This is a genomic window from Saccharopolyspora hattusasensis, from assembly GCF_050972075.1.
GTDB lineage: Bacteria > Actinomycetota > Actinomycetes > Mycobacteriales > Pseudonocardiaceae > Saccharopolyspora > Saccharopolyspora hattusasensis.
On the sequence record NZ_JBPCDC010000001.1, the window covers coordinates 6,156,276 to 6,211,288 of the forward strand.

The following is a 55,013-nucleotide window of genomic DNA, read 5'->3' on the forward strand; positions in this document are numbered from 1 at the left end:
CGCGAATCGTGATGTTGGGACGCGTGGCCACGTTGGCGAGGTGCCGAAGCTGTTCGCTCATGACGTCCGCACCGCCGAGCGCGTCACGAAGCGCCCTCTCGGCGATGATGACCTCGATCTGTCGGGGTTCGGCTATGGCTTCCTTGCGTGCCATGCGCAACTCGACGCGCACATCCCGTTCGTGGGGCGGCAGGCTGGTCATCACTTCGCGCGCGTACTCGCGGATTTGTAGAGGTCCGGGAACGAGCAGCGGAGCGACATGCAGGATGCGCGTAGCTGCACGATCGAACTCGCTGAGCTCGATCAGGTGCCGGTGAATCCCCTTTGAACTGTCGGCAATCATGTTGGGTTCGCTCGCGGTTGCTGCAAACTCGACAAGCTCGTCGTACTTGTCGCCCGTGACTCCGAGCGTGCCGAGAACCCGTGCCACGTACTCAGGGGCCGGTGTTCGTTCGCCACGCTCATAGCGAGAGACGGTCGCCTGACCGACTCCAAGCGCGTCGGCAAGGTCACGCACGGTCATTCCAGCGTGATTGCGCAGCTCGCGAAGCTCAGCGCCGAGTAGGCGCGCTTTCGGGGTGTGCCCTTCGTTGACTCCGGCCATGAGTCAACCCTAAACAACGCGACCCCGGCCAAAAGATCGCTCGTACGGGGTATGGCCTGTGTGACTCCGGATAGAGAGAGTTGACTCCGGGAACAGGAGTCAACTCTTGTGAGCGGAGGGTACCGGGCATGCTGCAATGCGTACTGCTTCTGGTCCTCTTGGCAGTTGCTGCCGGAACCGCGATCGCCATCGATCGTGCGCGCGACCGCCAGCAGCGAGCAGCGGTCGAGCGTATCTCCGCTCTGCTCAACGAATCTCCGGCCGCTCCGCAGCGCCTGCGTTGCTCGAGTGCGGAACTGCGGCAGCGCCGGGGGCACACAGCGCGGCGAGACGGCGCGATCTCCGTCGTCTCACCCGCTGCGTCGCTCAAGTCGATCCACCACGAAACGGCCACTCGCCGACGGACCCCGAGGTCGGCGCCGAGTGGCCAGACGGGGCCGGTGTCCGCCGGTAAAGACACCGGCCCCGTCGCGACCTCACAGGCGGTGGCGTGATGTACCAACCCCATCCGTTTCATTGGGCACCCGCCGACGGGAAGCGGCATGCCAGCACCGACCCCAAACCTCGCAAGGGCTATCCCACCGGTTTCGTGGTGGCCACCCTGTGCGGCTACCAGTTGGCGGTGGAAAACACGACGCTGGCTTGGCTGTGGGAGACGTGTCCGGACTGCAACGCGGCGGCGCATGTGCTCGCTGAGGTCCCGATGCCGCCGACGGTGGGTGCGCGATGAACGCTGAGCACGCCCACATCGGGCGCATGATCCGCGCAACGGTGCTGATGCTCGGGTATGCCGCCGACGACGTTGAGCGCGGTCGATGGAGCGACGACGAAATCCGGCAACTCGGCGACCAGCTCGCAACGGTTGCCGCTGCACTGCGCGGTGAAGGAAAGACGCCGGAACCATTTGTGATCGACCTATCGGAGGCAACGCGATGATTGCCGCGTTGGTCGCAAGCGGTCTGCTCGGCGTCGGCGGGCTCGCGCTGTGGGCGACGTTCTACTACGCCCCGGCGCGCCACGCGGGTAGCGGCGAGGGTGCTTTGACGGTTGCCTATCTGGTTGCGCGGGTGGAGGCCGAGACGCGCGGTAATGGTCGGCACCGGCTGCGCGAGCCGCGGACCGTGCAGATGCGCGGAGATCTGGCCGAGGCGCTTGCCGTCGAGGAAACCCGGCAGCTGCCGCTGGTCGAGTCTGGTTTGCCGGTCGATGACCGGGAAGCGATGGCGCGGCACCCCGGAATGCTGCGGCGGCTTCTGTTCGCGTTGCTGCAGCTGTAGGCCCGGTGGGGATGCCGCAGTCGATCCCGGCCGGTGTTCCCACCGCAACCACGTGCCTGCGCCGTCGCCTACAGGTCGGCCAGGTACACGGATGGTCAGGCGACGGAAGCCCCCCGGCGTCGTCTGACCATCCACTCCAGTTCCCCGGCGCGGAACGGCCGACCGACCCGACATGGCGGCCGTGACGGGGTCGACGAGCGGCAATGCGCCGCAACCGGCCCCACCGCGCCGGGGGACCTGCCACGCTATCCGGCGCGGCGAACTTCAAGAGGGGGACGGCGTGTCGGCACTGCGAAGCGGCAGTGCGCGCGATCCTGCCCCGTGGTTCGGTGCTCGTGGTGTGGACACCGGGCCGCGATCGACCGATTGAGATCCAGGGAGAGACCAGACCATGAAAACCGAGGTGCTGCCTGTGGTGACGGGCATCCTTGGCCACGAATTCCGTTACGCGCAGGCTCCCGACGAAGTACGCAACCTCGTCAATGCGATCGTCACCGAAGCACCCGTGCAGTACTCGCAGGTATATGTGTGGGATCGTCCCTGCCGCCAGTCCGACGACGGCAGAATTCACGAGTTCCCGCGAGGACGCCTGCGCATCACGACCAACCGAACCACCAGGTGGGGCGCGCTCAACTACATGCATCCCGGAGCCCCGGACGGTGCCCTGATCGACTCGCTCAACCCCGACGTCACCGAGGAAACTCCGGCCCTGTTGTTCGATCCGGTGGGTGACCTGCGGTTCCCGGCCTCGGCGTCCTTGCCTCTGGAGAGGGTGCGCGAGGCCATCGCCGAGTACTGCCGTACCGGGGCGCGGCCGACGTGCGTGCAGTGGCAACCCGGCGAGTGGTACTGACCCGAAAACGCCGAATGCGCCCCGCACCCGGTGAAGGGTGCAGGGCGCGTTGCTACTCGGTCGGGTAAGTGGGTGGCGTGTTGGATCCGAGCAGGAACCGGGCGGCCCACGCCGGTAGGTGTGGTTCGGCCCAGCGCAGCAGGGCGTACACCCCGCCGAGCACGACCGGCACGACGAGCGTGTTTCCGGCGTCGCCGAGCGGGTCGGGGAGCCAGTCGGGGGCGCCGGACGCGATCAGCAAGGCGATCAGCGCGGACCAGGCGGCGGGAACGATCGTGCGTAGCCACGCGGTGAGCTGGTCGGACACAGGTTTCCTACTGCAATAGAAAACGGGCACCGCGGTTGCGGTGCCCGTTGAGGTGGTTCGGCTCCGCATGGGATCGGCGGCGGGGGCAGCTGGGTTTGTTTGAGATGAACGGGGGCGTTCGCGCCTTCTGGTGAGGTTGTGGTCCGGTTCGACATCACGAGGGGGTCACCGCCGCCCTTCGCGGCGCACGGGCCGGGCTCCGCCCTGGTTAGACTGCCCGGGATGAACAGCGGACACGATCAGGATTCGTTGCGGCACCACGGCGATGTCGACGCCGAGCACGGCCTGCTCGATTTCGCGGTCAACGTCCGCCTGGACCGTCCGCCGGCGTGGCTCCGCCACCGCCTCGCGGCGGCGCTCGACCGCCTCGGCCGCTACCCGTCCGCCGCCGACGACCTCGCCGCTCGGGCGGCTGCCGCCGCCCGCCACGGCCGGGATGCCTCCGAGGTGCTGCTGCTGGCCGGCGCTGCGGAGGGCTTCGCGCTCCTGCCGTCGCTGCGCCCCCGCCTCGCGGCGCTGGTGCACCCGTCGTTCACCGAGCCAGAGCTGGCGCTTCGCACCGCCGATGTTGAGGTGGCGCGGGTGCAGCTGGATCCGGCGGACGGCTATCGCCTGGATGCGGGCGCGGTGCCGGAGCAGGCGGACCTGGTGGTGCTCGGCAATCCGACCAACCCGACGTCGGTGCTGCATCAGGCGGCGGAGATCCGGCGGCTGCTTCGGCCCGGTCGGGTGGTGGTCGTCGATGAGGCGTTCAGCGACACCGTGCCCGGCGAGCCGGAGTCGCTGGCCGGGTGCCGGGAACCCGGGCTGCTGGTGTTCCGCAGCCTGACGAAGATGTGGGGTCTTCCCGGATTGCGCGCCGGGTATGCGCTGGGCGATCCGGACCTGTTACGGCGGCTGGGCCGGTATCGTCCACATTGGCCGATCAACGCGCTGGTCCTGGAGGCCGTGGTCGCTTGCTGCGAGCCGGATGCGTTGGCCGAGTCGGAGCAGGCTGCGGTCGAGTTCGAGGAGCACCGCGCCGGGTTGGTCGCGGAGTTGGACGGGATTCCGGGGCTGCAGGTCGCGATGCCCGCACGCGCCCCGTTCCTGCTGCTTCGGGCGGATGGCGAGGCCGAGGTGCGGGATGCGTTGCGGCAGCACGGCATCGCGGTCCGCCGGGGCGACACGTTTCCCGGTCTGGGGCCCGATCACCTGCGGGTCGCGGTGCGCGATCCGGCGCAGAACGCTTTGCTGGTAAAGGCTTTACGTGACATCTTGGGACGGGGGTGAGCCGGTGGTGGTTCGGCTACAAGAGGTGATCGGCGCGTTGGAAGCGGCATATCCGGCCGATCTGGCGGAGAGCTGGGACGCGGTCGGCCTGGTGTGCGGCGATCCCGAGTCGGTCGTGCAGCGGGTGCTGTTCTGCGTGGACCCAGTCGAGGCCACTGTGGACGAAGCGGTGGATTTCGGCGCGCAGCTGGTGGTTTCGCACCACCCGTTGCTGCTGCGCGGGGTGCACGGCGTGCCCGCAGACGACCCCAAGGGGCGGATCGTGCACCGGCTGATCCGTTCCGGGATCGGCTTGTACTGCGCGCACACCAACGCCGACAGCGCCGTGCAGGGCGTGTCGGATGCGCTGGCCGAGGCCATCGGCCTCACCGTGACCGGGCCGCTGGTCCCGCACGCGGAAGGCGCCCGAACCGGGCTGGGGCGCATCGGCGAGCTGCCCGAGGCCGAGCCGTTCCACGAGTTCGTACGCCGCGTCGCGCACAACCTGCCCACCACGGCCTGGGGGGTGCGCGGTGCTGGGGATCCGGACCGTCCGATCCGCACCGTCGCGGTGTGCGGCGGCGCGGGCGACTCCTACCTGGCGACCGCGGCGGCCGCTGGTGTTGACGCGTACGTGACCGCAGACCTGCGGCATCATCCGGCCGGCGAGCACCTGGCCCGGGCCGCCGTCCCCGGCGCCGAGGTGCCGGCCCTGGTGGACGTGGCGCACTGGGCCAGCGAATGGCCGTGGTGCCAACAGGCCGCGGACACCGTCGCCGCCGCGTTGCCGGATACAGTCGAAGTCCTCGTTTCCACCCGCCGCACTGACCCGTGGACCGTTCACGCCGGCGCGGCACCAGACCCAGGGAGGGCGCTCGCGTGAAAGCCGACCCCGCCGTTCAGCGACGACTGCTCGATCTCGCGGAGGCGGACGCGGAACTCAACCGCGTCGAGCACCGCCGGCGCACGCTGCCCGAGCTGGAGCAGATCGGGCAGGCCGAGGGCGAGGTGCGGGCCAAACGCGACGAGCTGGTGGTCGCCCAGACCGCGTTCAGCGACCTGGACCGTGAGGTCAAGCGCCTGGAGAACGAGGTCGACCAGGTGCGCGCCCGGGAGCAGCGGGATCGCGACCTGATGGCCGCCGGGGCGTCCGCGAAGCAGCTCGAAGACCTGGAGCATGAGCTGCAGACGCTCGCCCGCCGGCAGGGCATCCTCGAAGACGAGCAGCTCGAGGTCATGGAGCAGCGCGAGGCGCTCGAAACGAACGTGACGAAGTCGCGCGAGACGCTCGCCGCGGCCGAGGAGCGCCTTGCGGAAATCCAGTCGCGCCGCGACGAGGCGCTCGCCGGCCTCGAAGTGGCGGAGGCGCGCCGCCGGGGCGAGCGGAACCTGATCGCCAAGGCTTTGCCGGCGGACCTCGCCGCGCTCTACGAGCGGATCCGAGCACAGCGCGGCGTCGCCGCCGGGCTGCTGCAGGGTGCCAGGTGCAGCGCGTGCCGGATCGAGCTGGACCGCACCGCGTTGACCGAGGTGCATGAGGCGGCGGCCGATGACGTGGTCCGCTGCGAGGAATGCGGCGCGATCCTGGTGCGGACAGGGGATAACCGGTGAGCTTGCGGGTTGTCGTCGAGGCCGATGGTGGTTCGCGGGGCAACCCCGGCCCGGCCGGATGCGGTGCCGTGGTCCGCGACGCCGGGTCCGGGGAGGTGCTCGCGGAGCGCTCGATCGGTCTGGGTGTCACGACCAACAACGTGGCCGAGTACCAGGGCGTGATCGCGGGCCTGCGGGCGGCGACGGAGCTCGGTGCTGCCGCAGTCGGGGTGCGGATGGACTCCAAGCTGGTCATCGAGCAGCTGGCCGGCCGCTGGAAGGTCAAGCACGCGAACCTGCAGCCGCTGGCCGCCGAGGCGAGGCAGCTGATCGCCGGATTCGAGCAGGTGAGCCTGGAGTGGGTGCCCCGCGCCCAGAACGCCCACGCCGACCGCCTGGCCAACGAGGCGATGGACCAGCAGGCGAGCGGCGACCAGTCCGGCGGCGATGCCCGGCCGGTCGGGGATCCCGCTGCCGGGGAGAGCTCCGGCGGCGAAGCGGATGCGGCGCGATCCGGTGGCGCCGGTAGCGGTGCCGGGGCGAGCAGGGCGCGGATCCGCGCGTCCGGGTGGCTCGGCGCCAACGGCACGCCGACGAAGATGCTGTTGCTGCGCCACGGTCAGACCCCGATGTCGGTGGACCGGCGGTACTCCGGTCGGGGCGATGTCGCGCTGACCCCGCTGGGGGAGCGGCAGGTGCGCGCGGCGGGCAAGCGGCTGGCCGCGATGGATGGCGTGATCACCCAGGATGGCGTCGCGCCGGTGATCGCCTCGCCGCTGACCCGGGCCCGGCAGACCGCGCAGGCGGTGGTCGACGCCACCGGCGGCGAACTGCACTTCCACGACGGCCTGCTGGAAACCGACTTCGGCGATTGGGAGGGCCTCACCTTCGCCGAGGCCTCCGAGCAGTACCCGCAGCTGCACCGCAAGTGGCTCGGCGACCCGAGCGTACTGCCGCCGGGCGGCGAAAGCCTCGACGAGGTCTTCCAGAGGGTCACGCGGGCCCGCGACGATCTCCTGGAACAGTACGCGGGTCAGACGATCATCTTGGTCAGCCATGTGACGCCGATCAAGGCCTTGCTGCGGCTGGGCCTGGACGTCGGCCCGTCGATGTTCTACCGCCTCCACCTGGACCTGGCATCGCTGTCCATCGTGGAGTTCTACCCCGACGGCAACGCCTCGGTCCGCCTGGTCAACGACATCTCCCACTGGTCCTGACGCCCGTTCGGGCGACGAGTGAAGGGCACTTCTGGCCGGCACGGTCGGCAACCGGCACAGCCCGTCAGGGGTGCCCTTCGTCTGAACAGATCCGTCTGGGGTGGACGTTTTCGGAGCTCCGATCGGGCAGCGGCTTGGGGTGGCCTGGGTGGCGCCGCGAAGTGCTCGCGGTTCTGGGTTGGCCGGGCGCTCGGCTCGGGTCGGTGCGGACGCGAAATTTGCTGGTTCAGACCATTGACGTGTGTGAGGTGGGTTAGTCGCCGACGTCGAACGCGACCTGCTCAAGCGGTACGCCGACCCGGCCGGTGGTCACCCGGGGTGGGCGCAATTTCTCGCGAAATTGCGCCCATCCCGGGTGACGGATGAGTGACCGCCCAGCCGGAAGAGCTGGCGCAGCGCGGCGGGGCCTACCGTCCACGCTTTGACGCAGGCGGCCCGGAGGAGCACTGCACGAGCTGTGCCCGGTGCTGTTCGAGGTGGCCGACGGCGGCGACTCGATCGCCGCGGAGCTGGTCGATCGCCTCTCCGAGAAGATCGGGCTGCTCGCCACCCGTGACCCTGCGCCGGTTGGGGCTGGTCGATGAGCCACGACAGTGGTCCTCGGTGGTGGGGGTGCTCACCGGGCCGGGCGGCGACTGGTGCCGGGCATCCCGGCGGCGCTGCGCGAAGGTCTCGCCCGAGGTGGACGTCCGCATCGTCGTGGCCCCGCCGATGATCGGCGCGGGGCTACGCGGCCTAGACCGGATCGGCGCCGACCCGGCCGCCCTCCGGAAGCACCGGAGCCGACTCCCGCCCCGCGGAGCAGCTCGGTTGAGCGGGGTGGCGATTTCGCGCGAAATCGCCGTTCGCCACGCCTGGCAGGTGGCGATTTCGCGCGAAATCGCCACCCCACCCCTCCCTGGGCGACCACCCGGGTTGCGGGAGGCGTGCACGGACTAGAATCAGATCCGCGGATGAGTCGGCTGGGTGACTGCGGCGGGAGCGATCCCGTCGAGGAAAGTCCGGACTCCACAGAGCAGGGTGGTTGCCAACAGCAACCCGGGGCGACCCGCGGGACAGTGCCACAGAGAACAGACCGCCCGGCGAACTTTCGCCGGGTAAGGGTGAAACGGTGGTGTAAGAGACCACCAGCACCCCGGGTGACCGGGGTGGCTAGGTAAACCCCACCCGGAGCAAGGCCAAGAGGACGCCGGCCAGGCGTCTGCGCGGACGTTCGAGGGCTGCTCGCCCGAGGTCCGCGGGTAGGCCGCACGAGCCTGTCGGCGACGGCAGGCCCAGATGGATGGTCACCGACCGGGCAGGCCGCAAGGCCCCCGAAAACAGAATCCGGCTTACAGGCCGACTCATCCGCCCCTCTTGCTTCCAGGTTCGTTTCGCGTGGCGGTGTGGGTAGCGGAACTCAGACGCCGCCTAGTCGAGTAAGTCTGGATACGATCAGTGATCGTAGGCGGTGAGCGAGTGACTGGCTGGCCGGTGCGGAAGTTGTGCCAGATCGCGGCGGCCAGGGCCAGCACACGCTGGGCGACGCGCCCTGTTCGGGGCACGTCTGCCGATGGCCACCTTCGCGTGGCGGAAGAACACCCGTGAGCGTTTGTGGGTGCCATAGCACCCAAAAACACGCACGGCGACCTTCGCTGCGGATCATGGACGCCCTCGCCTCATGCCCGCAGGAATTTGGACTTACTCGTCTAGCCAGCGGGATCCCCGCCAATTACGCGGCTTCGTGGATCGACCTCGCCAAGAGCCCTGACAGGATGGGCACGGTCTGAGAACCCGCCGCGGTGCGAGTTGCGTGCGTGGGCCAAGCGGCTTCGCCGCTTGCGTCGACTCGAGCAGGGCGTCGCTTTGCGCGTCGCGGTGACAGTTGCATGGGCTTGCATGGGCTTGCATGGGCTTGCATGGGCTTGCATGGGCGAGATGAGCGGCTCCGCTGCGGGGGCGCTTTGGGCGGGCGGTGCTTTGCCTGTCGTGGTGGTCGTTGCCTGGGTGGCTCCGCGGCTCGTTGGCCTGATCGTGGCGACCGTTGTGGGGGTGCGTGGTTGGTTGCGCCGATCGGTGGAGCCGGTTGCGTCCGGGCGGGGGTTCGCGGGCCGGGCTTCGGCGGGGTGCTCGTGCGGCGTTGATCGTGGTGGTCTGGGGATTGACCCGGAGATCGTTTGTTCAGCCGGACGGGTTAACCTCTTCGTGCGCACGATGGGCGTTTTGTGAGGTTTCTCAGCGTGTGCGTTCGGTTGCGGAAGGTGACGTCGTGGGTTCTTGAGGTCGGGGCGATCGGTGCCGGAACGGCATCGGTTTCTCAGGAGTCCGCAACGCCGCGCCGGTTTTCACCGCCACCAGCCGGAAACCTTCTTCCTCCTCGCGCGTTGAAACGCGCTGATTCACCTTCGGAGCCAGAATGACGAGATTCGTGGCGCCCAGCGCCGACGAACACGACGAGTTACCCGCCGACACCCCGGGCGAGCGGACCACCGCGGCGGCGGTCGCGGGCGGTTCGCGATCTGCCGGACGTCCCTTCCGGGACGCCGCCGCGTGGTCGATCGGCGGGCTGTCGTTCCTCGTCAGCGCGTTGTTCCTGGCCGTGAACCTGGCCTACAACCAGTGGAACTTCATCCCCCCGGTCGACGACGCCTACATCCACCTGCAGTACGCGCGCCAGATCGGTACCGGGCACTTCCTGCAGTACAAAACCGGTGACCCGATCAGCACCGGCGCGAGCAGCCTCCTCTACGTGCTGATCCTCGGCGGCGCCTACGCGCTGGGCGTCCAGGGCGCGGCCTTCCTGCCGTTCGCGATGACGTTCGGCGCGCTGTGCCTGGCGTTGACCGCCGCGGGCACCTACCGGCTCGGCACCCGGCTCGTCGGCCGCCAGGCCGGCCTCTTCGCCGGGCTGCTCGTCGCGCTCAGCGGCCCGCTGGCCTGGGGCGCCACCAGCGGCATGGAGATCGCGTTCGTCGCCTTCCTGCTCGTCTCGCTGCTGCTGGTGTTCACCGGCGAGCGCGCGCAGAGCCGGTTCGTCTGGACTCCGCTGGTCGCGGTGGCGGCCGCGCTGACCCGGACCGAAGCGCTGCTGTTCGCCGGGATGCTCGGCCTGGCGATGATCTGGCACGTGATCGCGCACGCCCGCGGCACCCGCGCGGCCTGGCCGCGCGTGATCGGCCGGATCCTCTGGATCGGCCTGCCGGTCTACGCCGCCGGGGCCCAGTACCTGTACTACTGGTCCGTGACGGGTTCGGCGGAGCAGAACGGCGTGCTGGCCAAGTCGCTGCTGCACATGCCGGCGGTGTACCCGCTGGAAGTCGCGGACAAGGTGCTCAGCAATTTCCGTATCTTCCTGGACGCTTTCACCGGACTGTCCACTCAGGACTACGTCTTCCCCGGTGCGTTGCTGCTTGCGGTGGCGGGCGTGATCGGGCTGTTCCGGCGGTTCCCGCAGTGGCGCGGCCTGGCGCTGGCCGCCGGGCTCGGGGTCGTGCTGGTGCTGGCCTCGGTGTCGACGCTGGAGTACTCCGACATCCACCACATGCGCTACGTGCAGCCGCTAATGCCGATCCTGCTGCTGTTCGGCGTTATCGGGATCCACTCGGCGGCGCAGCTGTTCACCGGTGGCGCGCGGCGGTCCGTGCTGGTCGGCGGGGTCGTGGTGGCCTTGCTTTTCACCGTCTCCCAACTGCCGGCGTGGAGCCTGCGGCAGGCGCAGCAGGCCGCCGGGATCCGGGACCAGCAGGTGACCATCAGCCACTGGATCAAGGGGCACCTGCCGCGCGGGGCGAGCGTCGCGGTCAACGACGTCGGCGCGATCGCCTACTTCTCGGACCGCTACGTGGTCGACCTGATCGGGCTGGCCACCACCGGGTTCGCCACCCCGAACCTGCACGGTGCCGGCAGCCTCTACGAGGAACTTCGGCACCTGCCGCAGCAGCGGCGACCGGACTACTTCGCCATCTTCGACTCGTGGAGCGTGCACGGCCTCGGTGAGGGCGGCTTGTTCGGCCGCGAGCTGATCACCTTCGAGCTGAAGTCGCCGGCCTTCTCGCACACCACGATCGGCGGGCTGTCGGCCTGCCAGGCGGCGCGGACCTGCAACAAGGTGACCATCTACCAGGCCGACTGGAACGCGCTGGGTTCCGGCGCCGAGCCGCTGCAGGCGCCGAACGGGCAGATCCGCGACCGCCTCAACGTCGCCGACCTGCGCGACGAGGAACGGCACGACTACCAGGTGATCCCGGCGCACCAGGGCTTCCAGCCGGAAACCCACGTCAAGACGGTCACCGGGCCCGACGGCGGCGACGTGGTCGACAGCGGTCGGCACGTCATCGGCGGCGAGAGCTTCACCTTCCATGACCTGATCCCGCACCAGCCGCTGACGGTCATGGCGCGCATCGACGCGACCGAGCCGGAGGCCGACGAGCCGACCGGTTCCCGGGCCGTCCAGGTCGAGGTGAACGGGAAGGTCGCGGGCATCTGGCAGTTCGACGCCGATCCGCGCGGCTGGGTGGAGACCACCTTCGAGATCGCGGCCGAGCTGGTCACCGATTCGGCCGTGACCATCGAACTGGGCCCGTTGCAGGAATTCCTCGGCCCCTATCCGGATTACCAGTCCTACTCGTACTGGGCTAGCCAGTGACCGCTCCAGTTCCGGACGCCCCGGCCGATGCCGGGGCGTCCGGCTTCCGGGCAGCCCGCCGGAATCGTGAATCGTCCACTGTGCACCCGGCCGGTCTCCTTCGGGGGACGGCCCTGCCCGCCGGTCGCTGTACCCGAACCGCTACCCTGAGTTGGCGCGCCAAGATCACCTTGTTCCGATCCGGCCCCGCGATTTCACATTCGCGTGATCCGGTCGGGTGCATCATGACGCGATGTGCGGAAATCCACTGGCTCACCGGAAACGTGCACGGTGTGTTACGAAGGGGCTCGCAAGCGGGTGAACAGCCATACTGATCCAGACCAGAACCGGCCTGGTGAGCGTCTTCTTCCCGGTGGTGCGCCGAAAGTGGCTTGCCCGAAAGGCCTATTCACGGCGTGACGGCGACCGCTACGCGCGACCGATTCCGCCACACCGGAACTCGCAACCACTACTTCTGGTGACCATGTCATGTTCTACTCGTACCTGCGTGCCGGGGCCGGCCCGGAACGCTGAGGTACCGACCCGACGACACTCAGCGCAATCAGGGATAAAGAGATGACCGCCATGCCGCTGGAAACACTGGCGCAACTGGACGTACTGGCGCAGCAGACACAGGTGGGCACGGGAGGCATTCAGGGCTGGATCCTCGAAAACCTGCTGCCGCTGCTGCTGCTCACCGTCGCGATCCTGCTGCTGTGGCTGGGCGGCGGCAAGGGCGACAACGCGGGCGTCATGCGCCGCGTCGGCGGGGTGATCGTCGCGCTCGCGATCATCGGTCTCGCCGTCAACGGGGCGGGTGTCAACATCGGCACGTTCATCGCTGGCCTGTTCAGCACCAGCGGCGGGTGATCCGGCGTGCGAATACGGACCGACGACGAGATCTACCGGGTCGACGCGGTCTGGCTCGGCCCACCCAATGCGACCTTCCCGTGGCGGGCCCGCTACGTCGCCTGGGGCGTGGGGCTCGTGGTGTTCCTGATCGTGCTCGGGGTCGAGCGCCGGATGAACATCGGCTTCGGCTTCTTCTCCACCGCGTGGGCTGTGGTCATCACGGTCGTCGTCACCCGGATCATCTGCTCCCGGATCGGGCACGAACGCCCGCTGGGTGCGGTGCTGGTGATGTGGCTCCGCGAGCTCACCGCGCCCCGTGAGAAGACGTCCGGCGCTGGCGGCGCCGCCAGCGCGGCGCGGATCAGGGTGAAGGCGCAGCGGCCTCGGCCCAGGAAGAAGTCCAAGCGGGTTCGCCCGCAGCAGCCGCAGCAACCGCAGCGGCCCGCCCGGTCCAGGCAGCCGGCGGCCCGCGGCACGGTTCCCAGCAGGCGCACGCGTAGCAAGGAGGTTCGCGGTGTTCGGTCGCCGGCGAGGCCGTGAGCGCAACACGCACCAGGTTCCGGGTCCCCGCGGTTCGAACGGCAAGGTCCGCAGCGCCAGCGGAAAGCAGAGCAAACGCGGCCGCGGACCCAGCGACGAGCAGTCCATCCCGAACTACACGCCGTCGATCGCCGCGCGGTCGATCGACGGCCACGTGCTGCGCACCGGCCAGGACGTGTTCGCCTGGTACCGGCTTTCGCCGCAGCGCTGGTCCTTCCGCTCCGATTCACAGCGCCAGGACCTGATCGCCGCGATCGCCGGCCAGTACGCCGAACTGCAGGGCCGCTGGATGCACCTGCGCGTGACGAACCGGCCCTACCCGATCAGGATGTGGGCCGAGGCGCACGTGCACAACGCGCGCAACCCCATGCCTGACGCGCCCGGTGCGCTGTCCTTCGACGACTACATGGTCGGCGAGCAGCAGCAGCTGATGGGCCGTTCCATGGCGGAGAAAGAGGTCTACCTGGGCGTCCAGGTGCAGACCCGCAACGTGGTGGACCGCGCCGTCGAACGCGCCGCGCCGCTGCTGCGCCGGGTGTTCCCGGAAGCGGTGGACGCCGAACTCGTCGCACTGGACAGCGAGATCGAGCACCTGGACCAGGTGATCGGCTCGGCCGGGCTGGACGGGCGTCCGGTGAGCGCCGAGGAGATCTCCTGGCTGATGCACCGCTCGTGCTCGCTGGGCCTGCCCGCGCCGCGCAACCTGCCCGCGGTGCCCGGCGCTCCGTGGGAACCGGAGGACCTCGCGTCCTTCACCGACGCCTCCGACATGCACCAGGACCCGTACGCGCCGACCGTGACGGTGCGCGGCCGCACCGGCTCGAACGCGGGCGTCACCCGGCACCTCGCGGTGCTCACCGTCGGGCAGACCCACGGCCTGCAGATCCCGGAGATCGACGACCCCTGGGTGCAGCACTCCGACCGGCTGCCCGCGCCCGTCGAGTGGTCCGCGCGGATCTACGTGCGGCGCCCCGAAGACGTCGGCGGCGAGCTGCAGCGGCAGATGAACAAGGTGCGCTCCCAGGTGCGGCACTACACCGAGGAGCACGGCCTGGAGCCGCCGACCTCGCTGGCCCGGCAGGCGGGCCGGGTGCTAGAGGTCGACGACGAGATGACTTCCGGCTTCACCGCGCTGGCCACCCGGGTAAAATCCTGGTGGCGGCTGGCGGTTTCCGGCCCCACCGAGCGGGACGCGCTGCGGTTGGCGCAGCAGATCCTCGACCTGTACAAGCCGAAGGTCGCCATCGAGCACCCCGAAGCGCAGTACGCGATGGCCCGTGAATTCATCCCCGGCGAGCCGTTGGCCAACAGCGCCTACCTGCGCCGAGGATCGGTGGTATGGGCGGCTTCCGCGGTGCCGCAGGCGACCGCGGAGGTCGGCGACCGGCGTGGCGTCCTGCTCGGCGAGACCTGCACCGCGACCCGGCGCCCGGTGGCCTGGGACCCGTGGATGGCGCAGGAGATCCGCGACGCTTCCGGCCTGACCGCAATAGTCGCCGGGTTGGGTGGGGGCAAGGCGCTTGCCCTGGACACCCCGCTGCCCACACCGACTGGCTGGACCACGATGGGTGAGGTCAAGGTCGGCGATCAACTGCTGGGAATGAATGGCAAGCCGACTCGCGTGATCGCGGCAACCGACGTTTTGCTCGATCGTCCGTGTTATGACGTGGTGTTCGCGGATGGGTCAGTGATCCGCGCCGACGCGCAGCATCAATGGCTGACCCGGACGCGGAAGGACTGGAAGGCCCAGAACCGGCTAGCGGAACGACTTCGCCTGGCGGCCGCCACGATGCCGAGCCCGGAACCGCCTCCGGGTAGCTGCGCCTGCGGCTGTGGGCAGCCGACGAAGGTGTGGACTTACCGGCGCACCCCTGACGCCCGCAGCGATGGCACGGTCTACTATTCGCGTTTCGTTCGCGGGCACCAGCGCCGTGGTGAGATCTCGCTGGAGGTCAATCAGCGCCCCACGATCCATACGACCGCCGAGATCGCTGCGACGCTCAGTTCCGGCGGGCAGCGAAACCATGCGGTTCCGGTCGCAGCGGCGTTCGACCTGCCGGAAGCCGATTTGCCCGTCGAGCCGTACCTGCTTGGGGCGTGGCTCGGCGACGGCACCTCGTGTCGAGCGGCCATCACGGTCTTCGATCGTGAGATCATCGACGAGATCGAGTTTGCCGGCCAGGAGTGCCGGTATCGTCCGTCGCAACGGGATTACGGCTTGCCGGGTGCGGTGCAGCAGAATTTGCGGCGGATGGGCCTGCTGGACAACAAGCACATCCCGGCCGCCTACCTACGGGCATCCGAAAGGCAGCGCCGCGCGTTGCTCGCCGGTCTGCTCGATATGGATGGGTACTGCAAGCCGTCGGGTGGCATCGAGTTCTCCGTGACGAACCAGCGACTGGCTCGGGATGTTCACGAGTTGGTGCTGGGACTGGGATACCAGGCTCGGTTGCGCACGAAGCAGGTAACGGGGCGGCATCCGCACACCTCGACCGCCTACATCATCTCGTTCACCACCTCGGACAAGGTGTTCCGGCTCTCGCGGAAGCTGGCGCGGCTCAATCCGAGCATTCGGGACACGAACCGCTATCGCTACATCGCCGATGTAGTGCCGGTGGAATCTGTTCCGGTGCGTTGTGTCCAGGTGGATAACGCGGACCACATGTATCTGGCCGGGGAGACGTGCATCCCCACGCATAACTCCTTCCTCGGCGGCGGCACCGTCTACAAGACGCTGCGCTCCGGGGCGCACTGGACGCTGCTGGACCCGTCCGGACCGCTGGCCGCGCTGTGCGAGCTACCCGAGCTGCGGCCCTACGCCCGGCCGATCAACCTGCTCAACGCTCAGCCCGGCATCCTCAACCCGTACCGGGTGGTCGCCGAGCCGGAACTGGAGCACTTCGTCGACGAGGAAGACCCGGAGCGCAGCTGGCGCCGCGAGCGCGCGCTGGCCGCGGCCACCCGCCGCCGCCTGGTGCTCGACGTGCTGACCGGGCTGCTGCCGTACGAGGTGGCGCGGCTGCCGCAGACCCGGATCGTGCTGCTGCGCGCGGTCCGCGCCGTCGGCGGCCGGCCCGACGCCCACCCGGGCATGGTCTTCGAGGCGCTGCGCCGCGACGCGAGCGAACACCACGAGCACGCCGTGGTGGTGGCCGACTTCCTCGACGAGATCCGGGAGCGGATGTCGCTGCTGATCCCCGAGGTCAACGCCGACCCGTACTCCGAGCGCCGCGAGGACCGGCTCACGGTGCTGACCATGGCGGGCCTGACGCTGCCTAAGGACGGCGTCGGCCGGGAGCACTGGACCGACGCGGAGGCGCTTGGCGTCGAGATGCTCAACCTGGCCGCCTGGCTGACGCAGCGGTCGATCTACGAGCGGCCCAAGAACGAGCGCAAGGGCGTGTGGATCGACGAGGCGTTCTTCCTCTCCGAGGTGCCGACGGGCCGGGTGCTGATGAACCGGTTCGCCCGCGACTCCCGGAAGTGGAACGTCCGAGTCCTGCTGTCCAGCCAGATCCCGGCGGACTTCCTGCGCATCCAGGGCTTCGTTTCCCTACTGGACTCGGTGTTCATCGGGCGGCTGGACGACGAGCAGGCGCAGGCCGACGCGCTGCGGCTGCTCAAGGTGCCAGTCGGCGCCGGGTACGAACAGGTGGTGGCGGCGCTGGGCCGCCGCCCCGGCCCGGCCCGCAACGCCACCGAGCGGGACCACTCGCCGCGCCAGTTCATCTTCGGTGACGGGGCCGGTGGGGTGGAGAAGATCCGCATCGACTTCTCCGGCCCGCACCTGGAACACCTGCGTGACGCGCTGGACACCACGCCGTCCGCCGACGACCGCGTCGAACGCCGGGCCCTGCAGCCGGTCGACAACGGCGCGAACTCCGACTCCAGCGTCCCGGCGCTGCGCTCGGCCGAGGCGTACGCGGACGACTTCGAAACGTTCGACGAATTCGAGCTCGAAACCGTTGGCATCGGCTACACCGATGACGGCAGCGAGCGCTCGACCGGTCGGCCGGGCGAGCGGGGTGGAGAAGACGCGCGGTGAGCGGCGCAGTTCTGGTGACCGTGCTGGCCGCGGTGATCGTCATGGCCCTGCGACTTCGGCGGCGGCATGAGACCCGAACGCAATTTCAATGGAAATCGGACCTTCGATTTCCATTGAAATTGCGCACCGCACCCAAGCGCACCGCACCCAAGCGCACCGCACCCAAGCGCACCGCACCCAAGCGCACCGCACCCAAGCGCACCGCACCCAAGCGCACCGCACCCAAGCGCATCGCGCCCAAGCGCCGCGCGTTCGCGCTCGTCGCCGGGCTGATCGCGATCCACGCGCTGATCGGCACCCCGGCCTGGGGTCAGGGCTTCGACTGCAAGGAAGCACCCAACCCTGAGCGACCGGGCTCGGGCATGGTCGGAGCGCTGGATCCCGCGCCGATGGGTGTCGGGAATCCGGGCAGCGCCTACGACGAGGTCGGCTACGCAGGGCTGGTCTGGCACACCTACGACCTCGGCTGCGGCCCGCAGGGCGTGACCAATCCGAACGCGCTGGTCGACACTTGGCTCGGCAACGAGATGTTCAACGTCGCCAAGAATCTCGTCGGCGCCACCAACGGCCTCCACTACGCGCTGCTCAACGGCGACCTGATGGACCCGCTGGACGACGTCATCGCCACCGGCACCGTCGCGCTCTACGACAGCGTGTTCACCCCGTGGTTCGGGCTGGTCGCGCTGGTGCTGGCGATAGTGCTGTTCCGCTACATCTGGCAGGGCGACCTGGCCACGATCGGCAAGCGGGGCATGTGGGCGCTGGCGGGGCTTTGGTTCGCTTCCGCGACCTACCTGACGCCGCTGGTCTACACGCACGCGCTGGACGACGTGGTGATCACCGGGACCTCGGCGGTGCAGGCGGGGTTCCTGCGGGAGGTCGGCGTCGACGAGGCCAACGCGCTGCCGACGCTGCTGCACGACCAGGTCATCTACCGCAACTGGCTGCGTGGCGAGTTCGGCTCGCCCGACTCCCCGCAGGCCCAGCAGTTCGGCCGGGAGCTGCTGCGCGCGCAGGCGTGGACGAAGCAGGAGGTCAACGACGGGGCCGACGCCGGTTCACCGGAGCCGAAGAAGCAGGCTTTCGAGGACGTCGCCGGCAAGATGGGCAGTTCCTACGGCTACTTCCAGGGTGTCGACGGCAGCCGCGTCGGCTCCGGGGTGCTGGCCCTGGTGCAGGGCCTGTCCTACGCGGCGTTCCAGCTACTCGCGAAGGCGACGATCCTGCTCGCCCAGGTGCTGCTTCGGGTGCTGATCCTGGCCGGGCCGCTGATCGGGCTCGTTGCGCTGATCTACCACCAGGTGCTGCGCACCATCGGCCGGGTGGCCGGGGCCGCAGTGCTCAACGTGGTCATGATCTCGGCGCTGGCCGGGTTGCACACCCTGATCCTGACCTGGATCTTCGACCCGCTGCGCGGATTCTCGGCGCTGACCCAGATCCTGCTCGCCGCGCTGGTCACGGTGGTGTTCCTGCTGGTCGCCAAGCCGGTCCGGCGGATCGGCCAGATGGTCCAGCTGTCGGTGGGCACGGTCGGCCGCGCCATGCCGCGTGCCCCGCAGGGCTTGTTCGCCAAGTTCCGCGGGCGCGGGCGGTCGGAGGAAGAGGGCGGCAACTTCTGGGACCAGGTGCGCGACATGGATCCCGACGAGGAGCACGGGACGCCGCAGCGCGGCCGCCGGCGGAGCCGGCCGGAGGCACAACACATGTCGGTCGCGGCGACCGCGCAGCGGTTGGACCGCGACGCGCCGGCCGCGGTGGCGGCGGGCGCGGTGGCGGCGGGCGCGGGAACCGCGTTGCCCGCCGGAGGCGCGGCGCGCCGACCAGGCGGAGCGGCGGCGCTGCCGGAGGCACGGAGCACGAGCCGGGTGGTCGATACCAATCCGGTGGCGGATGCCAAATGGGATGGAATGGACGAAGATCCGGTGCTGATCCCGTCGCGCACGGCCGGTTCCCCGGTTCCCGGACCGCCGGAACAACCGGCACCGCGCCGAGCGGAGATGGAGGTCGTGGCCGGCCGTCCGGTCTACGTGGTCTACCGGCCTTCCCGAGGGCTGGAGGTAGCCGATGGCTGAGCGGAAGAGGGGTAGCTGATGCCGATCCGGACGCATCGCGGCCGGGCCGCGGTGTACCGCAGGCTGTGGGGCTGGCCGTTGCGCTCGCCGAAGCACCTGGCGACTGCGGTGATCGCGCTCGCCGTGGTGGCTACTGCCATCGGTTTCCTGCTGCCCGAGCCGCCGCCGAGCGGGAACATGGCCGCCCCCCGCGCCTCCGCGTCCCAGCGCTCGGCGGTGGTGCCGCCGCCGACCCGGACGAAGTCGCCGCCGACGATCACGGTGCCGCAGGCCGCCCCGGCGCCGGTCGCCCCCGACCCGGCCGGGCTGGCCGTCGTCGAGCAGTGGGGCAAGGCGTGGGTGGACCACCCGGTCGGCGCCGACCGCCAGCAATGGCTGGACAAGCTGCGCCCGTACACGACGGACGAGTTCCTCACCGAGATGGCGTCGGTGGATCCGAGCAACGCGGGCAACGTGATCACCGGCGCGATCACCGCGGTCAGTTCCACCGGGGGCTCGATGGTGGTGCGGTTGCCAACCGACATCGGCGCGCTCTCGGTGACCGTGAACAAGACCCCTGCCGGTTGGCGAGTCGCCCAGTACGACAAGGAAGGTTGACATGCGGAAGCTCGTGGTTGCGTTCGTCGTGCTCGCGGGTTTCGCAGGTCTGATCGGCGTCGGCGCGGTGACCGCCCTGCTGGTCGGCAGCGGTGGGCGGGGCGCGGGTTGGTCCAACTGCAGCGCAGACCTGGGGCCGTGGGGCGATGGCGCGGGCCGCGGCGAGCGGGACGCCGCGGCGCTGTCCGGCGAATCGATCGCCATCGCCAAGCGCATCATCGAGATCGGCAAGCAGCGCGGCCTGCCGCCGCGGGCCTGGCAGATCGCGATCCAGGCGGGCAAGACCGAGTCGAACCTGGTCAACGTGTTCCACGGCGACCGGGACTCGCTGGGCATCTTCCAGATGCGGCCGTCCATGGGCTGGGGCTCGGCCCAGCAGGTCACCGACGTGGACTATGCGATCAACAAGTTCTACGACGTGCTGCTCGCGGTGCCTCGCTGGGAGGAGATGCGGCCGGGCGACGCCTCCCAGCGGGTGGAGCGGTCGGCGTTCCCGCTGCGTTATCACAAATGGGAGCCGATGGCCGCGCACCTGGTGAGCGTGGAGGGCAACGTCGAGGGCATCAGCGCCTGCCAGGACCTGCCCAGCGCTGGCGTGCTGGCCAGCCAGGCGATCCAGTACGCCCAGACCCAGCTCGGCAAGCCGTACGTGTGGGGCGCGGCGGGGCCGCACGCCTTCGACTGCTCGGGCTTGACGCAGCAGGCCTGGAAGGCGGCCGGGGTGGAGATCCCGAAGTACTCGCAGAGCCAGTACTTCCAGGGCGGCGCGCACGTCCCGCTGGCCCAGGCGCAGCCCGGTGACCTGGTGTTCTGGGGGTACGGCCGGGATCCGAACGGAATCCACCACGTGGCGCTGTACCTGGGCGACAACGAGGTCCTGCACGCGCCGCAGCCCGGCGAGTCCGTCGAGGTGACGAAGTTGTGGGACGGCGGCCAGTTGCTGCCCACGGTGGTCCGCCCGGCCGCCGATCCGGCGCCGTCGAGCGGGGCTGGATCCTCGACGAGCGAGCCCGCGCCGCCTGCCGGGACCGCGTCGCGCGAGCCCGGTGCGCCCGCCGACACGCCGTCGCCGGGCGCGCCCGCTCCTGCCGCCGGGGGTGCGCGGTAGGTAAGAATGGCGGCGGCCTGCTGTCCTTCGGAAAGGGTTGATCATGTTCACGCCGGACCCGATTCCGTGGCCGTCTCGTCCGCCCGCATCGAGCACGCCGCTCGGGGACTACCTGACCAGGCAGCCCCGGCCCGGGGTGGACGCCGGGTACGCGGTGCTGCCGCGATCGCTGGCCGAGGCCATGCCGCTGCCGTGGCAGCAGCAGATGAGCAACCTGCTGGCGGAGTTCCACCAGGCCTTCGGGCACCTGCAGTGGCCCGTGTACCGGGTGGTGCCGTCCCGCTACGAGCGCCTGGTGGACCTCGACGACGACCAGCTCGCCGAGGTCGGGTGCACCGTGGAGGTCGGCGACAACGGCGACCTGGAGTACCGGATGCGGGATGGTCGCCGCATCGACAACCCGGAGAACCACCAGGTGCTGGTGTCCTGCTTGGACCCGATCCTGCGGCAGGACCCCGGCGGCCAGCAGCCGATGCCGGCCGCGCCTCCCCCGCCGGCCTGGTGAGGTTGGGACATACCGGTCGTGTCGCGGCCCGGAGCGTGACAGGTGCGCGCTGTCGTGCGAGGCTCGACGCATGGGCGGCGGAAGTTGGTACTTCTGTTTGAAGCATCGGCGGGTGGAGCCGAAGGCCGGTTGCCGGGCTGCTGAGCGCCTGGGGCCGTACCCGGACCGGGAGACCGCTGCTCGCGCGCTGGAGATAGCCGAGGAGCGGACCAAAGCGGCCGACGACGCCGACCGGCGCTGGAACAGCGAGGACTGAGCTCGTGGCGGCGGCGGGGATCCCACCGGGTGGCACCGTAGCTGCCGCCGCCTTACCGACCGGTCGGAGTCGGCCGGAACTGGGCTTGGACTTCTCGGCGATCCGCGCCGAGCTGGGGCTGCCCGTCGACTATCCGACCGCCGCGCTCGCCGAGGTGGAGCAGACCGTCGCGCAGCCGGTGCCCACCGGGGCACGGGTGGACGCCACCGACCTGCCGCTGGTGACGGTCGACCCGCCCGGCTCCAAGGACCTCGACCAGGCGGTGCTGGTCCGCCGCCGGCGCAGCGGCTTCCGCATCCACTACGCGATCGCCGACGTCGCCGCTTTCGTGCTGCCCGGTGGCGCGCTGGACGTCGAGGCGCGGCGGCGCGGGCAGACCCTCTACCTGCCGGACGGCAACGTTCCGCTGCACCCGACGCGGTTGTCCGAAGACGCCGCGAGCCTGTTGCCGGGCCAGGTGCGCGCGGCCGTGTTGTGGACGATCGACCTGGATTCCGACGGGCTGCCGGTGCGCGTCGACGTCCGGCGGGCGCTGGTGCGGTCGGTCGCGCAGCTGGACTACGACGGCGTGCAGCGTTCGCTGCGGCACGGCGACCCGCATCCTTCGATCGCGCTGCTTCCCGAGGTCGGGCGGCTGCGCCGGGAGCAGGCGGTGCTGCGCGGCGCGATAGAGCTCGGCCTGCCGGAGCAGCAGGTGGAATCCGACGGTGCGGGCGGCTGGCGGCTGGTGCTGCGGCCACGTCTCGTGGTCGAGGAATGGAACGCGGAGATCTCCTTGCTCACCGGCATGTGCGCGGCGGAGATGATGCTGTCGGCCGGGATCGGCGTGCTACGCACGGTGCCCGACCCCGAGCCGGAAACGGTCGCCGGTCTGCGCCGTTCGGCGAGCAGGCTCGGCGTGCACTGGCCGGTGGATACCCCACCCGCAGCCGCGCTCGCGAGGCTCAACCCGATCAAGCCGGAGGCACTGGCAGTACACGTGGCGGCGACCCGCCTGCTGCGCGGCGCGGGCTACACGGCCTTCGGCGACGGGGCGCCTGCGAAGGCCAACCACGCGGGCATCGGAGCCTCGTATGCGCACGTGACGGCCCCGCTGCGCCGGTTGGTCGACCGCTACAGCGCCGAGGTGTGCCTGGCGGTGGCATCGGACCGGGAAGTACCGGAATGGGTGCGGGCGGCGTTGGCGGAGCTGCCGTCGGCGATGGGCAGCTCCGACCGGATGGCCGGGCAGGTGGAGCGCGCCTGCATCGCCCAGACACAGGCCTGGTCGCTGGCGTCGCGGGTCGGTGAGGAGTTCGCCGCGACGGTGCTGCGCGTGCCGAATGGTTCGGCGGGCGAGGTGTTCGTGGCCGATCCGCCGGTCATCGCGCGGTGCACCGGCAGCGGGCTCGGCGAGGGCCAGCAGGTCAGGGTGCGGCTCGTCGAGGCCGACCCGGCGCGCCGCGACGTCGCGTTCGAAGTGGCTTGACGCACACCCCGTGGCGCATTCGTGTCTCCGGGTCGATTGTGGAATTCGCATGGTCGACGGCGACGAAAGGGGCCCGGCGTGGCTGAGGTGCGGGAGATGACGGTCGGGGTGCTGGGCGGCACCGGGGCGCAGGGGCGCGGGCTGGCGATCCGGTGGGCGAAGGCGGGCCTGAAGGTCGTGATCGGCTCGCGCAATGCCGAGCGTGCCCAGCAGGCGGCGGCCGAGATCGTCGAGATCGCTGGTGGCGACGTTTCGGGCCAGGGCAACGCCGGGTGCGCGGCGGCCTCGGACATCGTGCTGGCCGCGGTGCCCTGGGAGGGCCACGCGGACCTGCTCAAGTCCCTGCAGGCGGAGCTCGCCGACAAGATCGTGATCGACTGCGTCAACCCGCTCGGCTTCGACAAGACGGGCCCGTACGCGCTGCCGGTGCCGGAGGGCAGCGCGGCGCAGCAGGCGGCGCGGCTGCTGCCGGAGTCGCGGGTGACGGCGGCGTTCCACCACGTCTCCGCGGTGACCCTGGCCGATCTCGCGGTCGGCCACGTGGACCTGGACGTCCTGGTGCTCGGCGACGACCGCGAGGCCACCGACGTGGTCCGCGAGTTGGCCGGCGTGATTCCGGGCGTGCGCGGCATCTACGGCGGACGCCTGCGCAACGCCCACCAGGTGGAGGCGTTCACGGCGAACCTGATCGCGATCAACCGCCGCTACAAGGCCCACGCGGGCCTCCGCATCACCGACGTCTGAACTCGCGCGGCGAGTGCAATTTCGCGAGAAATTGACCTCGCCCGGGGTGACCACCACTCGGCTGCATCGGCTGCGCACAGTCACCGCCGCCTGGGATTGGCACAATTTCGCGAGAAATTGCGCAGGCCCCGGGTGACGCCGGTCGTCGGTTCTCGCGAAATTGTCCGTCGCGCCCCGGGGCGGCACCCTGAGCGGCGGAGGTGGTCGTAGTGCTGCCGGACGAGGCGAGCAGTTGGAGCGATGACGAGCGGGAGCGGGCGGACGCCCTGCTCGACGGGCATACCGTCGTGGTCAACGTGCGCAAGGGCGGCCCGCACAAGCACCTGGTGCCGTGGCTGGAGGAGCAGGGCCTGCTGACCTACGTCGGGCACGCCGGCCCGCGGCACCACTGGCCGGATTCGGAGTTCGCCAGCCCGTTCCTGAAGGAGGCCAAGGTCGATCGCGAGGGGATGGTCCGGCACTACGAGAAGTGGCTGGACGAGCAGCCGAACCTGCTCACGAAGCTGCGCGAGGGCGAGTTGAGCGGGCGCGCGCTGGGCTGCTGGTGCGCGCCCAAGCCCTGCCACGCCGACGTCCTCGCCCACCGAGCGGGCTGAAACAGAGTGAGGTGAGGGACACCCTTGAGCGGCATAGTCGACGGCATAGTCGCGCAAGGGTGCCCCTCACCTCGGCGAGGAGCGAGCGGCGAGCGGGGCCTGACGCTGCCGGACGAGCTGCGGGCCCGCGTCGAGCAGGCCCGCAGCGCCGCCGACGGTCAGGGCGTCGCCTGATCACATCTCGGCGCGCCGCCCGCCGTCCACCGTCCAGGCGGCCCCGGTGACGTAGGAAGCCTTGGGGGACAGCAGGAATGCCGCGACCGCGGCCAGTTCCGCCGGGTCGCCGGACCGTCGCAGGGCCGCAGCTTGCTCGGCTTGCTCCAGCGCCTTCGGGTTCCCGGCGGCGAGTTGGCGGGAGCGCTCGGTGTCGAAGCGCCCCGGCAGCAGCGCGTTGACCCGCACGCCGCGCGGCCCGATCTCGTTGGCGAGGTCCTTCACGAAGCCCTGCGTCGCGGGCCGGGCGACGTTCGAGCTGGCCAGCCCGGTCAGCGGCTCCGCGCCGGAGGTGGAGGTTAGCACCACGATCGAGCCGCCCTCGCCGAGCTCCGCGGCGACCTCGCGGGCGATCCGGATCGGGGCGATCGCGGCGATCTCCAGGCCGCGGCGCAGCGTGTCGTCGTCGAGCGAGCTGGGCAGCCCGGCGGGCGGTCCGCCGTGGCTGACGAACAGCCCGTCCAGCCGCCCGAACTGCTCGCGCGCGTAGTCGATCAGGCGGCGCGGGGTGGCGGGGTCGGTGAGGTCGACGGCGAGCCCGCGGGCGTGGTCGCCGAGCGCTGCGACAGCGGCGGCGGTGTTGTCCTCGGAGGAAGACGACACGACGACGTCGGCGCCTTCATCGACCAGCGCCCGCGCGGTGGCGAAACCGAGCCCCTTGCTGGCGCCGGTGACGAGGAAGCAGCGTCCGGAAAGATCGAGATCCATGCCCGGAACCCTAATCCGCGCCCGACTCCACCCGGAACCCTCCACGATCCGGAACCAGGTTCCCGCGCGGTTTCCATTGAAACTGCGAGGGAATCCGCTGACCGTGCTCGTCCATTTGCTGGGAAACCGTTCACGAAACGTGTCAAAACGTTCCGTGAGCAGATGACTTGCGCCACCCGCGTTGACCATCGGGAGAAGACTGGTGGCCTTCACGCTTCCTCGACCACTGCCAGCACGAACGCTGGTCTGACACGGTCTCCATGTGCGTTTGGCCTTACGGCCGGTTCCCACGCAACTCGCGGTACCTGACGTGTTTCACCTGCCGCCGCAGGAAAACCGCTGACCGGGCTTGGCTTTCGCTCGGTCAGCAAGCAACACACTACACCACGCTCTGTCACACATTGACACAAGCTCCGGAACTGTCAGTAACCCCGGTTTCAACTGAAACCGGGGTTCTCGCGGGGCCTAGGGTGGGGGTATGGCCAAAGCAGAGTTCGGGGCGGAGACCTCGACGCGGGGCGAGTGGGTGCGGCAGGCGAACCGGTTCACCGAGCGGATCACCGCGGACGGCTCGTCTGGGTGGAAGGTGCAGCCGGATCGGTACCGGCTGGTGGTGAGCCTGGCCTGCCCGTGGGCGCACCGGTCGGTGATCGTCCGCCGCCTGCTGGGGTTGGAGGACGTGCTGTCGCTGGGGGTCGTCGACCCGATCCGCGACGAGCGCGGCTGGCGCTTCACCCTCGATCCGCAGGGCGTGGACCCGGTGACCGGGATTGCCTTCCTGTCCGAGGCGTACCTGGCCGCCGATCCCGAGTTCACCGGCCGCTACACGGTTCCCGCCGTCCTGGACGTCGCCGAGCGCAAGGTCGTCACCAACGACTACCCGCAGCTCACCCTCGACCTGTCCACGGAATGGGTCGCGTACCACCGCGACGGCGCACCGCAGCTGTACCCGGAGCACCTGCGCGCGGAGATCGACGAGATCAACGCGGTGGTGTACGCCGATGTCAACAACGGCGTCTACCGCTGCGGTTTCGCTACCTCGCAGCAGGCGTACGAGGAGGCCTACGAGCGGCTCTTCGCCCGCCTGGACTGGCTTTCCGAGCGCTTGGCGGACCGCCGCTATCTGGTCGGCGACGCGATCACCGAGGCCGACGTCCGGCTGTTCACCACGCTGGTCCGATTCGACGCCGCCTACCACGGCCACTTCAAGTGCAACCGCCAGAAGCTCACCGAGATGCCGGTCCTGTGGGCGTACGCGCGGGACCTGTTCCAGACGCCGGGGTTCGGCGAGACGGTCGACTTCGACCACATCAAGCGCCACTACTACGCGACGCACCACCAGATCAACCCAACCGGAATCGTCCCGGTGGGCCCGGATCTCGCGGGCTGGGGCACACCGCACGGCCGAGAAGCCCTGGGCGGCAAGCCCTTCGGCACCGGGACACCACCTGGGATCTTCACCTAAACGGCGTCAGCCACTTGCGGTGCGGGACTCAGCTTGCACCGCTGCGGGTTCTCAAGTCCTTAAGCGGCCGATCGGGTGGTGCTGGGCTGAAGGCGGGATTCCGGTTCTCGGCCGTTCTACGGTCGAGAACATGCTCGGCCAAGGTCGTTCGACGCCTGCGGAGCCCGCGCAGTGGCATGTGCGGGTGCTCGACGCACGGTCGGATGTCTTGCTGGGCACGGGGTTCCTGCTGCACGGCGAGTACGTCCTGACCTGCGCGCACGTGATCGGCGATCGGTCCGAGGTGCGGTTGGACTTCCCGCTCGGAGCCGGGGATCAGGTCCGCGCCGGGCGAACCGGCTTCGATGGGGACGAGGCCGAGGCGGGACGCGACATCGCGTTGCTGCGGCTGGCCGAGCCTCGGCACAGCTCCTGGTCGGCGCCGCTGGTCGAACGCGCCGAGCTGCAGCGCCGCACGAGCGTCTGGTGCTACGGGCACTCCGCGCGGCACCCCAACGGGAGGTGGGTGGAGCTGGCGGTCGCCGGCCGGGTGGGCGGCGGGCTCGTGCAGCTGTTCACCGAGCCGACCGCCCGCAACGTCGAGGTGGGCTTCAGCGGAGCCGCGGTGCTCGACGGCCGCGACGAGGCGGTCCTCGGCATGGTGGTGCTGAAGTCCGACGACGGCCACCCGCAGGGTTTGGCGTGGATGATCCCGATGCGCACGATCCTCGATCAGCTCCCGGACTTCCGGGCCGCGGTCGTCGAGGATCCGCCTCGGCGCGGTACTGCCCGGCGGTTGGACCAGTTCGATTCGCGGATCCATGACCTGGCGCACGTCGAGTGCAGCGTGGTCGGGCTGCGCCGCGGCATCTACCGGGGAACGTCGAGCTCCACCGGCTCGCAGGGGCTTTCCAACTCGCTGCGCGTCAAGCTGGCGGGTTTCCGCCGGAAGGCGGCGGAAACCCCGGACGACGTGTCGCACCGGGAACTGGACGGGTTTGATCGCGACCTGACCGCGGCGCGCGATCTCGCCGACGCCGAACGCACCAGGTTGGAGGAGGTCGGCGCGCGCTTGGAGCAGCCCGAAGAGGTCGGCGCGCGGTGCCGCCGCCCGGACTGCCCCGGCGATCCCGGGCGAATCGACGAGACCGGCTTCTGCGAGGCCTGCTTCCGCCGCCCGCAGGCCGAGCCGCCCACGCGCGATGGTGCAGCGGTGTGGAAGTGCGCGGGGTTCGTGGAGTTGCCGAAGCTGGCGTTCCCCGCGTCGGACCGCCCGGTCGACGCGGATTCGCCCACGCCCCGGCTGGAGAAGGACACCTGGGTCGGCCGCGGGCGATACCAGGTGCTGCGTTACCTGGCGAAGGGCGGCTACGGCGAGATCTACGTGGCGCACGACAACAACCTCAAGCGCGACGTGGCGCTCAAGGCGTTGAGTGACCGGGACGACGACCACGGCGCGGGACTGCGTTCGGAGGCCTGGTACCTGACCCGCCTCGAACACCGGAACCTGGTGCGGGCGCACGACTTCTTCCAGTATCCGGAGGTTTCGACCGGCACCGGGCCGGTCGACTACATCGCGATGGATTACGTCCCGGGCGTGCCGCTGAGCGAACTGGCGAACCTGCCGCGGAACAGGCATGATCCGCCGCTCGTCGCGGAAATCCTCGCCTACGGCTGCGAAATTCTCGACGTCGTCGAGTTCCTGCACCAGAGCGGGCTCCGCTACACCGACATGAAGCCGGAGAATGTGATCCGCAGCGGCGACCGCATCGTGCTGGTGGACCTGGGCGGCGTGTGGGACGGCCGACGGCGCGCTCGCCGACCGGCGCTCACCCGGGGTTTCTACCCGGGACCGGGTTCCGGCGGGTTCCGGCCGTCGGTTGCCACGGACCTGTACGGGGTCGCCAGGACGCTGGTCGTGCTGCTCGACGAGGTCACCGACGAGGATCGCGAAGCGGTGCGCGACAGCATGGATCCGGTGCAGTACGTCCTCGACCGCGCCCTGGACCCGGCTTCCGTGCGGCGGTTCACCTCGGCGGCCGAGATGGCCGACCAGCTCAGGGGCGTGCTGCGGCAGATGATGGCGCTCAGTGGTTTCGCGCAGGGCCACGAGCCGTCCCGGCACTTCGAGCCGGTGACGAGCGACCTGGACGGCGGGCTCGGTGTCGTGCCGCCGCTGGAGCACTGGCTCGACGACCGCGCGGAGCTCACCGCGCTCGGCCGCCCCACGCCACAGAAGGTCGTGAAGGAACTATCGGGTAAGGCCAGCGGGTTGCCCCGCTGGCCTCCCCTCAGCACTGCCCGTGCGGCTTTCACCGCGAGTCAGCGCAAGCAAGCCGCGAGGGCGGTGTGGGAGTGCAGGCTGTGCGGCTGCGCTGGCGAGCGAGGAGTTCGCGCTGGCAGGCCGCGTGGACGAGGCGGGTGTGGTCACCGTCTGGTGAGCTGGGCCGTCCGTGATGGGTGAGGTAGTTGGCGTTGATCGCCCGTCGGACGACGTGCTGCCACCACCGTTCCCATTCGTGGGGGGACTGCGGTTGGTCGGCGGTCAGGATCGGTCCCCGGCAGATCGGGCAGCGGCCGTCCTGCTTGGTGAGCAGGCGCAGCGTGTAGCTGTCCAGCGGGGGTTTGACGCGCCGTCGCCGGTTGGCCCAGTACTCGGCCAGGGCAGGGTCATCTGGGGATGCCGCGCCCTTGACCATGGTGTGCCGGACGATGCCGGTCCAGGAGGGTTTCGCCAGGTAGGTGCCGCTGGCGGCGTCACCGAACACCCAGCGATCGTTTCTGAACTTGTTGTATTTGCCGAAGTAGCGGGCCACGATCCATTTCTTCGGCTTGTTGGCGTGGCTGAAGGTTGCCCACTTGTAGCAGAGCACCCACAGATAGTTGTCCAGACTGGAAAATGTGCTGGACGAGACCACGCCCCGGTAGTAGGCCGTCCAACCCCGGGTGATGGGGTTGATCCTGGCGATGACCGCAGCCGCGTTCGCCCCGCGCAGGGCGCGGAACTCGGTGCGGAGCCGTTCCCGGATTCGCTGGACAGCCGCTTTCGATGGTTTGATCAGCAGCTTGCCGTGATACCGCCTGATGTTGAAGCCCAGAAAGTCGTACCCATCATCATCGATGTTTACGATCTTGGTCTTTTCCTCATTGAAGCTGAGACCCCTGGGTGCCAACCATTCAGCGATTCTGGCCTTGATTTCCTGTGCCTGCCGCTGGCTGTGGCAGAGTGCGACCAGGTCGTCGGCGTACCGAATTACCATCGGTGAGCCCGGTTTGATTTTCCTCGCCTCGCTGGTGCCGGCGGGGTAGTATTGGACTCCGGCTGCTGTTTCCAGCCCATGCAGAGCGACATTCAGTAGGAGTGGGCTGATCACGCCACCCTGGGGTGTGCCCTCATCGGTTGGCGTGAACCCTTTTCCTTCCTCTATCACACCGGCTTTCAGCCATTCCCGGATCAGGTCCCTGGCCGGGAAAGACCCGAGTGCTTCCAGTAGCCGGTTGTGGTCGATCTTGTCGAATGCCGCTGCCAGGTCCGCGTCCAGAGCCCAGACCCGCTTGGTCTTGGCGGAACAGCAGGTCTGGAAGATCGCCCCGATCGCGTCATGGCAGCTTCGCCCCGGTCGAAACCCGTAAGACTTGGGTTCGAACTGGGCTTCCCACTCAGCTTCGAGTGCATTACGGACCCTGCCTTGATGGCAGCGGTCCGCGATGACCGGAATTCCGAGCGGCCTCAGCTTTGCACGGTTTCCCGCCTTGGGTATATAAACCCTCTTCACCGGCCGGGGACGCCAGGTTGCGGCTTCGCGATGCACCCGCACCGCCAGCTCCATCCTGGCCTGAGGAGTCAAGGCGACCTCCGCATCGACCCCGGCGGTTTTGCGTCCCGCGTTCAACTGCGTCGCTTGCCGCACGCTGACCAGCGTGTTGCTCCAGCTCCGCAGCATGAGTTTCTGCAGGTTCCTGACCGTGGCCAGGGAACCCTCCCGCGCCGCCTTGAAGATCCGCTGCCGTAGCCGCCGTACGTTTTCCTCGTGCAGGCGCCAGTCAATGGCGGCCCAGTCGAGGGTCACGTCCTTGGGTCCGTTCACCATCGGTGTCTAACTTGTCCTTCGGTTCCAGGGTTTCGGCTGCTTGTCTTCAAAGGCTCACCTGCCCACGTCAGCGCCTCTTTCAAGGCCCGGGCACCAGGCCCGGTATCCGGCCAGTTATCCAGTGGCGGCGGCCGGGAGGTGCCGTCGTGTTGCCGCTGGTTTCCTGTTGACTTTCGTCCACCGCCACCAGGGTTTCTCCCGATGACGATGACGCCGTTATCGGCATGACCGGCTTTTGCTTCTTGGGCATCTTGTTCCCGGCAGAGGATTCCGCCTTCCTCGCGGTTGGCCTACCTGCCCGCCCCCAGGCGATCAGGACTCTGCCGGGGTTTCCATGTTCCGCACGTGTGAGATGCGGCCGGGGTGGGTGCCTCCTATACTCCGGGGCGGTGGTGTCCTCCCGATCAGCGCTGGGTCTCCGATCGGCACCTGCCGTTTCTCAACGGCCAGCCCTGTCATCCGCCTGACACATTCCACCGGCGGAAGCCACTATTACGAAGCATGCGGAGATTCACCTACATTCACCCGTCCGGCCTTCTCCTCGCCCGCTGCCGCTGGGTGGAACAGCAGCAGCTTCGGCTTTTACCCTGGGCTTCACACCCCGCGGTTACCCACGACGCATGCCAAGGCGGAGACGATCCCGCGGACACTGGACCGGATCACGTCTTCACTAGGGGAACCTCCAAACAACGTGACCACTCACATCGTGCGACCTCACGTCGCACCCCCGCGCCGGTGGTAGACCCCCACGACCCGCAGGCGGCCTACCTGCGCCGGGTCACGGCCAGCGACCTCCGCCGCCTGACCAGCGAATTGACGGGCTCGGTGGAGAGCCTGCTGATGGCGTGCCGGGCCGCGCTCGCCGAGCACGGCGGGCCCGATGTCGCAGGAGCGAAAGCCTGCTTGGCCGCAGCTCGGAAGCAGCGGTGCCGCGACGAGGAGGCGGGGGAGCAGAGCCCCGGACCCGCCTGGCGGCTGGACTGGCACGACGGCCTGGTGGCGCTCGCGTCGCAGGACTTCGACGCCGCGTGGCAGCACTTCCACGAGGTGCACACCATCCTGCCGGGCGAGTCGATCCCGACCGTCGCTCTTGGCCTGTGCGCGGAGTACCGCGGGGACGTCAAGCAGGCCCGGCGCTGCTACGGCGCGGTGTGGCAGCGCGACAAGGCACCCGCGGGCGCGGCGTTCGGGCTGGCTCGCCTGCTCCTCCACGAAGGTGAGCGGAAGGAAGCGGCCGATGTGCTTGATGCCGTGCCACGCGTATCCCGCCAGTACGACGCGGCGCAGCTCGCGGCCATCCGCGCGTACCTGATCAAGCTGGGCAAATCCGGCTGGCCGACCGCCGAAAACGTACGGACGGCAGCGCTGCGGGTGACCGAATTGCTGCGGGACGACGAAGAGCACCGCCGGTACGACGCCGAAGCGCACGTCCGGTTGAAGGCCTGGGTGCAGCTGGCCGCGCTGGCGCTCTACGAGCGGTCCTCGACGAAGGTCCACTTCGCGGAGCCGCACGAACTGGCGATGTTCGGCAATCCGCCGACGAAGCGCAAGCTCCGCAGGGAACTGGAGCTCTCCTTCGCGGAGCTCGTCAGGCAGGCCCGAAACCCCGCCGCGCACCGGGCTCTGCTGGACCGCAAGAACAAGATCCGTCCGGTGAGCTGGTGGTGATGTGATGACAGAACAACCCGATCTGGTGTTGCGGTACAACCCGTTCCTCCTCCCCGGCGAACGGCGGCTGACCACGCGCGTGGTCGTGCGCGTCGCGCGCCCGGGGGAGGAGCTGCGGATTCGGATCCGCCTGCGGCTGGCCAGCGCGGTTCGCGCCGTACTCCGGCTCGATCCGCCCGGCGGCTCGACCGAGGAAGTCATCCGGACTGACCGCGGCGCCGAGGTGCCGCTGAGCGCGGACTGGTCCGGAACCTGCGAGTACGCGGTCGGATTCGACCTCCGCGACGGGCCGCGCGGTGAGGACCTCCAGGTCGCGGTGGTCGATCTGGTGCGCGGCGAGCCCGACGCCCCGCGGCGGACCGGCCAGGTCCGAGCGGTGAAAGCGCACTGGACCACCTTCTCCGGTGGCGCGGGCGTCGGCCGCAGCGAGCGCGATCTCGCCGACGCGATCTGGGCCGGGTGCGCGGCTTACGAGTTCGGCGACCTCGAAGGCGCCGGCCTCTTCTGGCAGGAGGCGAGCAGGCGGGCGCGTCGCACGGGGGACGACGACAGCTCGCAGCGGCTGACCCGGTTGGTCGCGGCGGGCCGGCTCCGGCCGGACGACGTCATCGACGCGGGGCGTCCCGCGCAGGCCGGCCAGGACCGTGCGGGCTAGCGGGATCGCATCGGGCTTGCGGTGGGCCGCGACCTGGTCCACGGCCGGCGCGCGGTGGGTCGGGGCCCGCGGCAGGGCCGCGCTGTCCTGGATCAGGACGACGCGCGGGACGCTGTGGACACTCCTGTTCTGCTCGGTGGTGCTGACCTTCGTGTCCGCGGGCCCGTCGCTGACGTACTTCCACGGCGCGCACGACGTCGCCACCGAACTTCGCGCACACGTCGGCCCGATGATCGTCGACGTGCAGGTGGCCAGGAACGCGCTGATCTCCGCGAACGAGGCGGCGGTGGCCGCGTTCGACACCGATGGTGGGTCGCTGACCGGGCCCGGCCAGGCGTACTACAACCAGATGGCCATCGCCAGCCAGAGCCTGGCGCACGCCGCCGAGGTTAACGCCGTCGGCCCGCAGGGAACCGAGGCGTTGCAGACCATCGAGAGCCTGCTGGCGTCCTATTCGGACTCTGTCAGCCAGGCGGGCGCGTACTTCCACGCCGAGGACCACCTGATGGGCACCGTCGCGCTGTGGAACGCCTGGCGGCAACTGCACGATCCGCTCGGCGGCATCGTCGAAAGGCTCAGCGAGCTCCGGGAACTGCAGGCGGGCGAGCTGGCGAAGCAGGTGGGCGCGGGCGAGGTCACCGCCGAGGAGACCGCCACCTGGCTGGCGTGGCAGGCGGTGTTGTGCGCGTTTCTGCTGGCCGGGCACGGCTACCTCGTCTGGCGCTTCCGCCGCCTGCTCAGCGGAGTGCTGCTCGCCGCGATCGCCGTGGTAGCGCTGAACATCTCCACCACGGACGCCGTCGACGAGATGGATGCGGACATCGCGAGCTTCGGCACGATCCTGCAGAAAGTGCTGGCGGAACCCGACGGCGAGATGACCGCCCAGCAGACCCTCGCCGCGCTGGCGGACAAGCACTGCCGCACCGCGGCCAGGGAGTGCGGCCCGACGATGCCCGACCGGTTGTCCCAGGCGGCGACCGGTGTCGAGGGCCGGGCCACGGACCAGTCCGTGAACGTGCGGCTGGCGGCGACTGCATCCGGTGCGTGGCTGGAAACCGGGATCCCGTGGTCCAGCGCGTTGATCGCCGGGCTCGTCATCATCGGGTTCTGGCCGCGCCTCGACGAATACTCGTACGGGAAGCGATGATGCGCACCTACCGCTGGTTGTTCGCGACGATCCTGGCGCTGCTCGCCCCGGCCTGCGCCGCACCCGAGGCCCCGCCGCCGGTGCAGGAGCGCATCACGGTGCTGGCGTCGTGGACCGGTCGGGAAAGAGCCCAGTTCGACGCGATGACGAAGGAGTTCGAGAGGGCGCACGGCTTCCGGTTCCGAGTGGACTACCAGGGAACCCGGGCGCTCGAACAGGTCCTGCTCGCCGACGTGCAGAAGGGCGCGCCACCGGACATCGCCATCGTGCCGAGCCCGGCAGAGCTGCAGCGCTACGCCGACGCTCCGCTGGATCAGCCCCGGCTGGTGGAGCTGCCGGAGGCCTACGACAACGAGGGCCCACAGCCGTACTCGAGGTTCTGGGAGTGGGTGCAGCGGCTTGGAAAACCCGAGCAGCGGTTCGCGGTCGTCGCCAAGGCGGACCTGAAGAGCATCGTCTGGTACCAGCGCGACGGCGCACCGATCCGCCCGCCCGAGTCCTGGGACGACATGCTCGCGCTGGCACGTGCTTCCGGCGGCTGGTGCCTCGGCATGGGCGCGCCGCCGTTGTCGGGCTGGCCGGGCACCGACTGGATCGAGGACATCCTGCTCGAGAAGTACGGCCCGGCCGACTACGCGGAGTTCGCCCAGGGCCGCATGCACTGGACCGACGAGAGGGTGAAGATCGCTTGGCGGGCGTGGGGAGAGGTGCTGGCCGGGTCCCGAGCGGGTGCCCCGGCCGCACTACTGACGGACTTCGGCGACGCGGGGCGGGGCATGTTCGAGCGGCCGCAGCGGTGCTCCCTCGACCACGGGGCGTCGTTCCTGAAGACCGAGTACCAGGCGCAGACCCGGCCGGACGGATCGAGCCTGGTCGCGGGCGAGGACTTCGACTACTTCCGGGTTCCGCCGGAGGGGCGGCCGTCCATCGTCTCGGCGGATCTCGCCGTGATGTTCAAGGGCACGGCCGGGGCGAAGGCGTTCATGCAGTTCCTGGCTTCGGCTGAAGGCCAGAGCATCCTGGCGGGGGACCGCGGGAGCAGCGTGTACTCGATCGACAAGAACCTCCGGGACAGCGGCCTCTACGCGGGGCGTCCCGGTGGCGTCGTGGACCAGCGCATAGCCCGGGAGATCAGCGAGGCCGACCGGCTGTGCTTCGACGCCTCGGACCTGATGCCGGCGACGATGCGCAGTGCCTTCTACCGGGCCGTGCTGGAGTACGTGCGGGAGCCCGCGCGGCTCGACGAGATCCTGGAGCGGCTGGAGGCCGTCCGCGGCCAGCTCGCGGGCCCGCCGCCGGCCGAAGCGTGGGCGAGCTTCGCCTGCGTCGCTCCCTGACCGGGTGCGCGACCGGAAGCCGCGCACCCCGCCGTCACCTCACTGGAAGGAGTGCTCCGCGGCCGGGAAGGTGTTGCCGCGGACCTCGTCCGCGAAGCGGCTGGCCGCATCGGTCAGGACGCCGCCGACGTTGGCGTAGCGTTTCACGAACTTCGCCGTGCGACCGGTGTTCATGCCCGCCATGTCGGTCCAGACCAGCACCTGGGCATCGCAGTCCGGCCCCGCCCCGATGCCGACAGTCGGGATCCGCAGCTCCCCGGTCACCCGCTTCGCCGCCTCCGCCGACACCATTTCCAGCACCACCGAGAACGCGCCCGCCTCCTGGACCGCGAGCGCGTCCGCCAGCAGTTCGCCGGCCTTGTCGCCGCGGCCCTGCACCCGGTAGCCGCCGAGGCCGTGCTCGCTCTGCGGCGTGAAGCCGATGTGGGCCATCACCGGGATGCCCGCCGACACCAGCGCCTCGATCTGCGGGGCGTAGCGGCGGCCGCCTTCGAGCTTGACGGCGTGCGCGCGGCCTTCCTTCATGAACCGCGTCGCGGTGGCCAGCGCCTGCTCCGGCGACGCCTGGTAGGAGCCGAACGGCAGGTCGGCCACGACCAGCGCCCGTTCGACGGACCGGGTCACGGCGCGGACCAGCGGCAGCAGTTCGTCCACGGTCACCGGCAGCGACGACTCGTAGCCGTAGACGTTGTTGGCGGCCGAGTCGCCGACCAGCAGCACCGGGATTCCAGCCTGGTCGAAGATCCGCGCGGTGTACATGTCGTACGAGGTGAGCATCGGCCAGGGCTCGCCGCGCTCTTTCAGCTGCTGGAGGTGCTGGATGCGGACTCGCCGCTTGGCCGGCGTGGAGCCGTACGGCGCGGCCGTCTCGCCCTGATTTTGCGTAGCAGTCATCGTTGACCGTCCTATTCCTCGAAGCCCGCATCGCGGGTCCCCGGGTCGTCACGGATGGTTGCGCAGGAAAGCGTCGCACGCGCTCAACTTCGCCGACACACTCCGAGGGCCAACGTCACAGTTCCGGGTCAGCCGATCCAGGGCTCGGCGATGCGCGCGTAGCTGCCGTCGTGCAGCGCGAGGTTCAGCCACTGGTTCACGTACTGCTGGAACACCACGTCGCCCTTGGGCAGCAGGTACGCCTTCTCGCTGAAGGTGAACGGCTGCTCCGGGTGCACCGAGCACAACTCGGGGTGCTGCCTGGCCTGCCACTTGGTTTCGGCGGCGTCGGTCATCATCAGGTCGGCCTTGCCGTCGAGGATCTGCTGGAAGATCGTGTTGTTGTCCGGGTGGTCGACGACGGTGGCCTGCTTGAGGTTCTGCTTGGCGAACTGCTCGTTGGTGCCGCCGGGGTTGACGATGGCGCGGACGCCGGGCTGGTCGATCTGCTGCAACGTCTGGAAGCGCGCCGCGTTCTCGCAGCGGGTGATCGGGGTTTTGCCGTCGACCACGTAGGCGGTGCTGAAGAACGCCTGCTTTGCGCGCTCCAGGGTGATCGACACGCCTCCGACGGCGATGTCGCAGTTCGCGTTGAAGTCGGTGACCAGCGTCTTCCAGGTGGTGGGCACGATTGTCGCCTTGACGCCGAGCTTGCCGGCGAGGTCGTGCGCCATGTCGATGTCGATCCCGCTCCAGGCGCCCGCCGCGTCCCGGTAGGTGAACGGCCGGTAGTCCCCGGTGCTGCAAACCCGCAGCTCACCGCGCTGAACGACGTCGTCCACCCGGCTTGCCTCGGCCTTCGGGGGCTCGCCCGGTGCCGCGGCGCACGCCGCGCTCAGCGCGACGACGCCCGCCGCGATCAACCAGAAGCCGAACTTCTTCCACTGCATGACCCTGCCTTTCGATCTTCGCGGAACATGCATATCCGCTCGGCCCCGGGAAGGCCAGAGCGATGAGTTTCCGGGCCGCCGGCGGTCGAGTACTTCGGAACCCGGCGCCTGAGTCTCGACCTCCGGCAATAACGGGAAGAACAACGATGCAACCAAAAGGCCTCCCGGGCGTCTAATGACTGGGAGCGTGGGAGGGGGGCAACTGGGGGTGCCCCCCTCCCACCAGCCGATGGCCTCGGGCCTCGCCGTGTCCGAACAGGCGAAGCTCAGCTGCCGAGCCCACGTAGGAACCGCGCCCAAGCGGCGCTGCCGAAGCGGAGAATCGGCCCACCGGGATTTTTCGAGTCCCGGATCTCGATGCCTCCGCGGGATAAGCGAGCCTCGATGCAGCTGTTGTTGTTTGGACCGCTGTAGCTGCTCTTGAACCAGCGGGCCTCGACACAGGTGTTGTTGTTCCCTCCGCTGTAGCTGCTCTTGAACCACTGGGTCCGTGCGCCGACGGTCATTCGGTTAGCTCCTTCAAGCACTTGGCGATGAAGTCCTTGGACTCCTCCGGGCCGAGCGCTACGGCTCGCAGGCGATCGAAGGCTCGTGAGCACGCAGCGACGTCCTCCTCATCATCCATGTAGAGACCGCCGCCGATAAAGGTCGCTTGGTGAGCAATATCGGGCACTCTGCCGTCGAAGCGAAAGATTCCGATCGAACCGCCGAGGAGCGGATGGTCCACTATGGACAACGGTGCGACCTGGATGACCACGTTCTTGTTGCGGTCGCCGACGGTCAGCAGGTTCTCCAGCTGGCTGGCCAGGACCTCGTGTTGCCCGATGGGCCGACGCAGAGCGGGTTCGCCGATGACGAACCACATGTGCGGTGGCGAGTCGCGAGTGATCAGCTCCTGTCGTTCCAAGCGGAACTGGACCCGCAGTTCGATATCGTCAGCGGGGTCGTCTATGACTGCCTTGCGTGCGATTGTGATCAGTGCTCGTGCGTAGGTTTCGGTCTGCAGCAAGCCTGGCACGACTTCAGGTTCCCAGTAGTAGATCTCCTTGGCTTCCTGCTCGTGGTCGCTGACACGGCGGAACCCGCCGGGGAAGGAGTCGGAGTACATGCGGCGGCGCTGTCGTTGCCGAGCGACCTGACCGATGTCGACGATCTCGCTGCGTTGTTCGGAAGGTGCGTTGTAGAAGTCCAGCAAGGCATTGAGCTCCATGACCTTTAGAGACCGCAAGCCTCGCTCCACCCTGCTGACCAAGCTCGTGTCGCACTCGATGATCCCGGCGGCTTCCTTCTGGCTTTTGCCAGCAGCAATGCGAAGTCTGCGCAGCTCGGCGCCCAGCTGTCGACGTTCGATCGTTGGGCGTGAATGAGCCATGACTGCTCCCTGTTCTCCGTCCGCCACCGTAGATCCACTCTTTCAGGGTGGTGTGCAAGTGGCAAAGGACCCTTAGTCTTTGTGTATCAGAAAGCACGTTTCGCAGTGAAGCGACGGAAGTTTATCCAGTGGGTAGGGGAGTGGTGACAGTGCGTTTCGGATATGTGCTTGAGGCCGTGCAACCGGGGGCGGAAGCCGACATCGAGGTCGCCAGGAAGGTCGTCGATCCGGAGCAGCAGGACCCCGAGGAACTTCGCCAGGAGTTGCGGCCGTGGGCGGAAGCCGAGCTCGCGCGCCTGAAGCGCGAGTTCGGGCTCTACACGGCGGAATACGGCGCCTGGAACGACGGCCAATCCGCCTACTACCTGCGCATGCTCTACATCGTCTGGGGAGGCGAAGACGTCATCTCGGTGCACGTCGACGACAGCCCGGTGAACTACGCGGGCGTCCGCGTCCTCGCCAACCAGGCCGAAGCGTTCCGGGCACTGCGAGCGAGCAAGGGTCAGAAGACTAGCTCCTCGGACACTTCCCAGAGTTCCTTGGCGCGTGCCTCGTCGTAGGACTCCGCTGAGCTCAGCCGCCTCTTGTGGCCCGCGAAGTAGGCGCCGCTGACCCCTGCCAGTTCCGGGCTGGTGACCAGCCACGCCAGCGCGGCCGCGGACCATGATCGCCGCCGCGACCGAACATATTCGAACCGACCTCCGGCAGCCAGGGATTCCCAGTCCCCGCCAACGCCGTCCGGCCCCGGCGTTGGCACCACGTTCGCTAGCGGGGTGCGCGAGCAGCTCGGTGCGGTGTTGGCGATTTCGCGCGAAATTGACGGCGCCCATGAGGGGCCAGCGGCGATTTCGCGCGAAATCGCCATCCTCCCGACGCTCACGAGCGCGCCATCGCCCGATAGGCAGGGCGCAGGAACTCGACGGCGGACTTGCCCTGGATCTTTACCGGCAGCGGGTCGAGCTCGTCGAGCAGTGCGTCCGGTGCGGTCGGCTCCGGGGCGGGGATGGCCGACGCCGCCGGGGGGTCCGGAGCGGTCCAGAAGGCTTCCAGGCATTCCGGCAGCGGCGCGGCGTCGTCGGCTGCCTCCGCCGCCGGGGCCGATACGCTGCCGCGCAACGCCCGCAACCGGTCCAGCAGCTCCTCGCGTTCCCGGCCGCGCCAGGCGAGGATCTGGAACGGGTCCTCGTCGAAGGACTCGGCCAGCAGATAGCAGGCCGCTGCTAGGTGCTTGCACGGGATTTCCCAGTCCGGGCAGGAACAATCCATCGTCAGTTCCCGCATCGTCGTCGGGAAGAGCTGCAACCCGTCCACCCGGCTTGCCGCGGCCGCGACCAACCCGACCACTGCATGACCCTGCCTTTCGATCTTCGCGGAACATGCATATCCGCTCGGCCCCGGGAAGGCCAGAGCGATGAGTTTCCGGGCCGCCGGCGGTCGAGTACTTCGGAACCCGGCGCCTGAGTCTCGACCTCCGGCAATAACGGGAAGAACAACGATGCAACCAAACGGCCTCCCGGGCGTCTAATGACTGGGAGCGCGGGAGGGGGGCAACTGGGGGTGCCCCCCTCCCACCAGCCGATGGCCTCTCCTGGGAGGAGTGGATACTGCCCTGGTGGCTGCCTTCTACCACGTGTGCTTCGTGGTGCCTGACGTCGAGGTCCTTGACGAGGTGAGGGGGCGCAGCTCACCTGTAGAGCCCGCGCAGGAAACGCGCCCAAGCGGAGTTGTCGAAGCGGAGGATCGGCCCACCGGGATCCTTCGAATCCCGGATCTCGATACCTCCACCGGATAACCGCGCCTCGACGCAATTTGCGCTGTTTGCCGTGCTGTAGCTGCTCTTGAACCAACGGTCTCGACAGTTGTCTAACGTCATGTCTTCAGCTCTCTTGCGTATTCGGCGATAAGGTCCGCGGACTGACGCGGCCCGAGGGCTACGGCTCGCAGCCTGTCAAAGGCACGTGAGGCCAACGCGATGTCCGTCTCATCATCGCTATAAACGCCGCCTCCAATCAACGTGCCCTGGTAGACGATGTCGCGAACATCGTCACCGAAGCGCAAGATCTCGATGGAGCCGCCGAGCAGCGGGTGGTCCACAATCGACAGCGGTGCTACCTGGCCCACGACGTGATCGTGGGCCTCGATCACATCCAGCAGATGTGTGAGCTGTGCGTGGTGCACTCGCCGATTGCCGAGTGGCCTGCCCAACGCTGCTTCGCCGATCACGAACCACATCTCGGGTGGCGCGTTTCGTTGGATGAGTTCTTGTCGTCGCAAGCGGAACTGAACGCGGGCTTCGATGTCGTCGGGAGGCGACTCGAACATCGCGGCTCGCCCGTTACGCATGAGAGCGCGGATGTGCCCCTCCGTCTGCAACATGCCTGGAATCAGGTCGGTTTCCGAGAAGTGGAGCTCTGCGGCGTCCTGTTCGAGGTCGAGCAGTCGGTGGAACGCGCCGGGAAGGCTGTCGGTGTACGTGCGGCGTGGTAGCCGTTGCCGGGCGAGTTGGGCGATTTCGGCTATCCGGTCCCGGGAATCCTTCGGTGCGTCGTAGAAATGGAGGAGTGCGTTGAGCTCCATGACTTTCAGCGAGCGTTGGCCGCGCTCAAGTCTGCTGATCAGGCTCGTGTCGCACTCGATGACCTGGGCGGCTTCCTTCTGGCTTTTGCTTGCTGCTTCTCGAAGTCTGCGCAGCTCGGCACCGAGCTGACGCCGTTCGATGGTGGCGCGAGACTGAGGCACTGGCGAGTCCTTCCCCCGGATTGATGATGCCTTTCACCCGGTTGACACCTAGGTGCTTCACCTATGACAACTTACGATAAGTGTGTAGATCAACACGTTTCGCAGTGGACGACGGGAAGTTTATCCAGTGGGTAGGGGAGTGGTGACAGTGCGTTTCGGATATGTACTTGAGGCCGTGCAACCGGGGGCGGAAGCCGACATCGAGGTCGCCAGGAAGGTCGTCGATCCGGAGCAGCAGGAGACCCCGAGGAACTTCGCCAGGAGTTGCGGCCGTGGGCGGAAGCCGAGCTCGCGCGCCTGAAGCGCGAGTTCGGGCTCTACACGGCGGAATACGGCACCTGGAACGACGGCCAATCCGCCTACTACCTGCGCATGCTCTACATCGTCTGGGGAGGCGAAGACGTCATCTCGGTGCACGTCGACGACAGCCCAGTGAACTACGCGGGCGTCCGCGTCCTCGCCAACCAGGCCGAAGCGTTCCGGGCGCTGCAGGCCAGCAGGCGTCAGGAGACGAGTTCCCCGGAGAGTTCCGGGCTGGTGACGAGCCGCGCCAGCGCGTCCGCGGACCGATCGGCCGCGAAGGTCGGCTCGTGACCGTCCAGCGATCGACGAAGGCCGCTCGTCAAGCGAGGCGCTTTTCCTTTTACTTCGGGAATTTCGCCTCGATCTGGCGGGCGATCTTCTCTGCTTCCCCGCACTTGTCGGGCACCGAATCCGGCATCACCTCGGTGACGTCGACCAATACAACACCGCCGCCCGCATCGATGACAATCGAGCAGCCAGCGTCGACCGCACCTCCGCCGCCTTCAACGGCGCGGGCTGCGCTGCGACCGTTGAGCTGGAACTTCTCGTACTTGTCCCAGTTGCCGCTCTTCTCATACTTGGCGACGGTCTCTTCCTGGTTCTTGTACACAGCCAGGAGGATCTTTTCGCCCTCGTACGAACAACCTGGCTCGAAGCTGAAGTTGTCCTGCTTTTCCCCCGGTCCCGTAACACCCGCGGCACTCAGGTCGTCGGAGCTGAGGAACGAGCACGGGTCGAAGTTCTGCAGTCCCCCATCTGCCGCCGCCGTGGTCGACGACTCCTGCGTGGTGGTGGTTTGACCATCGCCGCCGGCCTTACCGCCGGAGCACGCGGCGAGGCCGAGCAAGGCCAAGCCGGCGGTCACGGAGATCAGGGATCGAGAGAGTGCGGTCACTGGATACCTCGCTGCAAGTCCTCGGCGATCTGGTCGTCGGTGGCACGATAGTCCCTGGCCGCCGCACGGAAAGCCTCCGCCTGTTCTTTGAGAACCTTCTGCATCTCCTGGATCAGCGGCAATGCTCCGGCCGTGGGGTGCTCGGCCTTGTCAACGAAGCGCTGCGTCAACTGCTGACCATCGGGGTAGTTTCCCAAGCCCTGCACGTGGCCGATCTGGCGGGCGTCCTGCATGATCTTCGCCAGCTCTCGGATCTCGTCTTCGACGCGCTTGGCGGCCTTCTCGGCGACCTCCGGATCCAATGCCAACTTGCCAGCACCCACCTGCTGGTTGATCCACTGCGTCTTTTGCCGAACCGCTTGCAACCCTTCAGCAGCAGCGGCAAAACCCCCATCCGGACTCGCCACTTTGCTCCTCCCAAGCACTGAACCATGCTGATCAAACCGGATGCTAGCGGGCCACGTAGCCGTGCATGTACCGATTCCGTCATCAATCACTATCCGCACAAGCACGGCTTGCTCTGTCCGAGTGATACACCAGAAATGAATAGAAACCCTGAACCAGCCGTTGATCGTGTTCGTTACGGTCACCGTTGATCGACGCAGAGTGATCACGGGGGAGAGGGGAAAGATGATCACTCTCTACGCCCAAACCCATTTCGCGCGAAATCGCCATCCTCCCGACGCTCACGAGCGCGCCATCGTCCGATAGGCAGGGCGCAGGAACTCGACGGCGGACTTGCCCTGGATCTTTACCGGCAGCGGGTCGAGCTCGTCGAGCAGTGCGTCCGGTGCGGTCGGCTCCGGGGCGGGGATGGCCGACGCCGCCGGGGGTTCCGGAGCGGTCCAGAAGGCTTCCAGGCATTCCGGCAGCGGCGCGGCGTCGTCGGCTGCCTCCGCCGCCGGGGCCGATACGCTGCCGCGCAACGCCCGCAACCGGTCCAGCAGCTCCTCGCGTTCCCGGCCGCGCCAGGCGAGGATCTGGAACGGGTCCTCGTCGAAGGACTCGGCCAGCAGATAGCAGGCCGCTGCTAGGTGCTTGCACGGGATTTCCCAGTCCGGGCAGGAACAATCCATCGTCAGTTCCCGCATCGTCGTCGGGAAGAGCTGCAACCCGAGCTCGTCGAAGACCCGCTCGATGTCCGTCGGCATCTCCCCGGCCAGCAGCTTCGCCGCGTACAGCGCCTGCCCGGCCAGCGCTCGCTCGATCCGCTCCCAGTCGGCCGCGGGGAACGCCTTGATCGCGATCCGCGCCCGGTAGGGCTCCGGCCGCGAACCCTGCACCAGCGCGATCGCCATGCTGGTCGACAGCGTCAGGCTGAGCACCTGCCCGGCTCGCGCATAGCGCTTGCCGCGCTGCAGCCGGCCGCCCATGCCGAACGACTCCAGCACCTCGATGAACCGCCGCGACCACCAGGTCTGCGCGATCTCGCCGCGCTTGCTGCGCGCCTTGATGCCGCCCTCAACCCGGATCGGCTTCGCGGACGGCGGGAATCTGCGCCACTCATTCACCGATGGCCTCCGCTTCCAGGGAGACCAGGTCCCGCAGCTCGCGGGTGGACAGCTCGGTCAGCCAGTTCTCGCCGGAGCCGACCACCAGCTGCGCCAACGCCTTCTTGTCCTCGATCATCCGGTCGATCTTCTCCTCCAGGGTGCCGATGCAGGTCAGCTTGCGGACCTGCACGTCCCGGCGTTGGCCGATGCGGAACGCGCGGTCGGTGGCCTGGTCCTCGACCGCCGGGTTCCACCACCGGTCCAGGTGGATGACGTGGTTGGCGGCGGTGAGCGTCAGCCCGGTGCCGCCGGCCTTCAGCGACAGCAGGAAGATCGACGGCCCGTCCTCGGACTGGAACCGCCGGACCATCTCGTCGCGGGCCTTCTTCGTCGTGCCGCCGTGCAGGAACAGCACCTCGGTGTCGAACCGCGCCGACAGGTGCGGCACCAGCATCCCGCCGAACCCGGCGAACTGCGTGAAGCACAGCGCCTTGTCGCCCTCGGCCAGTACCGATTCGAAGATTTCCTCCAGCCGCAGCAACTTCCCGGACCGGCCGGGCAGCGGGGAGCCGTCGCCGAGGAGCTGCGCCGGATGGTTGCACACCTGCTTCAGCTTCGACATCGTCGCCAGCACCAGCCCGCGGCGCTCCATGCCTTCGCTGTCGTCGATGCGCGCCAGCATGTCGTCGACCACCGCCTGGTACAGCGAAGCCTGCTCGGCGGTGAGGTTGCACAACTGCTTCATCTCGATCTTGTCCGGCAGATCGTTGATGATCGCCGGATCGGTCTTCACCCGGCGCAGCACGAAAGGACCGGTGATGCGCCGCAACCGGGCCGCCGCGTCGGTGTCACCATCGCGTTCCACCGGCACCGCGAACCGCGCGCGGAACGTGCTCAGCGAGCCCAGCACACCGGGATTCGCGAAGTCCATGATGGACCAGAGCTCGGCGAGCCGGTTCTCCACCGGTGTGCCGGTCAGCGCGATCCGCTGCCGGGCTGGCAGACCGCGCACCGCCTTCGCTTGGCGGGAGGCGCTGTTCTTGATGTTCTGCGCCTCGTCGAGCACCACCCGGTCCCAGCGGATCTCCCGCAGCACGGCCGAATCCCGCGCGGCCAGCGGATAGGTCGTGATGACCAGGTCGTGCCCGCCGACCTCTTCCATGAGGTCCTCGCCGGTGAGCCGACCGCCGCCGTGGTGGACGTGCACCTTCAGCGCCGGCGCGAACCGGGCCGCTTCCCGTTGCCAGTTGCCGACGACCGACATCGGGCAGATCAGCAGCGTCGGGGCGCGCGAACCGCGCGATCGGGCCAGCGCCTCCAGCGCCAGCAGCTGCACGGTCTTACCCAGACCCATGTCGTCGGCGAGGCATGCGCCCAGCCCCAGCCGGTCCAGGAAAGCCAGCCAGGCCAGCCCGCGGCGCTGGTACGGGCGCAGCGTCGCGGTGAATCCCTCCGGCGGATCCACCGGCTCCAGGTACTGTTCGGCCTGCCCGGACAGCAGATCCCCGAGCCACCCATGCCCGCTGACCTCGACCACCGGCAGCGGCCGGTCGCCGTCCTCGGGATGCACCCCGGCCTGCAGCAGCACTTCGCCGGCGGTCATCTGCCCGGTCCCGGAGCGCTCCAGATAGGCCAGTCCGGCGTCGAGCCGCTTGCGGTCGACCTGGACCCACTTGCCGCGCAGCCGAACCAGCGGAACCTTCGCAGTGGCAAGCTCCGCCAGCTCGGACTCGGTCAGCCGCTCGTTGCCGAGCGCGAGGTCCCAGCGGTAGTCGACCACGGCGTCCATCCCGAGCCCGGACTTCTTGGCCACCGTGCCCGCGGTGCCGGAACTGGTGGCGGTCAGCTTCAACCCGAGCCGTTGGGTGCGACCCCACCAGGAGGGCAGCAGCACCCCGAACCCGGCCTGGTCCAGCAGCGCCGCATGGGTGAGGAATTTGTACGCGCCGTCGGCGTCCAGGAACAACTCCGAGGGATGCGGTACGAGCAGCGCCGCATCGAGCGCCGGGAAGACCCGGCCCGCCTTCCCGAGGTCGGCGAGCAGCAACTCCTGCGGTTGCGCGACCCAGCGCTGCAGTACCCGGCTCTCCTCCCGCCACACCTCGTTCGCGGACACCAGAACGCTCGGGTCGTCCACGGCCTGCAGCATGAACTCCAGCCGCCAGTCCGCGTCGTCGCCCTCCGGTTCGTGCAGCCGGAAGCAGGTGCGAACGGGGCTCGCACCTGCGCCGCTGGCGCGCCAGGCATCCAACTGCCCGGCCAGCTTCCGCACCTTCTCGGGATCGCTGTCGAACCGCGGCTCGTGGGCCAGCGCGTTCAGCCACGCCGCGGCCGCGGTCCGGCCGCCGGGCATCTCGACGTCTGCGACCCGGGCGCGGGCGATTCCGTCGACCAGCGCGTCCAGCGCCGCGCGCAGGACCTCGGCGGGCGGGTCGCCGCGCTCGCAGCGGAAGGCCGGCGGCATGGATTCGCGCAGCGCCACGAACCGAGCGGAATCAGTGCCGGACAACGACGGCCGCCAGCGCGCCGCCGGCTGGTCTGCCTCGAAGACCAGCGAGGGCAGCACCCGCCCCTGCGACACCACCTGCTCGGCGAATCCGGCGACGCTGCGCAGGAAATGCGCGGATGCGCCCAACCGGCATCCGGGCGCGCCTTCATCGAGCAGGGCGAGCGCGGCCGCGGGGCTGCACGACACGGCAGGCACCAGCCATTCGCGCAGCCGAAGCTTGCCGCGTGGCGCAGGCCCCGCGGTCAGCGGATCCCGCACCAGTTCGGGCGATGCGACGGGAGCGGAGGCGTAGGAGGGCAGCTGGAGGCGGACGGAGTCGGCTTTGAGCTGCTCACCGGGCAGGGCGTCCCGAAGAGACTCACCCGGCACCGCGAAGGGGTGCGCCACCGGACCGCGCGGAGCACGCCCGGCCACTCGAGCCGGGAGCTCGGAATCTTCCGCCCACAGCACCAGACGTCCGTCTACAGTGCACAATCCGTGTACGGCCCACACGGCCGAACCTCCTTCCGCCGCCAAGGGCCCGTGAGTGCTTTTCGGTGCTATGGCACCCAGAACCGCTCACGGCCCCGTGACCAACTTGCCCATCGCGCGGTCGCCTCACGGTGCGATCTCGCGCCACCGGTTGGTCAGCGGCAGCCGCCGGTCCCGGCCGAACGCCTTGAACGTTATCTTGGTGCCCGGCGGGTACTGTCGGCGCTTGTACTCGGCGCGGTCCACCAGCTGCAGCACCCGCTCGACCAGCTCGGCGTCGAACCCGTCCGCGATCAGGTCCGCGTAACCGCGGTCGCCCTCCACGTAGCCGTCCAGCACCACGTCCAGGACGTCGTACTCCGGCAGCGAATCCTGGTCCACCTGGTCCGGCCGCAGCTCCGCCGACGGCGCCTTGGTGATCGAGTTCTCTGGGATCGGCGGCACCTCGCCGTGCTTCTCCGCGTCGGCGTTGCGCCACTTCGCCAGCTTCCACACCAGCGTCTTCGGCACGTCCTTGATCGGCGCGAACGCGCCCACCGCGTCGCCGTAGATCGTCGAGTACCCCACCGCCAGCTCGGTCTTGTTCCCGGTGGCCAGCACCAGGTGCCCGCGCTGGTTCGACAACGCCATCAGCAGCACGCCCCGGGCACGCGCCTGCACGTTCTCCTCGGCCAGCCCGGTCAGCTCCAGTTGCCGCACGTACACGTCGACCATGTCCGCGATCGGGTGAACCTCGAAGTGGCAACCGATCCGCCGCGCCAGCTCGGCGGCGTCCGACCGCGAGTGCTCCGACGAGTAGTTCGACGGCATCGACACGCCGTGCACCGCGTCCGCGCCGAGCGCGTCGGCGGCCAGCGCGGCACACACCGCGGAGTCGATGCCGCCGGAGAAACCGAAGGTCACCGACCGGAACCCGTTCTTGTGCACGTAGTCGCGCAGCCCGGTGACCAGCGCCGACCACACCTCGGCCACGTCGTCCAGCGGCTCCGCCGGCGGCAGCGCGGACACCGGTTCGTAGCGCGGCAGCGGCTCCGGCTGCAGCACCATCCGCTGCACGTCGAAGGCGGGCAGCCGCATCGGGCCCGGCTCGGCGGGCACCGTTGTCGAGGTGTGCCCACCAGCGGGCAGGTCCATCTCCAGCACCACCAGGTGCTCGGTGAACTGCGGCGCCCGCGCGAGGATCTCGCCGTCCGGCGTGGCGACCATGGAGTCGCCGTCGAAGACCAGCTCGTCCTGCGCGCCGACCAGGTTCACGTAAGCCATCGGCGCACCGGCCTCGGCGGCCCGCCGGATGACCAGCGGGGTGCGCACGTCGTCCTTGGCGCGCTCGTACGGCGAACCGTTGATGCACACCACGAGGTCGACGCCGACCTCGCCCAACGCCGCCACCGGGCCGCCGTTCTGCCAGATGTCCTCGCAGATGACCACCCCGACGTCCAAGCCGTGCAACCGCACGATCGGCAGGTCGAAGCCGGGGGCGAAATAGCGCGCCTCGTCGAACACGCCGTAGTTCGGCAGGTGGTGCTTGTGGTAGGTCGCGACGACATCGCCGCCGTAGAGCAGCGACGCGGAGTTGCGCGGGCCCTCGTCGTCACGGCCTAGGTGCCCGACCACGACCAGCGCGTCGCCGCAGCCGTTGTCCTGCAAGCGCCGCGCCAGCGCTTCCAGTTCGGCGAGGTTCGCGGCGGCGAATGACTTGCGCAGCGCGAGGTCCTCGACCGGATAGCCGGAGAGCACCATTTCCGGGAAGGCCACGAGGTGAGCGCCGTCCTGCACGGCCCGGCGGGTCCAGTCCAGGATCATCGAACTGTTGCCGGCTATGTCGCCGACGCATGCGTTGACCTGTGCGAGTGCGATGCGCAGCTGGGGCATGCATCCATCTTCGCGCACACCACAGGCGCACGTCGTCCTGCCCGGCGTGAGCCGCGCCTCTCCACCCATGTCACGATTCGTGAGTGACCCGTCTACTGACCGTGCTGTCCTTGGTGGCCCTGCTCGGCGCGGCCGCATGCAGCGCGCCGACGCGAGAGGCGGCGCCGCTGCAGCCGCACATCGAGCACAAGGGCCCGGCCGGGCCGGTTCCAGCAGGTCTGGAGCGGTACTACGGGCAAGCGCTGTCCTGGGGGCCGTGCGGACCGTACGCGACGACCGACAGCGACCGCGACGCCTACCAGAAGCGCGGCCTGGAGTGCGCGCGGCTGGAAGCCCCGATGGACTACGCCGCTCCCCAGGGGCAGACGATCACCCTCGGGCTCCTCCGCAAACCGGTGACCGACCCGGGAAAGCGGATCGGTTCGCTGGTGGTGAACCCGGGCGGCCCGGGCGCATCCGGCATGGGCACGGCCGCGAGCCTCGCCTCGTCGGTCTCGGACAGTGAGCTTGGCCAGCGGTTCGACCTGGTCGGCTTCGACCCGCGCGGAGTCGGCGCCTCCGAACCGGCCGTGCACTGCCTGACCGGCCCGGAACGCGACGCCGAGCGGCTGGACTCCGACGCGGACACCTCGCCCGCCGGGGTCGCCAAGACCGAGGAGGAAGAGCACGACTACGTGGCGAAGTGCGTGGCGCGCACCGGCACCAAGATGCTGGCCAACGTCGGCACCCGCGACGTCGCCAAGGACATGGACGTGCTGCGTTCGGCGCTCGGCGACGAGAAGCTGAACTACCTCGGCTACTCCTACGGCACCCTGGTCGGCGCGGAGTACGCGGAGACCTTCCCCACCAACGTGCGGACCATGGTGCTCGACGGCGCGATCGACCCCGGGCAGTCCACGGTCGACCAGTTGGTCGCCCAGGGCGCCGGTTTCCAGCGCGCCTTCAACGACTTCGCGGCCTGGTGCGCCAAGCGCCAGCGGTGCGCACTGGGCACCGACCCGTCGCGCGCGGTCGTCGCGTTCCAACAGCTCACTCGCCCGCTGGTGGACCACCAGGTCCCGGCGGGCGGCGGCCGCGAACTGTCGTACAAGGACGCCTCCATCGCAGCGATCCAGGCGCTGTACGCGCCCAGCCTCTGGGAGAACCTGGACAGCGGGCTGGCCGAGCTCCGGCAGGGCAGTGGCCGCACGCTGCTGGCCCTCGCCGACAACTACTACAGCCGCGACGGCGGCGGCCAGTACAGCAACACCAGCGACGCGTTCGACGCCGTGCACTGCGTCGACGACCAGCGAGTCGTGGACCCGAACATCGTCCGCGAGGCGGACCGCCGCTACCGCGAGGCGGCGCCGTTCCTGGACAGCGGGCACCCGCCGAGCGCCGCGCGGGACAAGTGCGCGTTCTGGCCGGTCCCGGTCACCGGCGAGACCACCGAGCCGGAGGTGGGCGCGCTGCCGCCGACCCTGGTCATCTCCACCACCGGCGACCCCGCCACGCCCTACCAGGCCGGGGTGCGGCTCGCGCGGGCCCTGCACGGCCGCCTGCTGACCTTCGAGGGCACCCAGCACACGGTCTTCCTGCAGGGCGTCTCCTGCGTGGACGAGGCGACCACGAAGTACATGGTGGACCTGACGCTCCCCCCCGAAGGCAAGCGCTGCACCGCGAGCTGAACACCACGTAGTGCCGGGTTCATGGACCAGTTACGCAATTGGTCGGTGGAACTCTTAGGCTGCGTGCATGAACCGCCAGCAGGAGTTCGTGCTCCGCACCTTGGAGGAACGTGACATCCGCTTCGTGCGGCTGTGGTTCACCGACGTTCTCGGCATGCTCAAGTCGGTGGCGATCTCGCCCGCCGAACTCGAAGGCGCCTTCGCCGAAGGCATCGGGTTCGACGGCTCGGCCATCGAGGGCTTCGCCCGGGTCTACGAATCGGACATGGTCGCCAAGCCGGACCCCGGCACCTTCCAGGTGCTGCCCTGGGAGACCCCCGACGGCGAGCACTATTCGGCGCGGATGCTCTGCGACATCCACATGCCCGACGGCTCGCCCTGCTGGGCCGACCCACGGCACGTGCTGCGCCGCACCCTGGCCCGCGCTACCGAGTCCGGCTTCACCTGCTACGTGCACCCCGAGATCGAGTTCTTCCTGCTGAAGAACCTGCCGGACGACGGCAGCGAACCGGTGCCCGCCGACTCCGGGGGCTACTTCGACCAGGCCAGCCACGACGCGGCGCCGCACTTCCGGCGCAACGCGATCGAGACCCTGGAGGCGATGGGGATCTCGGTGGAGTTCAGCCACCACGAGGGCGCGCCCGGCCAGCAGGAGATCGACCTGCGCTACGCCGACGCGCTGACCATGGCCGACAACGTGATGACGTTCCGGTATGTGGTCAAGGAGGTCGCGATCACGCAGGGCGTGCGCGCCTCGTTCATGCCGAAGCCGTTCAGCGCGCAGCCCGGCTCGGGCATGCACACCCACTTCAGCCTGTTCGAGGGCGACCAGAACGCCTTCTACCACCCGGAGAACCCGTTCGAGCTGTCCGACATCGGCCGGGCGTTCGTGGCCGGGATCCTGCACCACGCCCGCGAGATCAGCGCCGTGACGAACCAGTGGGTGAACTCCTACAAGCGGCTGGTCGTCGGCGGCGAGGCCCCGACCGCGGTCTGCTGGGGCCACGCCAACCGGTCCGCGCTGGTGCGGGTGCCGATGTACTCGCCGGGCAAGGCCTCGTCCCGCCGAGTCGAGGTCCGAAACCTCGACTCGGCCTGCAACCCGTACCTGGCGTACGCGGTGATCCTCGCGGCCGGGCTGCGCGGTGTGCAGAAGGGCTACGAGCTGCCGCCGGCCACCGAGGACGACGTGTGGGGCCTGACGGAGCGGGAGCGGAAGGCGGCCGGCTACGCCAACCTGCCGCAGAACCTCAACGAGGCGCTGTCCGAGATGGAGTCCTCCGAGCTGGTCGCGGAAACCCTCGGCGAACACGTGTTCGACTTCTTCCTGCGCAACAAGCGCGAGGAGTGGAACGCCTACCGGAGCCACGTCACCCCGTACGAGCTCCGCACCCTCATGCCGATGCTCTGAGCCCGGGCTTCGGCCTGGGCAGGACCCGTGAGCACGTTGGGGTGCCGCAGCACCTCACCGTGATCACGGCCGTTGACGTGCGAAAACACCCGCCCAGTCCGCATCGATCGGGGTCGGTGCCGAACGGCACGTCCCAGTCCGTGCACTCATGGGGTTGGGCGTGTTGCTGTGGCACGTGGAGCGATAGGTTTCGCCCGTGACTGATTCGCAGGCGCAGCCCGAACCCGTGGCAGCAGGGAGTTCCGACGGCGAGATCGCCGCAGAGTCCCCCCTGCAGTCCGGCGTGCTGGAGCAATCGGCCGAGCTGTTCGGCGAGCCGGAGTGGCCGGCGGAAACCTCGGAAGACCTCGGTGCCCGTACCCTGCTCGGCTGCACGCTCGCGTGCCGCGACCAGCTCCCGGCCGCCCGGGTCTTACGCGAAACGTTCCGCCGCCACCACCCGAACGCGCAGTTCGCGCTGCTGGTGGTCGACCTGCCCGGCGCGGCCAGTTCGGAGCCGGACGGCCTGACCTTCGCCGACATCGGGCTCGACGAGCAGGAGTACGCACGGCTGGCGATGGGCTGCACCGCGGAACAGTTGCGCAACGTGCTGCGCCCGAGGTTCCTGCAGCACCTGCTGAAGTCCGGCCCGACGGTGCTGTACTTCGAACCGGCTGTGCAGATCTTCGGCCGCTTCGACGACCTCGTCTCGAGCCTGACCCACGAGCGCCCGGTCGCCCTAGTGCCGCGAGTGCTGCGCCCGCTGGCCGTGGACGGCCTGCGCCCGAGCCCCTCCGACCTCGCCGAATCGGGCACCTTCGACGCCAGCGCGTTCGCCGTCCGCCCGGGCGCCGAGCAGCTCCTCGCCACGTGGGTGGAGCAGTTGCGCGCCGATCCCGGCGCGGCGACGCCGGTGCTGGACGGGGCGCCCGCGTTGGTCGATCACCAGGTGATCCGCGACCCCGGTGTGGGCCTGTCGGTGTGGAACGCGGCCCAGCGCGAGCTGGTGGTGGCGGGCGACGGTCGGCACACGGTGGACGGCGCCGCGCTGCGCAGCGTCCATTTCGGCGGCTTCCAGCCGCAGCGGCCCTGGCTGCTGTCCACGGACTACGCCGACCGGCCGCGGATACTGCTCTCTGAGAACCCGGCGCTCGCCGGGCTGTGCGCGGGCTACCGGAACGCGCTGGTCGGAGCCGGATACACCCGCGAACAGCCGCACCCGTTCGACGTCCTGCCCGACGGCGTCGTGCTGCCCGCGACGCTGCGACGCGAGTACCTCGACGCCTGGCTCGCGGACGGAGAACCACCGCCGAGCCCTTTCGAACCGGACGGCCCGCTGGCGGAGTTCCGGGAGTGGTCGTGCGCCCCGGCCGACGACAGGCAACGCGCGGCCGGCGGCTCCCGCTGGACCGCGGCCGTGTGGGCGGACGACTCGATCCTGCGGCGCGACTACCCGGACCCGTTCGGCAGCAATGCCGAGGCCTTCCACGAGTGGTGTGTCGGCGTCGGTGTGGCCAGCGGCCGAGTCCCGGCCGAGGCGGTGCACCGCAGGATCGACAACCGGGCGGCCCTTGTCGATCAGCTCGGTGTCGCGGTACTCGGCGACGGGCAACTCGCAGAGCTGATGCGCACCGCAGTGGGAGTGTCCGGGCTGCCCTCGGCCGACACCGCGTACTACCCGGTCGTCCTGCGCTGCGAACCCGGCCTGCCGGTGCCCGCAGGCAGGTACGTGATCGACATCCACGCCGGCGCTTCCGACGCCGTCGACGTGGCGGAGACCTGGGTGTTTTCGGAGAGCGGCCGCGCTGCAGCCCGCCGGAACGGCACGAAGACACGGGTCGTCGCACTGCCCGCGCCGGAGCGCAGCCGGGTCGATTTGCCGACCAGGAAGGGCGCACGGGCCAGGTTCGGGCTGTCCGACGAGTTCGTGTTCGGGACGTTCGTGGACCACGCGGCCGAGCGCGGGGACAACGTGCTCGGCGTGGTCAGCGCGTTCCTGGCGGCATTCCCGGAACGCGATGAGGTGCGCCTGCTCGTCGGCGTCGTCGGTGCGGTCGAGCACCCGGAGGCCGCCGAGCGCCTGCGCTTGGCGACCGCGACGGATCACCGCATCCTGCTGGTCGAAGAGGACCTCGACATCAATCCGCTGCTGTCCGCATCGGACAGCTTCGTGTCGCTGCACCGTGGCGAAGCCGGTGACGGCCCCGTCCTGCGGCTGCTCGAAGTGGCGGCGCACGGAGTGCCGGTGATCGCGGCGGAGCACGGCGCGGTTGTCGAGTTCTTCGGCGACGAAGCGGCACGCCTCGTGCCCTGCACGGGGCCTGGAGAACCGGATATCGACTCGGCCGCAGAACTCCTGCGGGCCGCTGCCGACGACCCGGAAGGCACGGCGGCTTTCGGCGCAGCAGCGAGGGAGAACCTGCTTGCGCTGCACACCGTCGCGCGGGCGGGCGCGCGCCTGCGCGAGCGCGTCGAGCAGGCCTACCGGAACTGGCGCACGAAGTGGTCGCGGGACAGCCACGGCCAGTTCGACGACCCGCTGCGCCCGCTGCTGGTGGCGCGCCACGCGTTGCACCGGGCACCGGAGGTGGGGGCGAGCAGCCGGAACTCGATGGCCCCGGCGCTGCGTAGGGCCGTCCTCAAAGCGCTGAGCCACTACGACGAGCACATCCGTGACGTGATGCGCTCGCTGGTCGACGGCGTCGAGCAGACCGCCTCCGAACTGCTCCGC

The 55,013-nt window shown here is 69.2% G+C and carries 49 protein-coding genes, 1 other RNA gene and 1 pseudogene (2 of these 51 cut by a window edge); 35 read left to right on the forward strand and 16 right to left on the reverse strand.

What is annotated here, in order from left to right; translation table 11 throughout:
- Nucleotides 1-604 carry the 5' portion of a helix-turn-helix domain-containing protein gene (locus ACRXBZ_RS29540; RefSeq protein ID WP_433881849.1) on the reverse strand. It extends 251 nt beyond the left edge of the window, so only the first 604 of its 855 coding nucleotides appear in the window; its start codon is at nt 602-604; its stop codon lies off the left edge, out of view.
- Between the two features lie 493 nt (nt 605-1,097).
- On the opposite strand from ACRXBZ_RS29540, the gene ACRXBZ_RS29545 reads away from it, so the two are divergent.
- From ACRXBZ_RS29545 to ACRXBZ_RS29565, 5 genes are all read left to right on the forward strand, one after another.
- Nucleotides 1,098-1,334, forward strand: a complete 237-nt coding sequence (locus ACRXBZ_RS29545) for an HC3 family zinc finger protein (protein ID WP_168587204.1) — start codon at nt 1,098-1,100, stop codon at nt 1,332-1,334.
- Nucleotides 1,331-1,540: a hypothetical protein gene (locus ACRXBZ_RS29550; protein WP_433881850.1), complete on the forward strand. Its 210-nt coding sequence runs from the start codon at nt 1,331-1,333 to the stop codon at nt 1,538-1,540. The genes ACRXBZ_RS29545 and ACRXBZ_RS29550 overlap by 4 nt, the downstream gene beginning before the upstream one ends.
- A complete protein-coding gene (locus tag ACRXBZ_RS29555) occupies nt 1,537-1,881 on the forward strand; it encodes a hypothetical protein (protein ID WP_433881851.1) in 345 nt (114 codons plus the stop codon). Before ACRXBZ_RS29550 ends, ACRXBZ_RS29555 begins: the two co-directional genes overlap by 4 nt.
- A gap of 203 nt (nt 1,882-2,084) precedes the next feature.
- Nucleotides 2,085-2,276 (forward strand): DddA-like double-stranded DNA deaminase toxin, encoded by a 192-nt coding sequence (locus ACRXBZ_RS29560; protein WP_433881852.1) that lies wholly within the window; start codon nt 2,085-2,087, stop codon nt 2,274-2,276.
- The gene (locus tag ACRXBZ_RS29565; RefSeq protein ID WP_433881853.1) at nt 2,273-2,734 is read left to right on the forward strand and encodes an Imm1 family immunity protein; all 462 of its coding nucleotides are present in this window, start codon (nt 2,273-2,275) and stop codon (nt 2,732-2,734) included. The genes ACRXBZ_RS29560 and ACRXBZ_RS29565 overlap by 4 nt, the downstream gene beginning before the upstream one ends.
- Nucleotides 2,735-2,786: 52 nt before the next feature.
- Here ACRXBZ_RS29565 and ACRXBZ_RS29570 read toward each other — a convergent pair whose 3' ends face one another.
- Nucleotides 2,787-3,041: a hypothetical protein gene (locus tag ACRXBZ_RS29570; protein WP_433881854.1), complete on the reverse strand. Its 255-nt coding sequence runs from the start codon at nt 3,039-3,041 to the stop codon at nt 2,787-2,789.
- 222 nt (nt 3,042-3,263) lie between these two features.
- On the opposite strand from ACRXBZ_RS29570, the gene cobC reads away from it, so the two are divergent.
- The 19 genes from cobC (at nt 3,264) to ACRXBZ_RS29665 (ending at nt 24,659) form a co-directional block, all read left to right on the forward strand.
- Entirely contained in the window at nt 3,264-4,313 is a 1,050-nt protein-coding gene (cobC, locus tag ACRXBZ_RS29575) for an Rv2231c family histidinol phosphate aminotransferase CobC (RefSeq protein ID WP_433881855.1), read from the forward strand.
- 7 nt (nt 4,314-4,320) lie between these two features.
- Nucleotides 4,321-5,175 carry a Nif3-like dinuclear metal center hexameric protein gene (locus tag ACRXBZ_RS29580; protein ID WP_433884010.1) on the forward strand — a complete coding sequence of 285 codons (855 nt, stop codon included), beginning with the start codon at nt 4,321-4,323 and terminating at the stop codon, nt 5,173-5,175.
- Nucleotides 5,172-5,903, forward strand: coding sequence for a zinc ribbon domain-containing protein (locus ACRXBZ_RS29585; protein WP_433881856.1), 732 nt, complete (start codon nt 5,172-5,174; stop codon nt 5,901-5,903). Before ACRXBZ_RS29580 ends, ACRXBZ_RS29585 begins: the two co-directional genes overlap by 4 nt.
- A complete protein-coding gene (locus ACRXBZ_RS29590) occupies nt 5,900-7,099 on the forward strand; it encodes a bifunctional RNase H/acid phosphatase (protein ID WP_433881857.1) in 1,200 nt (399 codons plus the stop codon). Before ACRXBZ_RS29585 ends, ACRXBZ_RS29590 begins: the two co-directional genes overlap by 4 nt.
- Before the next feature lie 552 nt (nt 7,100-7,651).
- The gene (locus ACRXBZ_RS29595; RefSeq protein ID WP_433881858.1) at nt 7,652-8,038 is read left to right on the forward strand and encodes a hypothetical protein; all 387 of its coding nucleotides are present in this window, start codon (nt 7,652-7,654) and stop codon (nt 8,036-8,038) included.
- A 15-nt stretch (nt 8,039-8,053) separates the two neighbouring features.
- Nucleotides 8,054-8,449, forward strand: an RNA gene (rnpB, locus tag ACRXBZ_RS29600) — RNase P RNA component class A.
- Between the two features lie 1,045 nt (nt 8,450-9,494).
- Nucleotides 9,495-11,723 (forward strand): DUF8728 domain-containing protein, encoded by a 2,229-nt coding sequence (locus ACRXBZ_RS29605; protein ID WP_433881859.1) that lies wholly within the window; start codon nt 9,495-9,497, stop codon nt 11,721-11,723.
- Between the two features lie 555 nt (nt 11,724-12,278).
- Nucleotides 12,279-12,572 (forward strand): hypothetical protein, encoded by a 294-nt coding sequence (locus ACRXBZ_RS29610; RefSeq protein ID WP_010695437.1) that lies wholly within the window; start codon nt 12,279-12,281, stop codon nt 12,570-12,572.
- A 6-nt stretch (nt 12,573-12,578) separates the two neighbouring features.
- On the forward strand, nt 12,579-13,094 hold the full coding sequence (locus ACRXBZ_RS29615) for a hypothetical protein (RefSeq protein ID WP_433881860.1): 516 nt from the start codon (nt 12,579-12,581) through the stop codon (nt 13,092-13,094).
- On the forward strand, nt 13,069-17,139 hold the full coding sequence (locus ACRXBZ_RS29620; protein WP_433881861.1) for an ATP-binding protein: 4,071 nt from the start codon (nt 13,069-13,071) through the stop codon (nt 17,137-17,139). Before ACRXBZ_RS29615 ends, ACRXBZ_RS29620 begins: the two co-directional genes overlap by 26 nt.
- The gene (locus tag ACRXBZ_RS29625) at nt 17,136-19,211 is read left to right on the forward strand and encodes a hypothetical protein (protein WP_433881862.1); all 2,076 of its coding nucleotides are present in this window, start codon (nt 17,136-17,138) and stop codon (nt 19,209-19,211) included. The genes ACRXBZ_RS29620 and ACRXBZ_RS29625 overlap by 4 nt, the downstream gene beginning before the upstream one ends.
- Before the next feature lie 18 nt (nt 19,212-19,229).
- Nucleotides 19,230-19,808, forward strand: coding sequence for a hypothetical protein (locus ACRXBZ_RS29630; RefSeq protein ID WP_433881863.1), 579 nt, complete (start codon nt 19,230-19,232; stop codon nt 19,806-19,808).
- A gap of 1 nt (nt 19,809) precedes the next feature.
- Entirely contained in the window at nt 19,810-20,916 is a 1,107-nt protein-coding gene (locus tag ACRXBZ_RS29635; RefSeq protein ID WP_433881864.1) for a C40 family peptidase, read from the forward strand.
- Between the two features lie 43 nt (nt 20,917-20,959).
- The gene (locus ACRXBZ_RS29640) at nt 20,960-21,421 is read left to right on the forward strand and encodes a hypothetical protein (protein ID WP_433881865.1); all 462 of its coding nucleotides are present in this window, start codon (nt 20,960-20,962) and stop codon (nt 21,419-21,421) included.
- A 112-nt stretch (nt 21,422-21,533) separates the two neighbouring features.
- On the forward strand, nt 21,534-21,677 hold the full coding sequence (locus ACRXBZ_RS29645; RefSeq protein ID WP_397544966.1) for a hypothetical protein: 144 nt from the start codon (nt 21,534-21,536) through the stop codon (nt 21,675-21,677).
- Nucleotides 21,678-21,681: 4 nt separating this feature from the next.
- A complete protein-coding gene (locus tag ACRXBZ_RS29650; protein WP_433881866.1) occupies nt 21,682-23,145 on the forward strand; it encodes an RNB domain-containing ribonuclease in 1,464 nt (487 codons plus the stop codon).
- 78 nt (nt 23,146-23,223) lie between these two features.
- Nucleotides 23,224-23,889: an NADPH-dependent F420 reductase gene (gene npdG, locus ACRXBZ_RS29655; protein ID WP_433881867.1), complete on the forward strand. Its 666-nt coding sequence runs from the start codon at nt 23,224-23,226 to the stop codon at nt 23,887-23,889.
- Between the two features lie 209 nt (nt 23,890-24,098).
- A complete protein-coding gene (locus tag ACRXBZ_RS29660; protein WP_433881868.1) occupies nt 24,099-24,485 on the forward strand; it encodes a DUF4326 domain-containing protein in 387 nt (128 codons plus the stop codon).
- Between the two features lie 24 nt (nt 24,486-24,509).
- A complete protein-coding gene (locus ACRXBZ_RS29665; protein WP_433881869.1) occupies nt 24,510-24,659 on the forward strand; it encodes a hypothetical protein in 150 nt (49 codons plus the stop codon).
- On the opposite strand, the gene ACRXBZ_RS29670 is transcribed toward ACRXBZ_RS29665, so the two are convergent.
- Complete coding sequence (locus tag ACRXBZ_RS29670; RefSeq protein ID WP_433881870.1) at nt 24,660-25,406, reverse strand: SDR family NAD(P)-dependent oxidoreductase; 747 nt, start codon at nt 25,404-25,406, stop codon at nt 24,660-24,662.
- Between the two features lie 478 nt (nt 25,407-25,884).
- Between ACRXBZ_RS29670 and ACRXBZ_RS29675 the strand changes: the two genes are divergently transcribed.
- Nucleotides 25,885-26,871, forward strand: coding sequence for a glutathione S-transferase family protein (locus ACRXBZ_RS29675; RefSeq protein ID WP_433881871.1), 987 nt, complete (start codon nt 25,885-25,887; stop codon nt 26,869-26,871).
- 130 nt (nt 26,872-27,001) lie between these two features.
- Nucleotides 27,002-28,630, forward strand: a pseudogene (locus ACRXBZ_RS29680) (protein kinase domain-containing protein); the annotation flags it as partial.
- Between the two features lie 532 nt (nt 28,631-29,162).
- Here the strand turns inward: ACRXBZ_RS29680 and ltrA are convergent.
- Nucleotides 29,163-30,941, reverse strand: coding sequence for a group II intron reverse transcriptase/maturase (ltrA, locus tag ACRXBZ_RS29685; RefSeq protein WP_433879290.1), 1,779 nt, complete (start codon nt 30,939-30,941; stop codon nt 29,163-29,165).
- Between the two features lie 501 nt (nt 30,942-31,442).
- Between ltrA and ACRXBZ_RS29690 the strand changes: the two genes are divergently transcribed.
- The 4 genes from ACRXBZ_RS29690 to ACRXBZ_RS29705 are packed head-to-tail and all read left to right on the forward strand — an operon-like array spanning nt 31,443 to nt 35,748.
- The gene (locus ACRXBZ_RS29690) at nt 31,443-32,609 is read left to right on the forward strand and encodes a tetratricopeptide repeat protein (protein ID WP_433881872.1); all 1,167 of its coding nucleotides are present in this window, start codon (nt 31,443-31,445) and stop codon (nt 32,607-32,609) included.
- A gap of 4 nt (nt 32,610-32,613) precedes the next feature.
- Nucleotides 32,614-33,264, forward strand: coding sequence for a hypothetical protein (locus ACRXBZ_RS29695; RefSeq protein WP_433881873.1), 651 nt, complete (start codon nt 32,614-32,616; stop codon nt 33,262-33,264).
- 16 nt (nt 33,265-33,280) lie between these two features.
- Entirely contained in the window at nt 33,281-34,411 is a 1,131-nt protein-coding gene (locus ACRXBZ_RS29700; RefSeq protein WP_433881874.1) for a GlnX family signal transduction membrane protein, read from the forward strand.
- Nucleotides 34,411-35,748, forward strand: a complete 1,338-nt coding sequence (locus ACRXBZ_RS29705) for an ABC transporter substrate-binding protein (RefSeq protein ID WP_433881875.1) — start codon at nt 34,411-34,413, stop codon at nt 35,746-35,748. The genes ACRXBZ_RS29700 and ACRXBZ_RS29705 overlap by 1 nt, the downstream gene beginning before the upstream one ends.
- Nucleotides 35,749-35,787: 39 nt before the next feature.
- On the opposite strand, the gene panB is transcribed toward ACRXBZ_RS29705, so the two are convergent.
- From panB to ACRXBZ_RS29725, 4 genes are all read right to left on the reverse strand, one after another.
- Nucleotides 35,788-36,642, reverse strand: coding sequence for a 3-methyl-2-oxobutanoate hydroxymethyltransferase (gene panB, locus ACRXBZ_RS29710; RefSeq protein ID WP_433881876.1), 855 nt, complete (start codon nt 36,640-36,642; stop codon nt 35,788-35,790).
- 128 nt (nt 36,643-36,770) lie between these two features.
- The gene (locus ACRXBZ_RS29715; protein WP_433881877.1) at nt 36,771-37,571 is read right to left on the reverse strand and encodes a transporter substrate-binding domain-containing protein; all 801 of its coding nucleotides are present in this window, start codon (nt 37,569-37,571) and stop codon (nt 36,771-36,773) included.
- Nucleotides 37,572-37,837: 266 nt separating this feature from the next.
- The gene (locus ACRXBZ_RS29720; RefSeq protein ID WP_433881878.1) at nt 37,838-38,077 is read right to left on the reverse strand and encodes a DUF397 domain-containing protein; all 240 of its coding nucleotides are present in this window, start codon (nt 38,075-38,077) and stop codon (nt 37,838-37,840) included.
- Nucleotides 38,074-38,943 (reverse strand): helix-turn-helix domain-containing protein, encoded by an 870-nt coding sequence (locus ACRXBZ_RS29725; protein WP_433881879.1) that lies wholly within the window; start codon nt 38,941-38,943, stop codon nt 38,074-38,076. Before ACRXBZ_RS29725 ends, ACRXBZ_RS29720 begins: the two co-directional genes overlap by 4 nt.
- 143 nt (nt 38,944-39,086) lie before the next feature.
- Between ACRXBZ_RS29725 and ACRXBZ_RS29730 the strand changes: the two genes are divergently transcribed.
- Nucleotides 39,087-39,503 (forward strand): hypothetical protein, encoded by a 417-nt coding sequence (locus ACRXBZ_RS29730; RefSeq protein ID WP_433881880.1) that lies wholly within the window; start codon nt 39,087-39,089, stop codon nt 39,501-39,503.
- A gap of 316 nt (nt 39,504-39,819) precedes the next feature.
- Here the strand turns inward: ACRXBZ_RS29730 and ACRXBZ_RS29735 are convergent, their stop codons facing one another.
- The 3 genes from ACRXBZ_RS29735 to ACRXBZ_RS29745 all read right to left on the reverse strand — a co-directional run bounded on the left by ACRXBZ_RS29735 (nt 39,820) and on the right by ACRXBZ_RS29745 (nt 41,682).
- A complete protein-coding gene (locus ACRXBZ_RS29735) occupies nt 39,820-40,287 on the reverse strand; it encodes an SWIM zinc finger family protein (protein WP_433881881.1) in 468 nt (155 codons plus the stop codon).
- A gap of 340 nt (nt 40,288-40,627) precedes the next feature.
- Nucleotides 40,628-40,816 (reverse strand): DUF397 domain-containing protein, encoded by a 189-nt coding sequence (locus tag ACRXBZ_RS29740; RefSeq protein ID WP_433881882.1) that lies wholly within the window; start codon nt 40,814-40,816, stop codon nt 40,628-40,630.
- Nucleotides 40,813-41,682, reverse strand: coding sequence for a helix-turn-helix domain-containing protein (locus ACRXBZ_RS29745; RefSeq protein ID WP_168587229.1), 870 nt, complete (start codon nt 41,680-41,682; stop codon nt 40,813-40,815). Before ACRXBZ_RS29745 ends, ACRXBZ_RS29740 begins: the two co-directional genes overlap by 4 nt.
- Nucleotides 41,683-41,946: 264 nt before the next feature.
- Here ACRXBZ_RS29745 and ACRXBZ_RS29750 point away from each other — a divergent pair, with 264 nt between their 5' ends.
- Nucleotides 41,947-42,276 carry a hypothetical protein gene (locus tag ACRXBZ_RS29750; protein ID WP_433881883.1) on the forward strand — a complete coding sequence of 110 codons (330 nt, stop codon included), beginning with the start codon at nt 41,947-41,949 and terminating at the stop codon, nt 42,274-42,276.
- A 49-nt stretch (nt 42,277-42,325) separates the two neighbouring features.
- Here ACRXBZ_RS29750 and ACRXBZ_RS29755 read toward each other — a convergent pair whose 3' ends face one another.
- From ACRXBZ_RS29755 to ACRXBZ_RS29775, 5 genes are all read right to left on the reverse strand, one after another.
- Nucleotides 42,326-42,832 carry a DUF3558 family protein gene (locus tag ACRXBZ_RS29755; protein WP_433881884.1) on the reverse strand — a complete coding sequence of 169 codons (507 nt, stop codon included), beginning with the start codon at nt 42,830-42,832 and terminating at the stop codon, nt 42,326-42,328.
- Between the two features lie 44 nt (nt 42,833-42,876).
- Nucleotides 42,877-43,518, reverse strand: coding sequence for a hypothetical protein (locus tag ACRXBZ_RS29760; protein ID WP_433881885.1), 642 nt, complete (start codon nt 43,516-43,518; stop codon nt 42,877-42,879).
- Nucleotides 43,519-43,566: 48 nt separating this feature from the next.
- Nucleotides 43,567-44,391 (reverse strand): SWIM zinc finger family protein, encoded by an 825-nt coding sequence (locus ACRXBZ_RS29765; RefSeq protein WP_433881886.1) that lies wholly within the window; start codon nt 44,389-44,391, stop codon nt 43,567-43,569.
- Entirely contained in the window at nt 44,384-47,332 is a 2,949-nt protein-coding gene (locus ACRXBZ_RS29770; RefSeq protein WP_490885428.1) for a DEAD/DEAH box helicase, read from the reverse strand. The genes ACRXBZ_RS29765 and ACRXBZ_RS29770 overlap by 8 nt, the downstream gene beginning before the upstream one ends.
- Before the next feature lie 147 nt (nt 47,333-47,479).
- On the reverse strand, nt 47,480-49,225 hold the full coding sequence (locus ACRXBZ_RS29775; protein WP_433881888.1) for an NAD+ synthase: 1,746 nt from the start codon (nt 49,223-49,225) through the stop codon (nt 47,480-47,482).
- A gap of 83 nt (nt 49,226-49,308) precedes the next feature.
- On the opposite strand from ACRXBZ_RS29775, the gene ACRXBZ_RS29780 reads away from it, so the two are divergent.
- The 3 genes from ACRXBZ_RS29780 to ACRXBZ_RS29790 form a co-directional block, all read left to right on the forward strand.
- Complete coding sequence (locus ACRXBZ_RS29780; RefSeq protein ID WP_433881889.1) at nt 49,309-50,892, forward strand: alpha/beta hydrolase; 1,584 nt, start codon at nt 49,309-49,311, stop codon at nt 50,890-50,892.
- 67 nt (nt 50,893-50,959) lie between these two features.
- Nucleotides 50,960-52,303, forward strand: a complete 1,344-nt coding sequence (gene glnA, locus ACRXBZ_RS29785; protein ID WP_168587237.1) for a type I glutamate--ammonia ligase — start codon at nt 50,960-50,962, stop codon at nt 52,301-52,303.
- Nucleotides 52,304-52,499: 196 nt separating this feature from the next.
- Nucleotides 52,500-55,013 carry the 5' portion of an FkbM family methyltransferase gene (locus ACRXBZ_RS29790; RefSeq protein WP_433881890.1) on the forward strand. The gene runs 1,179 nt beyond the window's last position, so the window shows 2,514 of its 3,693 coding nt (coding positions 1-2,514); the start codon lies at nt 52,500-52,502; its stop codon lies off the right edge, out of view.

Excerpts from the sequence above, each read along its gene's own strand:
- ACRXBZ_RS29545 (WP_168587204.1), top strand. The coding sequence starts at position 1,098 with ATGTACCAACCCCATCCGTTTCATTGGGCACCCGCCGACGGGAAGCGG.
- ACRXBZ_RS29550 (WP_433881850.1), top strand. The coding sequence starts at position 1,331 with ATGAACGCTGAGCACGCCCACATCGGGCGCATGATCCGCGCAACGGTG.
- ACRXBZ_RS29555 (WP_433881851.1), top strand. The coding sequence starts at position 1,537 with ATGATTGCCGCGTTGGTCGCAAGCGGTCTGCTCGGCGTCGGCGGGCTC.
- ACRXBZ_RS29560 (WP_433881852.1), top strand. The coding sequence starts at position 2,085 with ATGCGCCGCAACCGGCCCCACCGCGCCGGGGGACCTGCCACGCTATCC.
- ACRXBZ_RS29565 (WP_433881853.1), top strand. The coding sequence starts at position 2,273 with ATGAAAACCGAGGTGCTGCCTGTGGTGACGGGCATCCTTGGCCACGAA.
- cobC (WP_433881855.1), top strand. The coding sequence starts at position 3,264 with ATGAACAGCGGACACGATCAGGATTCGTTGCGGCACCACGGCGATGTC.
- ACRXBZ_RS29605 (WP_433881859.1), top strand. The coding sequence starts at position 9,495 with ATGACGAGATTCGTGGCGCCCAGCGCCGACGAACACGACGAGTTACCC.
- ACRXBZ_RS29610 (WP_010695437.1), top strand. The coding sequence starts at position 12,279 with ATGACCGCCATGCCGCTGGAAACACTGGCGCAACTGGACGTACTGGCG.
- ACRXBZ_RS29630 (WP_433881863.1), top strand. The coding sequence starts at position 19,230 with ATGCCGATCCGGACGCATCGCGGCCGGGCCGCGGTGTACCGCAGGCTG.
- ACRXBZ_RS29635 (WP_433881864.1), top strand. The coding sequence starts at position 19,810 with ATGCGGAAGCTCGTGGTTGCGTTCGTCGTGCTCGCGGGTTTCGCAGGT.
- ACRXBZ_RS29640 (WP_433881865.1), top strand. The coding sequence starts at position 20,960 with ATGTTCACGCCGGACCCGATTCCGTGGCCGTCTCGTCCGCCCGCATCG.
- ACRXBZ_RS29670 (WP_433881870.1), bottom strand. The coding sequence starts at position 25,406 with ATGGATCTCGATCTTTCCGGACGCTGCTTCCTCGTCACCGGCGCCAGC.
- ACRXBZ_RS29675 (WP_433881871.1), top strand. The coding sequence starts at position 25,885 with ATGGCCAAAGCAGAGTTCGGGGCGGAGACCTCGACGCGGGGCGAGTGG.
- ltrA (WP_433879290.1), bottom strand. The coding sequence starts at position 30,941 with ATGGTGAACGGACCCAAGGACGTGACCCTCGACTGGGCCGCCATTGAC.
- ACRXBZ_RS29690 (WP_433881872.1), top strand. The coding sequence starts at position 31,443 with ATGCGGAGATTCACCTACATTCACCCGTCCGGCCTTCTCCTCGCCCGC.
- ACRXBZ_RS29695 (WP_433881873.1), top strand. The coding sequence starts at position 32,614 with ATGACAGAACAACCCGATCTGGTGTTGCGGTACAACCCGTTCCTCCTC.
- ACRXBZ_RS29705 (WP_433881875.1), top strand. The coding sequence starts at position 34,411 with ATGCGCACCTACCGCTGGTTGTTCGCGACGATCCTGGCGCTGCTCGCC.
- panB (WP_433881876.1), bottom strand. The coding sequence starts at position 36,642 with ATGACTGCTACGCAAAATCAGGGCGAGACGGCCGCGCCGTACGGCTCC.
- ACRXBZ_RS29715 (WP_433881877.1), bottom strand. The coding sequence starts at position 37,571 with ATGCAGTGGAAGAAGTTCGGCTTCTGGTTGATCGCGGCGGGCGTCGTC.
- ACRXBZ_RS29720 (WP_433881878.1), bottom strand. The coding sequence starts at position 38,077 with ATGACCGTCGGCGCACGGACCCAGTGGTTCAAGAGCAGCTACAGCGGA.
- ACRXBZ_RS29725 (WP_433881879.1), bottom strand. The coding sequence starts at position 38,943 with ATGGCTCATTCACGCCCAACGATCGAACGTCGACAGCTGGGCGCCGAG.
- ACRXBZ_RS29740 (WP_433881882.1), bottom strand. The coding sequence starts at position 40,816 with ATGACGTTAGACAACTGTCGAGACCGTTGGTTCAAGAGCAGCTACAGC.
- ACRXBZ_RS29775 (WP_433881888.1), bottom strand. The coding sequence starts at position 49,225 with ATGCCCCAGCTGCGCATCGCACTCGCACAGGTCAACGCATGCGTCGGC.
- glnA (WP_168587237.1), top strand. The coding sequence starts at position 50,960 with ATGAACCGCCAGCAGGAGTTCGTGCTCCGCACCTTGGAGGAACGTGAC.